Origin of the sequence: Acidovorax sp. 22279, assembly GCF_052045435.1 — a bacterium.
Lineage (GTDB): Bacteria > Pseudomonadota > Gammaproteobacteria > Burkholderiales > Burkholderiaceae_C > Acidovorax > Acidovorax delafieldii.
Genome location: NZ_JBQEOV010000001.1, coordinates 351,725 through 405,538, shown reverse-complemented (window position 1 = coordinate 405,538; position 53,814 = coordinate 351,725). Strand labels below are relative to the sequence as shown.

Genomic DNA, 53,814 nt, shown 5'->3' with positions numbered 1-53,814 from the left:
ATCCAGAACGATGGCGCCGATGCTGGCGCGGTCAAACCCGGCCATGAACGACTGCGGGTCGGCCCAGGTCTGCACGCGCAGGCCCACGGTGCTGATGAGCAGGGAGAGGCCCTCGCGCACGGCAGCATCGTCGTCCACCAGGTGGATCAGGGGCGAGAGGGAGGGGGCGCTATCGGTCATCGGTGGGTGGTGCGACTTTGAGGGTCAGCACAAACTCAGCCCCCCGTTGGGCGGCGGATGGGGGCGTGGCTTCGGGCGCCAGGCTCAGATGCGCGCCCATGGCCTGCGCCAGGCTCTCGCACAGCGTGAGGCCCAGGCCCAGGCCGCCGTTGCGTGTGGTGTAGAAGGGCTCGAACAGGTGCTGGCGTGCTTCGGGCGGGATACCGGGGCCGTGGTCGCGCACCGAAAGCGTCACCTGTCCGGCACCAGCCTGCGCCATTGCAAGGTGCAGCTGGCGTTCAGCGAGCGGCACTTGCTCCAGCGCCTGCAGCGCGTTCATCAGCAGGTTGTGGATGATCTGTTGCAGGGCCACGGGTTCGGCCAGCACCGGGGGCAGGTCTGCTGCGGCAGACACCTCGGGCACTACGCCGCGCTGTGCCAGCTCGGGCTCCAGCAGGTGCAGCACGTCCTGCACGGCGGTGGGCAGTGCCAGGGGCTGGGCCTGACCGGCCAGGTCGGGCCGCTCCACCAGGCGGCGCAGGCGGCCCACTACGGTGGATGCGCGGCGCGCCTGCTCCACGGCGCGGGCCATGGCGGTCTGTGCGGTGTCGAGGTCGGGTGGGTCGTCGGCCAGCAGGCGCTGGGCGGCCTGGGTGCTGGACAGCAGGGCGGTCAGCGGCTGGTTCAGCTCGTGGGCCATGCCAGCGGCCAATTCGCCCAATGTGTTCAGCCGCGCCACCTGGCCCAGGCGCAGCAGCTCTTCGGCCCGCTGGCGCGCCACGCGCTGGCGCCACAGTGCGCGGCCTGCGGCCCACAGCGCTGCGGTCAGCAGGCACCAGCCCAACATGCGCCACCAGGGCAGTTCGTGTAGGCCCACGGTGCGGCGGGCCACCACGTCCAGCGGCTGGCTGGCGGCGGCCAGCAGTTTGTGAAAGTCGTAGGTGCGTATGCCGCTGCCCTGGTCGGCCTGGCCGGGCTGCACCACAAAGGCCGTGCCGCCATGCTCCAGCGTCACGCGCACCGGGCTGGCGGCCATGTCCATGGGCCACTCGTCGGTGGGGATGGTGGTGCGCAGGTCGATGTGCAGCGCATAGCTGGCTGGCGTGCCCGCCAGCACCAGGTAGTAACGGCCTGCGGGCAGGTTCAGGCCTGCCGTAGCGGCGTGGCCGGTGCGCCGTGAGGTGGCCTCGGCGGCTGTCAGCTCGGCCTGCAGTGCGGGCGGCCAGTCGCTGTGGGGCGAGCGCTGCAGCACCGCCAGGATCTGCGGATACACCGACGTGAGGCGGGGCAGGGGCGATGCCGCGTTGTGCAGGTCATCCGCCGCAGCGGCTGGCTGCAGCAGCGCCAGCGTGGCCATGATGGCGTCGTGCTGCACCACGCGCTGGCTCAGCAGCCGGTGCACGATCCGCGCGTCGGTCTCAAACGCCGCGTGCAGCTGCTGCAGGCGGTCCACCACCAGCCAGCCGCAACCGATGCAGGCCACTGCCACCCACAACAGCAGGCTGGGCAGGTGCAGGGCGTGTCGGGGCAGAAGGCGGCGCCAGGCGGGGAGCATGCGCGGATTCTGGCATGGGGGCCTTAGAGCCTGTTCAACGTCTTTTTGGAGATCGCATTGGAGTGCAATCGGGAGGAGTGGATGCTTCGGATACGCCGCATGGGCTCGTGCCCATGCAAGCAGCCGGGGCGCCAAAACTCCGAGTTCATCGGCCCGATTTCACTCCAACCCTTCGGGCAAGGGCGTTGTGCGACTCCAAAAAGACGTTGAACAGGCTCTTGGCCGGGGCCTGCTGTTAAACGGCGCTCAGATTCTGAACAGGTTCTTAAGGTGGCTCTGGTGTAATTTCAGACTCGCCTGTTTCCGCTCCTTCGCCCACCCGCCATGTCAGCATCTTCTCCCGCATCCCACCCCTGGCTTTCACCCCGCAACCTGCTGTGGGCCTCGGTGGCCGTGGCGGTGGTCACCATTGCACTCAAGACGCTGGCCTGGGTGGTCACGGGCTCGGTGGGTCTGTTGTCTGACGCCATGGAGTCGTTTGTGAACCTGGCCAGCGCCATGTTTGCGCTGGCCATGGTGACGGTGGCGGCACGGCCAGCCGATGACGACCACCCCTACGGCCACCACAAGGCCGAATACTTTTCCTCGGGCTTTGAGGGCATCCTCATCATGGGCGTGTCGGCGGGCATTCTGTGGGCGGCCGGGCACCGCTTGTTTGACCCACAACCCATCGAGCAGGTGGGCTGGGGCCTGGGACTGTCGGTGCTCAGCTCGGCCCTGAACGGGCTGCTGGCCTGGGTGATGTTCCGCTCGGCGCGCGAGCACCGCTCCATCGCGCTGGAGGCCGATGCACGCCACCTGGTCACCGACGTGTGGACCTCGGCCGGTGTGCTGGTGGGCATTGCGGGCGCTGCGCTGACCGGGTGGTTGTGGCTGGATGCGGTGGCGGCCATTGCTGTGGCGCTGAACATCCTGAAAGAGGGCGTGGAGCTGGTGTGGCGGTCGTCCCAGGGACTCATGGATTCGGCGGTGGAGCCCGAGGTGCAGTCCACCATCGACGCCACGCTGCAGCAGTTTGTGGCCGCTCAGGCGCCGGGCGCTGTGCGGTTCGACCATGTCTCCACCCGCCGCGCGGGCCAGCGCCAGTTTGTGGACATGCACCTGCACATGCCCGCCGACTGGACCCTGCGCCACGCCGCCGAGCTGCGCGGCCAGGTCGAGCGCGCGCTGATGACCGCCGTGCCCGGCCTGCGTGCCACCATCGAGCTGCTGCCCACCGATGTGGAGGCGCATTTCGACGACCCCCGTGACGATGTGAAGGATGCCGTGAAGTGATCAGCGTATTGCAACGTGTGCGTGAAGCGCGTGTGGATGTGGACGGGCAGACCGTAGGCGCCATCGGCGCGGGGCTGCTGGTGCTGGTGTGTGCGGAGCGTGGAGACACCGAGGCCGAAGCCGACAGGCTGCTGGCCAAGATCCTGAAGCTGCGCATCTTTTCGGACGCCGCAGGCAAGATGAACCAGAGCGTGCAGGACATCGGTGGCGGCCTGCTGCTGGTCAGCCAGTTCACGCTGGCGGCAGACACCACCGGCGGCAACCGCCCCAGCTTCACCCAAGCGGCGGCACCCGATGAAGGGCTGCGGCTGTACGACTACTTGGTGGCCCAGGCGCGCAAGATCCATCCCGTGGTGGCCACCGGCCAGTTTGCAGCCGACATGCAGGTGCATCTGGTGAATGACGGGCCGGTGACGATTCCGCTGCGGATGCCGCCTGCAGTTCAACAAAATTGATAGCTGCTGGTGCTTGTTAGGTGGGCGCTAGAGGCTATCTGGGTTCTGATGCTTGCAAAGAAACCAGTGGCGACACAGGCAAAAAACGAAACGCCACCGACGCCAGCGCCAGCCAGGCCGCAATCGTCAGCATGACGGCCGTGTGGGCATCCCAACCCAGGCGCTGGGCGCCGGTGGCCACGATGCCGGTGAACCACTGCATCAGCGCCACGCCCAGGAACATTGCCATCGTGTAGGCCGACAGGGCCCGGCCGGTGAGTGCGGGTGGGTACGAGGCGCGCACGTCGGCGTACTGCAGCACGCCGTAGCCCGACAGCAGCCCCATCAGCAGGATCAGCACCACGCTGGCGGCAGGGTGCACCCGCAAAAATGCCAGCAGCGCGAACAGCCCGGCCATCAGGAGCGAGGCGTTGCCAATCCATCGCCGGCGGCGTTTGACGCCCGGGTCCAGCTGGCCCGCCAGACCGGGTGCAAACAGCGCAATCAACGACAGGCCCAGCGCGACGTTGCCGCTGTCCACCAGCGTGAGGTGGTACCGCTCCATCAACAACGGTGCCAGCCACAGGCCCCGCAGCGACAAAAACGCGGCGTAGCCCGACATGCCCAGCAGCAGGATGCCCCAGGTGTGCGGCACCGTGAGCAGCTGGCCAAAGCCGAGCAGCGCCTGGCCCCAGGTTTCGCGCTGCGCCGGGGGCGGTACCAGCGGGGCAGGCTCGTGCACCCGCAGCCAGATCAGCAGCCACGACAGCGCGCTGAGCACCGCCAGCACGGCATAGCCCGTGCGCCAGCCGCCACCGTGCTGCACCAGCCAGGCCAGCGGCGTGCCAGTGAACAGCAGGCCCAGCCCGCCAACTCCCATCGCCACGCCCGACAGGTAGGCAAACCGGTCGGCAGGGAAGTGCCGAGCAATGAACAGCGTGCAGGCCAGGAACGCGGGCGAGCAGCCCACGCCGATCATTAACTGGCCCATCATCAGCCACGCGTATCCGGGCGCTGCCGCCGACAGCGCGGCCCCGCCAATCGCCAGCGGGAAAGCGGTCAGCACCGTGCGCCGCAGGCCCCACAGGTCCAGCCCCACGCCCATCAGCAACTGGGCCACACCGAACGACAGGCCGAACAGCCCGGCAAAGGCCCCCAGCGACCCGGGCGACAGCCCGAACTCGGCGGTCAGCCCCTGGGCCAGGATGGCAGTGGTGGTGCGAAACGCCTGGCTCAGCGCGAACCCGCTGAGCAGCGTGAGCAGCATGGCCCACAGCACGCGGGGCGGCGGGCGGCTGCTGCCTGCCGTTGGTGCTGGCGTGGGTGCCGGTACCGCCGCAGGCGTGGACCTTGGCGTTGGCGGCGAGGCCAAGGGGCTGCTGCTCACTGCCGCCAGAAGAACACCGCCGCCATCACCAGCCCGGTAGCCACGATGCCCCAGCGGAGCACGTTGGCAGGCAGCTTGCGCGCTACGCGGGCGCCGCCGTAGCCGCCTGCGGTGGCGGCCACCATCATCATCAGCGCCTGCGGCCACAGCACGATACCGCCTGCTGCGTAGATGGCCACCGCAATCGCGGTGAGCAGCGCAGAGACCAGGTTCTTCATGCCGTTCATAGCGTTGAGCTGGGTTTGCCCCAGCAGGCCGAACAGTGCCAGCAGCAAGATGCCCAACCCGCCGTTGAAGTAGCCGCCATACCCCGCCACGGCCAGCATGCCCAGGGCCGCCTTCCACGGCGCGGCGGGGCCATGGGCCGACGCGCCGGCCCACTGGCGCAGCCGGGGCCCCAGTGCAAACAGCGCCGTGGCCGCCAGCAGCAGCCAGGGCACGACCTTGCGGAAGGTGGCATCGGGCGTGATCAGCAGGAGTGCCGCCCCGGCCGATCCGCCAATGAGGGCCAGCAGCACCACTGCCCGCATGGACAGGCCAGGCGGTGGTTGCATGTCTTCCCGAAACCCCCAGGCCCCCGCCATGTAGCCCGGCAACAGCGCCACCGTGCCCGTGGCGTTGGCCACCACGGGCGGCACGCCGGTGAAGACGAGGGCGGGCAGGGTCAGAAAGCTGCCGCCACCAGCAACGGCATTGAGGGCGCCGGCGACGAAGGCGGCAGCGACGAGCAGGGCGGTATCCAAAGTATCTCCTTGGCCGCAGTGTTGCGCGCGCGGCATTGCACCGATGTTAGGTGGAGATGCCGCGCTTTCGAGTCCGAATTGCGACCGTAAAAGGTGCGACTGCTTTGCCCACGGCTGCGTTTTTCAGGTGGGCGATCCGCAGGCTCTTGGGGAAACCCTGCATCCGGTCAGGTTGCGTAGGGGTCTTCAAAACCCAGCTCGCGCAGGATGTCGGTCTCGTACGCCTCCATCTCCTCGGCGTCGGCCTCGCTCGTCTCGTGGTCCCAGCCCTGGGCGTGCAGCGTGCCGTGCACCAGCATATGGGCGTAGTGTTCTTCCAGGCTCTTGTTTTGCTCCTTCGCCTCGCGCTCGATCACGGGGGCGCACAGCACCAGGTCGGCGGTCACCACCGGCTCCTGCGTGTAGTCGAAGGTGAGCACGTTGGTGGCGTAGTCCTTCTTGCGGTACTCGCGGTTGAGCTGCTGGCCTTCTTCGGCACCCACGATGCGCACGGTGATCTCCGCGTCGGTGGCCAGGGCGTGGCGAATCCAGCGCGTGACCTTGTGGCGGGGCAGCACAGCCCGGTGGGCGGCGGCTTCGTCAAACGCGCCAAACTGCAGCGACAGGGAGAGTTGGTTTAAGGACATTTGAGGTGTTTTAGGCTACTGGTGCGCGATGTATAAGCGTAAGTAGCTATCAAATTAGGAGTTCAGTCGCGGGTACGGGCCGCTGCGGCACGGCGGGGGGCGTCGTAGGCGTCCACGATGCGGGCCACCAGCGGATGGCGCACCACGTCGGCGCTGGTGAAGTGGGTGATCGAGATGCCCTTGACGCGCTTCAATACGCGCTCGGCGTCGGTCAGGCCGCTCAGGGTGCCCTTGGGCAGGTCGATCTGGCTGACGTCACCGGTCACCACCGCCTTGGCGCCAAAGCCGATACGGGTGAGGAACATCTTCATCTGCTCGGGCGTGGTGTTCTGTGCCTCGTCGAGGATGACGAACGCGTTGTTCAGCGTGCGACCACGCATGAAGGCCAGCGGCGCAATCTCGATGGCGTTGCGCTCAAACGCCTTTTGCACCTTGTCGTGTCCCATCAGCTCGTACAGCGCGTCGTACAGCGGGCGCAGATAAGGGTCCACCTTCTGCGCCAGATCGCCGGGCAAAAAGCCCAGGCGCTCTCCAGCCTCCACCGCCGGGCGGGTCAGCACGATCCGCTGCACACTGCTGCGCTCCAATGCATCCACCGCACTGGCCACGGCGAGATACGTCTTGCCGGTGCCGGCAGGGCCGATGCCGAAGGTGATGTCGTGCGTGGCGATATTCTGCAGGTACAGGTTCTGCGTGGGGGTGCGCCCGCGCAGGTCCGCACGGCGGGTGTTGAGGATGATGGCGTCGTCCGGGGCCTCCAGCAGTTCGCTGTCGCCCGCCAGCATCAGCTGGATATAGTCCTCGCCAATGGGGCGCTCGGCCATCTCATACAGGGCCTGCAGCAGCTCCATCGCCTGCGTGGCCTTGGCCTTGGGGCCGTCGACCTTGAACTGCTCGTGCCGGTGCGCAATGCTCACCTGCAAGGCCACCTCGATGGTGCGCAGGTGCGCATCGGCCGGGCCACACAGGTGGGTGAGCCGGTTGTTGTTGTGGGGGGTGAAGGTGTGGCGCAGGATCACGCGGATAATTCCAGTCAGGCAACGGAAAACAGCAAGAACGGCGGCGCGGCATGTCATGCCCGCGTCGTCAAAGGACATCAATGATAGGCAAATTGACCGGCACCCTGCTGGAGAAGAATCCCCCCGAGGTGCTGCTGGACTGCCACGGCGTGGGCTACGAGGTGAATGTGCCCATGAGCACGTTCTACAACCTGCCCGCCGTGGGCGAGCGTGTGAGCCTGCTGACACAGTTCATCGTGCGTGAGGATGCGCAGCTGCTGTATGGCTTTGCAACCGCCCCTGAGCGCCAGGCGTTTCGTGAGCTGATCAAGATCTCCGGTGTGGGGCCGCGCACTGCGCTGTCCATTCTGAGCGGGATGGGCGTGAGCGACCTGGCGCAGGCGATTTCGCTGCAGGAGGCGGGCCGTTTGGTGAAGGTGCCGGGCATCGGCAAAAAGACAGCCGAGCGTTTGCTGCTGGAGCTCAAGGGCAAGCTGGGTGCGGACATGGGTGCTGTGCGTGGCGCGGCCACCAGCGATGCGCAAGCCGACATTCTGCAGGCGCTGTTGGCTTTGGGCTACAGCGACAAGGAGGCGGCTGCGGCGCTCAAGGCGCTGCCAGCGGAGGTGGGGGTGAGTGACGGAATTAAGCTGGCGTTGAAGGCGTTGGCCCGCTGATAATCGCCCCGAAATGTTCGCCCCACACTGGTTTAGTGGTGACCCTTTTGAGGCTTGCAAGCGTGAGTCGTAGCGATTTCTAGGATGCAGACAATGAAAAAGTTTTCCGTAGTGCGTTGGGTACCCGCCCTCTTCTCGGCAGCAGCGCTGCTGGTGGCGTGTGGTGGTGGCACAGGTGACGCGGCACCTAACGCTCCGTTGCTGTCTCAGGTGGACAGCAGGGTTCAGCCTGTAGAAGCCGTGCAGGATGTTGCTCGAGTGAAGTCCCGCAGTGCCACTGCAGCGCCGTCAGCAGCTGTGGTCGCGTTGGAAGAACTGGCTACGGAAAAGACCCAGTCCGTGGACTCGGTGGGGCCACGGCTCGTGGGGCAAGGCCGTGATGTGGAGGCGACCAAGTCTGTGTCTGCGATGGGAGCCCTGTGGAAGTGGCGCAAAGCACCTGCGGGTGGCCTGGTTGCTGCGGTGAGCTTCAGCGCGGAAGGGGCCTATGGTTTGCGGCTGGGAGTGCTTGTTCAGCAGCTTCCGGGCAGCGCAGTGGTGCGCGTGTATACGCAGGCGGCGCCTGACAAGGTATTCGAGATCTCCGGGCAGGAAATTCTCCAACTCATCGAGCGCAATCAGGCTGCGGGCGACCGTTCGGATGCTGCTCGCACGTGGTGGACACCTGATACCGGGGGCGGTGAGGCGACCTTGGAAGTGGAGTTGCCGCTTGGCATTGCCGCGAGTACCTTGCAAATTTCGGTACCCCAGCTGTCGCACATCTTCGCGAACTTGTCCGTGCCCACCGAGCAGGAATACCAGGAACAAATTCAGCAGAATGCGAAAGCCATCGGCGATGCCGACACCTGTAACCTGGACGCCACTTGCTACAACGACGGCGCCAACGAACGCAATGCGGTCGCGCGCATGGTATTTGTTAAAGGAGCGAGTGCCTACCTGTGCACAGGCACATTGCTCAACGATGGCAGCTCCAGTGGCAAGCCTTACTTCCTGAGTGCCAACCACTGCATTTCAGATCAGACCGTGGCTTCATCCTTGCAGACGGACTGGTTCTTCCGTTCGTCGAGCTGTAACAGTGGTGCACTGCAGAGTTCGAGTGCCAAGAAGGTAGGAGGGGCCAAACTTCTCTACGCCAGTGCCGATACCGATACATCGTTTCTCTTGCTCAACGACACGCCTCCCGCAGGAGCGGTTTTTGCGGGGTGGGATGCATCTGCCGTGGCTGCAGGAGTCTCTGCCATCGGTTTGCACCATCCCCGTGGCGACCTCCTTAAGTTGAGCTATGGGGCAGTGGTCGGCCAATCGACTTGCACCACGATCTCTGACACGCAATTTTCGTGTGGAGGGACCAGCGGTAACTACTACCGAGTTAACTGGAGCCAAGGCACTACCGAGGGGGGCAGCAGTGGTTCTGCGCTGTTCAGGAACGGCAAGGTGGTAGGCACCCTGTATGGAGGGAGTGCCATCTGTACCAACAAGTCGTCATCGGATTTCTATGGCCGTTTTGACGTGGCTTACAACGCTGCGTTGAAGAACTGGCTGGCATCGGCAGTCAGCAGCGGTCGCGCAGCTGTTTACCGGTTTTACAACAGCAAAACTGGCGCGCATTTCTACACGGCCAGTGCTGCCGAACGGGATTTCGTGATTAAAACCTTCCCAGAGTTCGGATATGAAAATATCGCGTTCTACGCTTATCCGGATGTCAGCTCCGGTAAGGACCCCGTGTTTCGTTTCTACAACGCCACCAGCGGCGCACATTTTTACTCGGGCAGTGTGGAAGAGCGCGACTATGTGATCACTCATTTTCCTGAATATCGCTACGAGGTCGTCAGCTGGTATGCACAGAAGGCTGAGGGCAACGAGTCTTCTCCGATCTACCGCTTCTACAACGCAAAGACGCGAGCACACTTTTACACGATCAGTGCTGCTGAGCGAGACTTTGTGATTCAGGTCCACAAGGACTTTCAATATGAGGGCCCCATGTACTACGCATGGACTTCGCAGTGAGTTTGTGCCGCAGTATCTAAGGCGCAGACTCTCCCTGCTCACACAATGACCATCCAGACCGACGACTTCACCCCCGCCCCCGCCAAACGCGTCATCTCCGCAGTTCCCGTTTCCCCCCAAGAGGAGGCCATCGAACGTGCCCTGCGCCCCAAACTCTTGCAGGAGTATGTGGGCCAGGCCAAGGCCAGGGAGCAGTTGGAAATCTTCATCGGCGCGGCGAGGAAGCGGGGTGAGGCGCTGGACCATGTGCTGCTGTTCGGCCCGCCCGGCCTGGGCAAGACCACGCTGTCGCACATCATCGCGGCGGAGTTGGGCGTGAACCTGCGCCAGACCAGCGGCCCGGTGCTGGAAAAGCCCAAGGACCTGGCGGCGCTGCTGACCAACCTGGAAAAGAACGACGTTCTCTTCATCGACGAAATCCACCGCCTGTCACCCGTGGTGGAGGAAATCCTCTACCCCGCGCTGGAGGACTACCAGATCGACATCATGATCGGCGAGGGGCCGGCAGCGCGCAGCATCAAGCTGGACCTTCAGCCCTTCACCCTGGTGGGCGCCACCACGCGTGCGGGCATGCTGACCAACCCGTTGCGCGACCGCTTCGGCATCGTGGCGCGGCTGGAGTTCTACACGGCCGAGGAGCTGGCGCGCATTGTCCAGCGCAGTGCCGGGTTGCTCCATGCACCGATGGATGAGGAAGGTGGCTTCGAGATCGCCCGCCGCTCGCGCGGCACACCGCGCATTGCCAACCGGCTGCTGCGCCGGGTGCGCGACTATGCAGAGGTCAAGGGCGATGGGCGCATTACCAAACCCATTGCCGACAAGGCGCTGGCCATGCTCGATGTGGACCCGCAAGGCTTTGACGTGATGGACCGCAAGCTGCTCGAAGCCGTGATCCACCGCTTCGATGGCGGCCCCGTGGGGCTGGACAATATCGCGGCCAGCATTGGCGAAGAGGCCGGCACCATCGAGGATGTGATCGAGCCCTACCTGATCCAGCAGGGCTTCCTGCAGCGCACGCCGCGCGGGCGCATTGCCACGCTGGCGGCGTTCCGCCACCTCGGGGTTACGCCGCCGAAGGCGAGCGGGCAAGATCTGTTTGGGGTGTGAGGGGCGTGGCAGAGCTGGGCTCTGCGCGGGCTGTGCCCCGCAGCATGCCTGCCACGATCAGCGCCTGTGCAGCGTAATACGTCGCCAGCACCCAGACCTGCGCCATGGGCAGGGGCGTCACAAACCGGTTGGTGGCCAGCAGCGAGTCGCTGAGCATGAAAAACCCGGCGCCGATGGCGACACACAGCGAAGCGGTGTCGCGCAACACGGTGGCGCGGCCCACCGCCTGGGCCGCCATCAGCGCAATCACCAGCACATAGGCTGCGACGGGGGCGCGCAATGCAGGCGGCAGGCCACCCGTCCACAGAAAGGCGTACATCGCTACGCCGATTCCCAGCGTGGCCACCAGCGCACCCCGGTGCGGAAACCACGCCTGTCTACTTTTGAACAGCGCCACATAAAACAGATGCGCCACCAGAAAGCTCACCAGGCCGGGGATGAAGAAGCCCTGGAACATGAGGAACACATCCCCCGCCAATGACCCGCCCAGGGCAGCGATGAGCAAGGCCCATGGCGTTTTTGAGCCCAATGCACCCCTTGCGCCAGTCGAATATGCACTGACAGCTACCAAAATAATAGCAATCGCCATGGTCAGCGGTTTGAACAGCCAATGCCATTGTGTCAACTCCAGCGCACTGGTGGCCGTGGCCAGTGCCGCGCTTTGCAGCATCAGCGCCATCAGCATGCGAAGGCGCCCCTGCATGACAGCGCCCAGCGACCATTGCACTGTCAGCAGCACGGCGAACCAGACGGCGTTGTGCGCCAGCGGCGCCGCATCGGCCTGCCACAAGAAGGCCGCCACGCCCCCGAGCAGCAGCACAAACTGCACCAGTGCAAACCATTGCACGGCGCGCGGCATCGGTGGGTGGTAGAGCGCCATCTGCGCCATGCTGAAGGCCGGCTTGGGAAAGCGCTCCGCCACATCCGCAGGCCGCCAGCCCGGCGGCTTGATCCAGACCTTGAGCTTGTCGAGCCAGCTGCGTGCGTGCCAGCTGTCGTGCGCCAGCCCGGCGTACACCTGGGCGTTGGCCCACAGTGGGTCCCAGCTATTGAGCAGGCCGCGCGTGCCATACACACATTTTTCCTGGTCGTCTTCGTCCTTGAAGGTGCCGAACATCCGGTCCCACAGGATCAGGATGCCGCCGTAGTTTTTGTCCAGATAGGCGTCGTTGACGGCATGGTGCACGCGGTGGTTGCTGGGGCTGCAGAACCAGCGGTCGAACCAGCCCAGGCGCCCCACCTGCTCGGTGTGCACCCAGAACTGGTAGAGCAGGTCAATCAGCGCCACCACACCGAACACCAGCGGCGGAACGCCCGCCAGTGCCATGGGCACATAAAAGATCCAGCCCAGCAGCGCGCCCGAACTCGTCTGGCGCAGCGCGGTGCTGAGGTTGTAGTCCTGGCTCTGGTGGTGCACCGCGTGCGCGGCCCACAGCACCGCCGATTCATGCCCCATGCGGTGGAGCCAGTAGTAGCAGAAGTCGTAGAACACCAGCGCCAGCAGCCAGCCGGGCAGGCTGGCCCAGAACGCATCGTTGCGCCACAGCGCCACGTGCTCGAACAGGGCGGTGTAGATGCCGATGCGCAGCAGCCGCGTGAACACTGCGCTGGTCTGGCTCAGCATGCCCAGGCTGATGCTGCTGACGGCATCGGCCAGGCGGTAGGTGTTGCGCTGGCGCTTGAAGCCAATGGCCAGCTCAAGGGCGATCAGCAGGAAGAAGACGGGTGTGGCAAGGACGATGATCTGGCTGGGGCTCATGTTGCCGGATTGTGGTCCAGCAGCCAGCTCACACCGGGGCAGGTGAACCCCTATAGCCCCGGTGTTTAGAGGGCTGCGCCTATGTCAGCGCTCCCCGTGCATCCACCCGGATGATGCGCTCCACCGTGCCGGCCGCCAAACCGCCGCGCACGCCGATCAAAAAGTCATGCAGGTTGACCGTGGGGTCGCAATGGCCAGGGATGAGCCAGAGCATATGGCCCAGGCTGGGCAGGCGGGCATCGGGAGCGTCCGCGTAGAGCAAGCCATGCTCGTCGCCCCCGTTGGCATAGCGCAGGGTGCGGTCGGCGGGCAGCAGGGCCACCGTGGGCAGGCCGGAGTCAATGGCGTGGCTCTTGTGACCGGCGTCGCACACGGCGTGGGTGTCGCGCACCGACACCACCTGGGTCTTGACGTACAGCGCATGTTCAAACGCGGGCTGCGCGGGATCGCGTTCGTTGCGCGCGTAATCTGCGTCCATGAACAAAAACGAGCCCGCCTGCAACTCGCCAAACACGCCGCTGGCGGCCTCGTGAACCAGGGTGCCTGTGCCTGATCCGGTAATCAGCGGCACGGGCAGCCCGGCGGCTTCGATGAGCTGGCGCGTGTGATCCGCCGCGCGAACGACAGCGGCGATGGTCTCGCGCCGACCCACGCTGCTGGCCAGGTGCTGGGCGCGCCCATGGTAGGCCTGCAGCCCCGCAAACCGCAGGCGGGGGCTGCGCGACACGGCCAGCGCGAGAGGCACGGCGGCCTCGCCCGGCGGCACGCCGCAGCGGCCCTGGCCCACGTCGATCTCGACCAGCACATCAATGCCCGCGTCGCTGCCGTACTGCGCCATGGCTTCGGCCAGGCGTTCGATGCCGTCGATGTGGTCCACGGCCACGCCCAGGCGACCGCCGCGTGCCGCCAGCAGCGCCGCCAGCCGCGCCACGCGGTGCAGCTTGGGCATGGCAATGACCTGGTTGGTGATGGTGATGTCATCGACCCCGCCAGCGGCCAGCGCCTCGGCCTCAGCGACCTTCTGCACGCACACGCCCTGGGCGCCAGCGCGTTGCTGCAGTAGCGCGAGTTCGGCGCTCTTGTGCAGCTTGGCATGGGGGCGCCAGCGCACGTGGTGCTTGCGCGCGAAGTCGGCCATGCGCTGGATGTTGCGGTCCATGGCATCCAGGTCCACCACCAGGGCGGGGGTGTCGATAGCGTCCACCCGCTGGCCGATGGTGGATTGCAATTCAGGCGTGGTTTTCATCGCGCAGGACAATCTGGTCAAGGTGTTGGGTGTCCGCCCAGCCGACGAGGGTGAGGCCGTCAGGCGTCCACAGCAGGCGGTTGATGGCGGCGTTGGAGAGTTGCCAGGTGCGCGGCGCCTGGATGTCCTGGCGCGTGGCCAGGCGGTACAGCACGTCGAGCACGCCGCCGTGCGCCACCATCACCACCTGCTCGCCCACATGCTGCTGCGCCAGCGCGGTCACGGTGCGCTCGATGCGGTCACGCAAGGTGACGAGGGACTCACCGCCCTCGGGCGTGTAGTGGGGATCGCGCTTGCGCCAGCGCAATGCGTCCTCGGGCAGTTCGGCCTCGATTTCGGCAAACGTGCGGCCCTGGAAGTGCCCGAAGCTGCGTTCGCGCAATCCCGGCTCGGTCTTCAACGGGGCGCCTGTGGTGTGAGCCACGGCCTGGGCGGTGGCGTGCGCGCGTTGCAGGTCGCTGGAGTAGATGGCTGCAATCGGCTCGCCCACGAGGGCCTGCGCGACCTGGGCGGCCTGCCACAGGCCGGTGTCGTTGAGCGGGATGTCCAGGTGGCCCTGGATGCGGGTGTCCACGTTCCAGGCGGTTTCGCCGTGGCGGATGGCAACGATGCGGGTGGCGTGCATGCAATAGACAGGCGTATAGGGAATCAGTGTGAGGGCGGAACCAATGGCAGGCGTACTTGCCGTGGCCCCTCGGGCGGCTTCGGAAAGCCGTTGAGTGCGGCGTCGAACAGCACGCCATAGACGGCCGGATCGCTCACCCACACATCTTCGTGCACGGCGGAGGTTTCGTACACGACGGCCTGGGTGCTGGCGTCGCGCATCACGATGCTGACCGCGCGGCGGTGCAGGGGCGTGGGCTCGCCAAAACGCCACATGCCATGCACTCCCCAGCCCCGTCCATACCAGCCGCCCATGCCCCAGGGGCCGGGGCCGTAAGGGCCGTACGGGCGGAACGGGTCATAGCGGGGCACGGCGTCGGCCTGCACGCCCAGCTGCACCAGCAGGCGGGGCGCAGCATCGTCGCGCTGCAGGCCCGCGCGCGCCAGGGCCTGTTCGGCCAGTGTGGTGATGGTGTCGAACGAAGGGGCCTGCTGCGAAGGCAGGCGCTCAATGCGGTACGTGGCAGGTGCGGGCACGGCCGCCAGCGTTGAGAAGCTTTGCACCTGGCCCTCCACCACGCGGGTGGTGCTGCAGCCTGCGAGCAGGGTGACGGTGAGGCCCAGGAGCAGGGCGGGAATCCATCGGCGCTGTGTCATGGTCAGAGTGTCCTGAAACAAGGATCTCCGTGAGAGTGCCGCTGGCCCCGGCAGTTCACGACAGTTGCACCACCTGCACGCCGGGCAGCGAGGGCGATGGCGCCGCAAACTCTTCCTTGTCAAAGGCCTTGTCGCCGTCTTCGCTGGCGATGCCGGTGGCCTTGGCGTTCTTGAAGTCGTACAGGCTGCCGTCCAGCAGGTGCGAGGGCACCACGTTCTGCAGGGCGTTGAACATGTTCTCCACGCGGCCGGGGAAGCGCTTTTCCCATTCGCGCAGCATCTCGCCCACCTGCTTGCGCTGCAGGTTCTCCTGGCTGCCGCACAGGTTGCACGGGATGATGGGGAAGTTGCGGTGCGCAGCCCAGCGGGCGGTGTCTTTCTCAGCTACGTAGGCCAGCGGGCGGATCACCACATGCTTGCCGTCGTCGCTGACCAGCTTGGGGGGCATGCTTTTCATCTTGCCGCCGAAGAACATGTTGAGCAGCAGCGTCTGCAGGATGTCGTCGCGGTGGTGGCCCAGCGCGATCTTGGTGCAGCCCAGCTCATCGGCCACGCGGTACAGAATGCCCCGGCGCAGGCGGCTGCACAGACTGCAGGTGGTCTTGCCCTCCGGGATCAGCTTCTTGACGATGCTGTAGGTGTCTTCGTTCTCGATGTGGAAGGGCACGCCGGTGCTGGCCAGGTACTCGGGCAGCACATGCTCGGGAAACCCCGGCTGCTTCTGGTCCAGATTCACGGCCACCAGGTCAAAGTGGATGGGCGCGCGGGCCTTGAGCTTGAGCAGGATGTCCAGCAGCGCGTAGCTGTCCTTGCCACCCGACATGCACACCATGACCTTGTCGCCTTCTTCAATCATGTTGAAGTCGACGATGGCCTTGCCGACTTCGCGGCACAGGCGCTTTTCCAGCTTGTGGGTTTCACGCTCGATCTTCATGCGGGCGGCGCCGCTGGCGGCTGCCTCTGCAGGCTCGTCGGCCCAGCCGACGGGGGCGAAGAGGGCGGGGTTGGTGGTCGGGGCTTCGTTCACTACGGTGCTCATGGGGTCACCACTGTCCTGTCTCGACGCGAATGGCCACTTCGCAGTCGTCAAAAATTTCGAGTTTGGCAATCTTCACGCGCACGCCCAGCACACCGGGCAGCTGCATCAGGCGGTTGGCCAGCTTGCCGATCAGGCTCTCCAGCAGGTTCACATGCTCGGCCGTGCACTCGTCGATGATGATCTGGCGCACACGCCGGTAGTCCAGCACATGGCCGATGTCGTCGTCGCGCGGGGCCAGCGGCTGCACGCCCAGGCTCAGTTCGGCATCGACCTGAATGGGTTGCGGGTCGGTCTTCTCGTGGTCGAGGATGCCCAGGTTGGCATCGAAGCGCAAACCGGTGAGCGTCAGGATCTGCGTGCCAGTCATCTGGGGAGGGGTCTGTGTCATGGTGGGGGCTCGTTGTGTGCGCAAGCGCTGGGCTCACATCAACGAGAAATCGCGGTCAAACTTCATCAGGTGCTGGCCGCCATCGACCAGCAGCGTGGTGCCGGTGATGGAACGGTTCTCCAGCGCAAACTTCACCGTGGCGGCCACGTCCTCGGCGGTGGAAGAGCGGCCCAGGGGGCTGAGGGAATGCAGCTGCGCGAACTTTTCGTCGCTCAGCATATGGCTGGTCAGTGTGAGGCCGGGCGCCACGCCCACCACACGCACGCGCGGCGCCAGGGCCAGCGCCAGCATGGTGCCGGCGGCTTCCAGCGCGGCCTTGGAGAGCGTGTAGCTCATGAAGTCGGGGTTCTGGTTCCAGAGCTTCTGGTCCAGCAGGTTGACCACGGCGCCCTGCGCATCGGCCTCACCCGCCGCCACCCGGTCGGCCACATGCTGGTGCAGGGCCTGGGCCAACAGCACGGGGGCGGCGGTGTTGCTGCGCAGATGCTTTTCGAGTGCAGCAAAGCCAAAGGTCTCTACGTTGTCGTGCTCGAACAGGGAGGCGCTGTTGACCACCGCATCCACATGGCCAAAGTGCGCGATCACGCGGGGCAGCAGGCCGCGCACGGCGGCTTCGTCATCAAAATCGGCCTCAAAATGGGCGCTTGCGCTAGTCAATCTTGCACATTCAGCTACTGTATTGATAGCATCTTGCGCTGACGAGCGGTAGTGCACAGCCACCTGCCAGCCGCCGGCAGCCAGGGCCAGCGCAATGCTACGGCCCAGGCGCTTGGCGGCACCGGTCACCAGCACGGTGCGGGGGCGGTGGGGAAGGGAAGGGGTGGACATGTGGGGGACAATGCGGGCCGTGACCCAAAGACCCGACAGTTTAACGACCGCCCTGCACCAGCACATCGCCCAGGCCATTGCCGCCGAGGGCGGATGGCTGGGTTTTGACCGCTTCATGGCCCTGGCGTTGTATACGCCCGGCCTGGGCTACTACGCCAACGATTCCACCAAATTCGGCGCCATGCCGGAGTCAGGCAGCGATTTCGTGACCGCGCCCGAGATGACCCCACTGTTCGGCCAGACCCTGGCCGTGCAGGTGGGCGAGGCGCTGGTCCAAACCGGCACCGACGAGGTCTGGGAGTTCGGCGCTGGCTCGGGCGCGCTGGCGCTGCAGTTGCTGGATGCGTTGGGCGACCAGGTGCAGCGCTACACCATCGTTGATCTGTCGGGCAGCCTGCGTGCGCGCCAGCAAGCCAAGCTGGTAGCCCACGCCCACAAGCTGCGCTGGGTGGACGCCTTGCCCGAAAAGTTTAGCGGCGTGGTGGTGGGCAACGAGGTACTGGACGCCATGCCCGTGCAACTGCTGGCGCGCCACGGCGGCCAGCAGGGCGGTGTGTGGCATGAGCGCGGCGTGGCGGTAGCTCAGGACGGCAGTTTTGCCTGGGCCGACCGCCCCACCGACCTGCGCCCGCCCATCGGCGTCGAAGGCCCGCAGGACTACCTGACCGAGATCCACGCCCAGGGCGAAGGCTTCATGCGCATGCTGGCCGACCGGCTCACGCGCGGCGCAGCCTTCTTGCTGGACTATGGGTTTGGCGAAGACGAGTACTACCACCCCCAGCGCCACATGGGCACCGTGATGTGCCACCAGGGCCATCTGGCCGATGGCGACCCGCTGGTGGCGGTGGGGCTCAAAGACATCACTGCGCATGTCAACTTCACCGCCATGGCGCTGGCCGCGCAGGAGGCGGGCCTCAATGTGCTGGGTTACACCACGCAGGCGCATTTCCTCATCAACTGTGGTTTGCTACCAAAAATGGAGCGGCTACCGCAAACCCAACGGGCGACAGCGGCCAAATTGATCATGGAACACGAGATGGGCGAGCTGTTCAAGGTGCTGGCCGTGGGCGCAGGCGAGCCGTGGGAGCCGCTGGGGTTCAGCCACGGCGACCGTTCGCACCGGCTGTAGGCGGCGCAGGCGGCCTTGCCGTCTTGCTCTAGGGCAGAGATGGGACGGCGCTGCTGCGCGGGATCAGAGGCTCGCGGTCGGTTTGGGACTGCTTTGCGCGGTGTGCCTTGGGGGGCTCAACGCAGCTGCGCTGCGTCGCCGCCTTGGTCTGCCGCTAGCGTCACCGCATCGCTGCGGTCCTTCAGCCCCACGCCCGTCAGCCCCAGTTGCCGCGCCTCCTGGCACAGCCACCACAGGCGCGCAGCGGCGGCGGCCGGGGGCAGGCCCTCGGGCCGCACGTTAGAGATGCAATTGCGCTGCGCATCGTGGCGCCCCACCTGCGGGTGCCAGGTGAGGTAGATGCCCAGGCTGTCGGGCGAGCTGAGGCCCGGCCGTTCGCCGATCAGCACCGCCACCAGGCGCGCGCCCAGCAGTGCGCCCACCTCGTCACCCAGCGCCACGCGGGCCTGCTGGGCAATCACCACGGGGCCCAGCTGCCAGCCTGCGGGCGCCTGTTGGCAAATCGCGTCGATGAGCGGCGGCGCCTGCCGCGCCACAGCCAGGGACGAGAGGCCGTCGGCCACGACCAGCAGCAGGTCGATGGGAGTGGTTCCGTTTGCAGAGGACTCCCGCAGCGCCTGCGCATCGGCGTCGCTCAGCCGCCGGCCCAGGTCGGGGCGCAGCAGGTAGGTGGCACGGTCGGGGGCGGCGCTGTGCACGGGGAGCGTTGCGCAGCCCTGGGCCTGCAGCTGGGTGGCCAGCGCTTCGGCGTCCAGCGGGATGTGCACGGCATCGCGCGCCTGCGCATGGGCCAAGCCAAAACGCAGCAGCTCGGCCGTGGGCAGGGCTGCGCCCGCACGCCCCAGGGCCAGGCGCGCCTGGGTGTGGGCGCGCAGGTCCTCCCAGGGGTCGGGAGGGATGCCGTGTGGCGCTGGTTCGTGTGTCATGCGCCCAGCCTCCATTGCCGCATCTGTGCCAGCGCCGGGTGTTGATCGTGGGCAGGCAGCAGGCGTCCGCCTGCATCCGTGATGTGCATGCGCTGCAGCCAGGCGCCAAACTCGGGTGCGCACTGCAGGCCCAGCACCTCGCGCAGATACAGCGCGTCGTGGAACGAAGTACTCTGGTAGTTGAGCATGATGTCGTCCGCCCCCGGCACGCCCATGATGAAAGTCAGGCCCGCCGTGCCCAGCAGCGTCATCAGCGTGTCCATGTCGTCCGAGTCGGCCTCGGCGTGGTTGGTGTAGCAAACATCGCAGCCCAGCGGCACGCCCAGCAGCTTGCCGCAGAAGTGGTCTTCCAGGCCCGCGCGGATGATCTGCTTGCCGTCGTACAGGTATTCCGGGCCGATGAAGCCGACCACCGTGTTGGTCAGCAGTGGCGCAAACGCGCGGGCCACGCCATAGGCCCGCGCCTCGCAGGTCTGCTGGTCCACGCCGTGGTGCGCGTTGGCCGACAGGGCACTGCCCTGGCCGGTTTCAAAGTACATCACGTTGTCGCCCACTCCATCGCCAAAGTTTTTTCCGCGCCGCAGGGACAGTGCAGCCTCGCGCGCTTCTTGGAGCAGCGCCAGCGAAATGCCAAAGCTCGCGTTGGCCGCCTCGGTGCCCGCAATCGACTGGAAGACCAGGTCCACCGGCGCGCCTTGCTCCACAATCTGGATGGTGTTGGTCACATGCGTGAGCACACACGACTGGGTGGGGATCTGCAGCCGCTCGATCACATCGCCCAGCATGTGCACCAGCCCGGTGAGCGCTGCGATGCTGTCGGTGGCGGGGTTCACGCCAATCACCGCGTCGCCCGCGCCATACAGCAGGCCGTCGATCATCGACGCCGCAATGCCGCGCAGGTCGTCCGTAGGGTGGTTGGGCTGCAGCCGCACGGCCAGGTGGCCCGGCAGGCCGATGGTGTTGCGAAACCGCGTGACCACGCGGCACTTGCGCGCCACGGCGATCAAGTCCTGGTTGCGCATGAGCTTGCTCACGGCCGCCGCCATCTCGGGTGTGATGCCGGGTGCCACGGCGGCGAGCATGGCGCTGTCGGTGCTGTGGGCCAGCAGCCAGTTGCGGAAGTCGCCCACCGTGAGGTGGGCGATCGGGGCGAACGCGGCGGCGTTGTGGGTGTCGAGGATCAGGCGCGTGACCTCGTCGCTTTCGTAGGGGATGAGCGCCTCGCTCAGAAAGCGCGCCAGGGGGATGTCGGCCAGGCACAGGCGCGCGGCCATGCGCTCCACAGCCGATGTGGCTCCAACGCCTGCCAGGGCGTCGCCCGAGCGCAGCGGCGTGGCCTTGGCCATCACTTCGCGCAGGTCGCTGAACTGCCAGCGCTCGCCCCCAATGGTGTGCTGGTAGGCCATGGTGTGCTCTGCCCCCTGTGAATGCCTCAGGCCACTACGATGTGACAGCCCGCTGCCTGCAGTGCCGAGAAGGCGGGCAAGGACCGGGCACCTGCGTCGGTGACCAGCGTGCCCACGTCGGCCAGGCTGGCATAGGTCACGCGGCTGGCTTGTCCCACCTTGCTGTGGTCGGCCAGCAAGATCAGCTCCTTGGCCTGCGCGGCCATGGCGCGGGCTACGGCGGCCTCGTGGTGTTCAAAGCTGGTGGCGCCACTGTGCACGCTGATGCCCACGGGAGAGAGCAGGGCCACGTCGGCGCGGTAGCGGTGGATTTCGGCCACGGTGGTGTCGCCGTGCGTGGCCTGCACGGCAGGGTCGGTGCGGCCACCGAGCAGGATCACGTCGTTGCGCGTGTTGCGCCCGGCGTCGGCCGCAGCGAGCTTGAGCGCCACGTTCAGCCCATTGGTAATGATGGTCATGCCCGACAGGCTGGACAACGCTTCGGCCAGCAGGGTGGTGGTGCTGCCCGCATCAATGAACAGCGTTTGCCCCGGCTGCAGCAGCTGCAGGGCGGCGCGGGCGATGGCGCGCTTTTCACGCGCGCTCACGGCCTGGCGCACGGCCAGCGGGGGTTCGGGCTCTGGCCCCTGGGCCACCACACCCCCGTGCACGCGCCGCAGAATGCCCTGCGACTCCAGCGCGAGGATGTCGCGGCGCACGGTCTCGCGCGACACATCCAGGTCTTGCGCAATGCGCTCCGTGCTCACCCGCGAGAGCGTGGACAGCAGGGTGCGGATGCGGAGGAAACGTTCTTCTTGCAGCATGGTGGCGATGTTAGGCGGGCTTGGAACCTGGTTTTCGGCGCTGCGTGCCAAAGTGCAGCAGCAGCGCCAGCGACCCCACCACCGCCATGATGCAGGTGGAGAACGCTGCCGCCTGCGAAGTCAGCCCCGCTTCATCCAGCCGCATCACCGTCACCGCCCCCATGGGCAGCGAGGGCGTGATGAGGAAGATGACCGCCGACAGCGTGACCATGGAGCGCATGAACAAGAACACCAGCACCGCCAGCAACGTAGGCAGCAGCGCGGGCAGGTACACATCGCGCAGCACGCGGGCGGTGCTGCCGCCCAGCACGGTGGTGGCGTCTTCCAGCGTGGTGGGCACGTTGCGCATGCCGGTCATCATGGTCATGAAACCCTGCGTGTGGTAGTGGTAGTAGTTGCACAGCGCCAGCAAGATGGCCGTGCCATACAGCATGCCCCAGGGCCAGGTGGCGGTGTTGAAGGTGAACACATAGGCCAGCCCCAGCACCAGCCCGGGCACGCCCACCGGCAGGGCCGACAGCGCCGTGGCCGCCTGCGCCAGCCGCCCCGGCAGGCGGCGGATGCCAAAGCACAGCACAAACAGCATCGCCGTGCCCACGCTGGCGGCGAGGGCCGACACCCACACCGAGGTCCACAGCGGCGCATAGCCCCCCGCAATGGTGATGTCGTAGTGCTTGAGCGTGAGGTCCAGCCGGTAGGGCCACAGCCGGATGAAGCTAGCCACCACCACCGTGAGCACCAGGGCCACGATGCTGCCCGCAATGCCCATGCAGGCCAAGAAGAACGCGATGTCGCGACCCGTGCGGCGGGTGGGCGTGGGCGGCAGGGCCGATTCGGCCCCTGCCCCGGCGCGCTGTGCGGCCATGCGTTCGATGAACACCGACAACGCGGCGGGCGCCAGCAGCAGCATGCCCACCACCGCGCCCATGCCGAACTTCATCTGCCCGCTGACCTGGTTGTAGATCTCGGTGGCCAGCACGGCAAAGTTGCCGCCAATGACCACGGCGTTGCCAAAGTCGGTGATGGTGATGGTGAACACCACAAACCCCGCGCTCAGCAGGCCGTAGCGGGCCTGCGGCAGCGTGATATCGCAAAATTGCCGCCACGGGGTGGCGCCCAGCACCTCGGCGGCGTCGTATTGCCGGGCATCGCCCTGGCGCAGTGCGGTGCGCACAATGAGCACGGCCTGCGGCAGTGCATAGAGCACGTCCGCAATCAACAGGCCCCAGAAGCCGTAGATCTCGGGCCGCACGCCCAGCATCTTGCCCACAATGCCGTTGCGCCCCAGCAGGAAGATCAGGCCCAACCCCAGCACCAGCGAGGGCGCCAGCATGGGCAGCGCCAGCGCCCCGGCCACAAAGCGGCGGCCCGGCATGCCGGTGCGCTCCAGGCCAAACGCCGCCACAAAGGCCAGCACCAGCGTGACGGCTGTGGTCACCGCGCCCAGCAGCAGGCTGTTGGCCAGAGCACGCCACACGCCGGGGGTGTCGAGCAGCGCGGCGTAGTTGCCCCAGCCGATGCCGCCCGTGTCCTGCACCAGGCTGCGCCAGGCAATGGTCAGCATGGGCACGCCAAAGAACAGCACCAGCGCGGCCAGCGGCAGCAGCAGGCAGGCACGCAGCAGCCAGCGCTCGCTGGCATACATGGGCGGCAGGTGGGGTGTTGGGGTTGAAGGGGCGGCGGTGCTCATGCGTGCACCCAGGCGCAGTCGGGTGCGCTCACCGACACGTCCACGCTCTGCCCCACCTCCCAGGTGCTGGCGCTGCTGGATTCGGCCAGCAAATCCAGCCCGTTCCAGTGCAGTTGCACGCGCTGGATGTTGCCCAGGAAGGTGGTGCCCGTGACGCGGCCCGTGCCCTGCGCGCTGGCTTGCAGTTGCAGCCGCTCGGGGCGGATGCACAGCAGGGCCGATTCGGGCGCCATGCCTTCTGGGGCCCCGCCCAACGCGGGCTGCAGCAGCCGGGCCTGGGCGGGTGGCAGCAGGTTGCTGTGCCCCATGAAGTTGGCCACAAAGCGGGTGCGCGGCGCCAGGTACAACTCGCGCGGCGAGCCCGCTTGGGCAATGCGCCCGCCCTGCATGCAGACGATGCGGTCGGCCATGGCCAGGGCTTCTTCCTGGTCGTGCGTGACCATGATGGTGGGGATGCCCAGGCGGCGCTGCACCTCGCGCAGCTCTTGGCGCAGGTCGGCGCGCACGCGCGCATCCAGCGCCGACAGGGGCTCGTCGAGCAGCAGCAGCGAAGGGTTCACCGCCAGTGCCCGCGCAATGGCCACGCGCTGCTGCTGGCCGCCCGACAGTTGCGCCGGGTAGCGCCTGCCATAGTCGGCCAGCTTCACCATGTCCAGCAGCTCGGCCGTGCGCGCCTGCACCACGTCGGGCGGCGTGCGGCGGATGGCCAGGCCGTAGCCCACGTTCTGCGCCACTGTCATGTGCGGGAACAGCGAGTACGACTGGAACACGATGCCAAAGCCCCGGTCGCGCGCCGGCAGCGTGGCCAGGTCACGGCCGCCCAGCGTGATGCGGCCGCCATCGGCAGGCAGCAGCCCCGCGATGATGCGCAGCAGCGTGGTCTTGCCGCAGCCGCTGGGGCCCAGCAGGCACACGAACTCCGAGGCGCCCACGGCGAGGTGGATGCGTTCGAGCGCGACCTGGCCGTCAAAGCTCTTGTGCAGGTCGGTGATCTGCAGGGACATGGTGCAAGGCCCTTGGATAGTGCGGTTCAGCAATGAGGTTCAGCGGCCGATGGTCTTTTGCCAGGCGCTCAGGATCGCGTCGCGTTCCTTGGCGGACTTGGCAAAGTCCATGGGGTAGAGCACCTTGGAGAGGTCGGCGGGCAGGCCTGCCGCTGCAGCCGCCTTGGATTGCGGCACGCCGGGCACGGTCACGATTTCTTTGTACTTGGTGTAGAGCTGCGCTGCGCCAGGAGACAGCGTCCAGTCCAGAAAACGCTTGGCGTCGGCCTTGTTCTTGGAGCTGGCCATCAGGCCCGAGGCTTCCAGCTCATAGCCCGCGCCGTCGGTGGGGATCACCATCTTGACCGGGTAGCCCTCGTCCACCGACTGCATGGCCGCAAACGCCAGCGAGGTGCCAATCGCAAACTCACCCGCCCGCGCGGCCTTGCAGGGGCGCGAGCCTGACTTGATGTACTGCGCCACGTTGCCGTCCATGGTCTTGATGAGCTTCCAGCCCTCGTCATTGCCGCGCGACTGGATCAGCGCAGCAATCTGCAGGTAGCCCGTGCCCGAGGACACCGGATTGGGCATGACGACCTCGCCTTTGTAGACGGGGTTGGTAAGGTCCTTCCACGACGTGGGCATGGGCAGCTTCTTGGCTTTGAGCACCTCGGTGTTCACACAGAACGCCGCCATGTAGCCGGTGGTGGTGAACCATTTGCCATCGGCGGCCTTGTCCTTGGCGGCCAGCTTGTCGCCGCCCTTGGGGCTGTAGGGCTCCAGCAGGGCGGTGATGCGCGGGTCCAGCGTGTTGGTCAGCGCCCAGCCCCAGATCACGTCGTGCTGCGGGTTGGCGGCTTCGGCCAGGATGCGCGCGCCCAGGTCACCGGTGGACAGGCGCAGCACCTTCACATCCACATCGGGCAGGTCTCTCTTGGCCGCCGCCAGATATTCCTTGATCTCGTCTTCTTCGAGCGCGGTGTAGGCCGTGACGGTGCCCGCCTGGGCGGCGGTCAGCCCGCAGGCCAAGGCGCCCAACACGGGCAGCCGGCGCAGAGCGGCAAAGAGGGAGGAGCTAGTGCGCATGAATTTCTCCAGAACGGTGTGTTGCCAAAAAACAGTGCGGGGTCGCCGCAGGCCAGGGAATTTGTTCACCAAACTTGTGCGTTTTATTGCACTTGTGCAAATTATTGTTTTTGCACGAAAATACACAAGCACTAAATATGCCAACCCGTTCATGCCGAGCGGTAGGCCCTTCTTCATTGCCCAAACACAGCCCGGACCTCTTCCCTTGCACATTCCCATGAACACCTTGCCGACCCCCGTTTCCCCCTTCCTAGCCCTGGCGCACGCCCTGGCCGATGCGGCCCGCGTCCACTCGCTGCGGTACTTCCGCACCCCGCTGGATGTGCTGACCAAATCGGACGAGAGCCCGGTCACCATTGCCGACCGCGAGGCCGAAGCTGCGATGCGCGCGGTGCTGCAGGCGCAGGCACCCACGCACGGCATCCTGGGCGAGGAGCATGGCCGCGAGCGGCTGGACGCCGAGTACGTGTGGGTGATCGACCCCATCGACGGCACCAAGAGCTTCATCACTGGATCGCCGCTGTGGGGCACGCTGGTGGCCCTGCTGCACCAGGGCCAGCCCGTGCTGGGGCTCATGGATTTGCCGGTGCTGGGTGAGCGCTGGACGGGGCTGGCAGGCCAGCTGACGCTGTGCAATGGCCAGCCCGTGCGGGCCAGCGGGTGCGAGCAACTGGCGCAGGCCCGCATCTACACCACGTCGCCGGACGCCTTTGGTGCGGCCGACTGGCAGCGTTTTGACGCGCTGAGCCGCCAGTGCGCGCTGCGCCGGTTTGGCGGCGACTGCTATGCCTATGCCCAGCTGGCGGGGGGGCATGTGGACCTGGTGGTGGAGGCAGGGCTGCAGCCGTACGACTACCTATCGCTGGTCTGCCTGGTCGAGGGCGCGGGCGGGCGCATTACCGACTGGCAGGGCCACGCGCTCACGGTGGCATCGGATGGGCGGGTGGTAGCCGCTGTCACGCCGCAGTTGCATGCCCAGGCGCTGGCCCTGCTGGCTGACCGGGTCGACCGGGCCACGGCGTAGCCGAATGCGGTGGCGCCTACACTCGGCGCACCATGTTCCGCTGGCTCCTCGTCATTCTCCTGGCCCTGATGTTCATCAGCTGGCTCACGCCGCTGCTGCGCCGCCTGGGCTTTGGGCGCCTGCCGGGGGACTTCCGGTTCCGCTGGCTGGGGCGCGATTGGGATGTGCCGCTGGCGTCCACGCTGCTGCTGAGCTTTGTGGTCAGCCTGATCACCAAGCTGTTGTAGGGCAGCCATCACCGCGGCCGCTGCGCCTGCTAGCCCGCTGTCTGCAGCGCGTCCAGAAACGCCTTGCGCCACCAGTGCACGTCGTGCTCGCGGATGCGCGCCATGAGCTTCTGGTGACGCGCCTGCCGTTCAGTCAGCGGCATCTGCAGCGCCTGCTGGATGCTGTCGGCCATGCCTTGGGGGTCGTAGGGGTTCACCAGCAGCGCTTCTTTCAACTGTTCTGCTGCACCTGCAAACCGTGACAGCACCAGCACGCCGGGGTTGTCCGGGTCTTGCGCCACCACGTATTCCTTGGCCACCAGGTTCATGCCATCGCGCAGTGGCGTGACCAGGCCCACAGCAGCGGCGCGGCACAGACCCGGCACACGTTTGCGCGCCACCATGCGGTGGATGTAGCGCACGGGCATCCAGTCCAGTTCGCCGTAGTCGCCATTGACCGAGCCGCACAGGCCCTCCAGTTCCTGGCGCAGGTCGGCATAGGCGTGCACGTCGTCGCGGCTGGGTGAGGCGATCATGATCATCGTCGCACTGTCGCGGTTTTCGGGGTAACGATCCAGCAGCTCTCGGAATGCGCGCACGCGGTGTGGGATGCCCTTGGAGTAGTCGAGCCGGTCAATGCCCAGCAGCAGGCGCCTGCGCGAATACTCGTCGCGCATGTTCTCGTAGGTCTCCACCGCGTCGGGGGCGTGTGTGAGGCGCGTGAATTCGTCCACGTCGATGCCGATGGGAAAGGACTGCACCACCACGGTAGACCCAAAGGCGCGCACGCGCTTTTCGTCCACCGCTTCGGCGCTGCCCTCGTTGCGAACATAGCGCGTGAAATGCGACACGTCGGCCTCGCTCTGCAGGCCCACCAGGTCGTAGGCGAACAAAGAGCGCATCAGCCACTCGTGCTGCGGAATGGCCGCCATGATTAGCGGCGGCGGCATGGGAATGTGCAGAAAGAACCCGATGCGCTGCTTGCAGCCCATGGCACGCAGCTCGGCGGCGAGGGGAATGAGGTGGTAGTCGTGCACCCAGATCACGTCGTCGTCGCGCAGCAGGGGCAGCAGCTTGCGCGCAAACATCTGGTTCACACGCCGGTAGCCTGTGATGTAGCGGGCGTTGAAGTCGGCCAGGTCCAGCCGGTAATGGAACACCGGCCACAGCACGCTGTTGCTGTAGCCGTGGTAGTAGCTGTCATGGTCTTCGCGGCACAGGTCCACGGTGGCCAGGGTGACGGCGCCGGCCTGGCGGGTGTGCAGTTCGCTCTCGCCGGGTGTGCCGTCTTCGACCACGGTGCCGCTCCAGCCAAACCAGAGTCCTCCGGTCTGGTTCAGGGCTTCGCCCAGGGCTACAGCAAGGCCACCGGCGGCGGGCTTGCGCGGATCGGCAAGGCGGTTGGAGATGACGACAAGACGGCTCATGGGGGCAATCATCCGTGCTGACCGCCCCCGGCCGGTGTCGGACAGCGCCTCAAATCACGCTGTCCCAGGGCGCTGACAGGCGCACGGCGGCATTGATCACACCCACCATCGAATAGGTCTGCGGGAAGTTGCCCCACATCTCGCGGGTTTCGGGGTGGGTGTCTTCGGACAGCAGGCCCAGCGGGTTGCGTGCGGCCAGCATGGTCTCGAAGATGGCCCGTGCCTCGGCCTTGCGGCCAATGCGCGCCAGCGCGTCGATGCGCCAGAAGGTGCAGATGTTGAAGGCCGTTTCGGGCTTGCCAAAGTCGTCGGCCGCCTCGTAGCGGCGCATGTAGGGCCCATCGCACAGACTCTTTTCCATGGCCTCCACGGTGCTCATAAAGCGTGGGTCCTTGGGGTCGATCAGGCCCACCTCGGCCATCAGCAGCACGCTGGCATCCAGCTCATGCCCGCCAAAGCTCTCGGCAAACGCCTGGCGTTCTTCGCACCACGACTTGTCGAGGATCTCGGCGCGCATGCGGTCGGCATGTTGCTGCCAGTGGCTGGCACGGTCGGCCAGCTGCAGCGTGGCGGCGATCTTGGCCAGCCGGTCGCAGGCGGCCCAGCTCATCAGTGCGGACGAGGTGTGCACCCGGGCGCGCGTGCGCAGCTCCCACATGCCGGCATCGGGCTGACCGTACACACGCACTGCGTTGTCGCCCACCTGTTCCAGCCGCTTGAATTCGGCCAGGCCCGCGCGGTGCAGCAGGCGGTGGTCATGAAAGGCCTGGGCCGCGCCCAGCACGATGTTGCCGTACACGTCGTGCTGAAAATGCTCGGCCGCTTGGTTGCCCACGCGCACCGGGCCCATGCCCCGGTAGCCCGCCAGCTGGGGCACAAAACTTTCGGGCAGGTCTTTCTCCAGCCCGATGCCATACAGCGGCTGGATGTGGCCGTCGCCGCCTTCGATCACCACATTGCTCAGCCAGCGCAGGTAGTCCTCCATGGTGCCCACCTCGGAGATGCTGTTGAGTGCGCGCACCACAAAAAAAGCATCGCGCAGCCAGCAGTAGCGGTAGTCCCAGTTGCGGCCGCTGTGGGCCGACTCAGGGATGCTGGTGGTCATGGCGGCCACGATGGCACCGGTTTCTTCGTACAGCGACAGTTTGAGCGTGATGGCCGCACGGATCACCGCGTCCTGCCATTCCAGTGGAATGGCCAGGGCGCGGCTCCAGCTGCGCCAGTAGGCCGTGGTCTCCTGTTCAAAGCGGCGGGCGGTGTCGGCAATACCGTCCACCAGCGTCTCGTCGGCGCCCAGCAGAAAGTTGTGTTCGCGCGTGAGCACAAACGCCTGGCCCGACAGCACATGCGACACCGGTGCATCGGTGGACAGGCGCAGCGTCATGCTCTCGCCCACGTAGCGGATGTGGTTGCTGCCGCGCGTGATCTCGGGGGTGGTCTGGCCCCAGTCGTAGCGCACCTTGAGCGCCACCCGGATGCGCGGCGACCCCTGGATGGGGCGTACCCGGCGTACCAGCGTCATGGGCCGGAAGTAGCGTGACCGGCTGTAAAAGCGTGGCGCAAAGTCGGTGATCTCGATGCCGTGGCCCGCCTTGTCGAACAACTGCGTGCGCAGGATGGCGGTGTTCGGTTCGTACCACTGGTGGGCCGATGCCAGGTCTTCCAGTTCGATCGCAAAGTGGCTGCCCTCATCCCCGGGCTGCAGCAGGGCGTTGAACACCGGGTCGCCATCAAAGCGCGGCAGGCAGCACCACACCATGCGGGCGTGATCGTCGATCAACGCGCTGATGGCGCAGTTGCCGATCATCCCGAGGTTGAGCGAGCCCGTCTGGGGGTGTGTGGCGGCTGTGTTCATCGTTCGCGCTCCAGCGTTGTGCGTGCAGACGACAACCAGCCCCGCAGTGCGGCCGATGTCATGCAGCGGTGTTGTGCCATGGTGGGCCCTTCGCCCACCTTGATGCCCCAGCCGCCGAGCGTCTGCACAGCGGCAAAGCCGGCCTCGTCGGTGACGTCATCGCCCACAAAGACCGGCGTGCGGCCCACAAAGGGTGGCTGCGTCATGAAGTCGACGATGGCCTGGCCTTTGTGAACGCCACGGGGTTTCACTTCAAAGACGCATTTGCCACGCAGCAGTTCCACACCTTCCGCTTCGCGCATGGCCCGCACCAGCGTGTCGTGGCACAGGGATTCGAGGTGGGGCGCTTGGCGATAGTGCAGGGCCACGCTCACACGCTTGGTCTCCACCAGCAGGCAGGGGTGCCGTGCTGCAAGGTCTTGGGCGGCCTGTAACACGGGCTCCAGGGCGGGTGGTTCGGTGGCGGGAACGGAAGTCTCACCCAGGCGGTAATGGGCCCCATGTTCGCTCGCCAGCGGCAGGCGCAGTGGCGCCAGAAATCCGTCGATGTCGGCCTCGGGCCTGCCAGTCACGATGGCCAGCGCGCCGCCCAGCTGGGTATGCAGCGATGACAGCGTGGGAATCAGCCCCGACGCGATGCGCACCGCCTCGGGGCGCGGTGCCAGCTCGGTGAGCGTGCCATCGAAGTCGAGAAAAAGCGCATGGGCAGTTGTCAGTGTGGGGAGCAGCTGCATGCACGAAACCATAGCAGACGCTGCAATGCAGATATGGCGACCAGGGGGATTCTGGGCTGGTAAACGCGCGCAAGGTTTGCGACCTCTTGAAACGGAGAGCCAGTGCCGCAATGTGTTCAGAGACCCCAATGCCCCCGCCACGCCATGACCGAAGCCCTGCACATCGTCTGCCCCCATTGCCACACCACCAACCGCGTGCAGAGCGCCCACCTGGGCAGCGCGCCCGACTGTGGCCAATGCCATCAGCCCCTGTTTGCTGGGGCGCCGCTGGAGCTGGATGCCACCAGCTTTGACAAGCATGTGGCGCGCAGCCACATCCCGGTGCTGGTGGATTTTTGGGCCCCGTGGTGCGGTCCCTGCCGCCAGATGGCGCCCGCCTTTGCGCAGGCTGCCCGTGAGCTGGAACCCCGCGTGCGCCTTGCCAAGCTCAACACCGAAGACCAGCAGGCCATTGCGGCGCGCTATGCCATCCGCAGCATTCCGACCATGATCCTGTTCCAGCAAGGGCGTGAGGTAGCGCGCATTTCGGGCGCGCTGGGGGCGGCAGACATCGTGCGCTGGGTGCGTACGGCCGGTGGTTGAAGAGACTATCGCTTCAACGGATCAACGGACTCCGAACGCGCGGTCCAGCGACACGTTGCCTGCACCGCGCCCCACCAGGTACAGCATCAGCCCCGCCCATGACAGGTGGGTGGGCCAGGCGTTCGGGTAGACAAACAGCTGAATCGTCAGCGTCATGCCCAGCAGCGCCAGGGCCGACAGGCGTGTGAACAGGCCCAGCACCAGCAGCACCGGAAACAGGTGCTCGGCCACGGTGGCCATCTGCGCCGCCAGCTCGGGCGGCAGCACGGGCAGTTTGTACTCGTCGCGGAACAGTGTGTAGGCGCTGTCGGAGATGGTGAACCAGCCCTCGACCTTGGTGCGGGCCGACAGCCAGAAGATGCCTGCAATGGCCACGCGGTTGACCAGTGCCAGCAGGCTGTGCGGTGTGAGCCAGGTGGCCGCATCGGCCAGGCGCGCCCATAGCATGCGCGGGCCTGTGGCTGGGGGCGTGGGGAAGTGGGTGGCCGGGGTGTTGGGGATGTGCATGGTGGGCTCCTCAGCCGGTGTGGGTGGTGTGTGGGTTGGTGATCGTCAAGGCGCCCGCGTCGAGCAGGCTGGTCATCAGGGTGGCAAAGTCGGTCGCCGGCTCGGCCACCAGGGCGCGGGTGGCGGCAGTCTCCAGTGGCAGGCCTTGGGCGCACGCGTCCAGAAGCGCCACGCCGGCGCGGGACAGGGGCCGCCATATCACGTCCGCATGGGGCCGGGTGAGCAGTGCGCCGTCGCCGTGCCAGTCCAAGGCCTCGGGCAGGGCCAGGCCTTCGCGGTGGTGGTGCCACAGCGCATAGGCGGGAAAGTCTTCGCACCAGGCCCAGCGTGCGGCGGGGTGCGGCTGCAGTGACGCGTGGGGCACGGTGCCAGGGGCCTGCTGTGCCAGCCAGTGGCGGTCCACGGCGGCGACGTCTGCCGCCAGATGGCATGCGGTCCAGCAGCGGTCCAGGTGCGCCACGGCGCTCAGGTAGGGCAGTTCGGCCGCCGGTGCAAAACCGGCCAGAAAGTTGTCAAACCCGGCGCCATAGTCCACCAGCAAGCCGTCACGCGGCGGCTGCGCGCGGGCAAACACCGCCGCAGCGGCGCGGAACCAGTCTTCGCCCACCAGCTGGCACACCGTGGGGTAATTGGCCTGCAGCGCATCGATGCAGCCCTTGAGCACGGTGTTGCGGTACACGGCAAAACCGGGCTGAGCTTCCAATGCGGACAGCCACGGTGCATCTGCAGCATGGCCGAGCAGAGCGGCAGAGAAGCCGTCCTGAAAGGTGCTCAGCGGCATGCAACCTCCCGGTGCTGTGCATGGGTGAGCGCGCGGTGGGCCTGCTCCCGCTCGGCCAGCAGTTCATTGAAGGTAGGCAACTGGTCGTCGCGTTCGATCAGGGTGGGTACGGGGCCGGTGCGCGCCATCACCTGCTCGTACAGCGCCCACACCGCTGGAGCGATGGGCGCATCGTGGCTATCGATCAGCAGAGCATTGCCATGCACCGGGTCGGCATGGTGGCCTGCCAGGTGGATCTCTGCCACGGCGTGCAGGGGGAAAGCTTCGAGGTAGGCTTGCGCGCTAAATCCCAGGTTGTTGGCGCTGATGTACACGTTGTTCACGTCCAGCAGCAGCGTGCAGCCGGTGCGCCGCACCAGCTCGGCCAGAAAATCGGTTTCCGCCCAGTCGTGGCCGTCGATGTGCAGGTAATGCGTGGGGTTCTCGATGGTGATGGGTCGCTGCAGCACATCCTGCGTTCGGGCGATGTTGCCGGCGATGCGGTGCAGTGCCGCGTGCGTGCATGGAAACGGCAACAGGTCGGGCAGGTATTGCCCGCGCCAGGTGGACCAAGCCAGGTGCTCCGAAATGATGGCGGGCTCTATCCGTCTTGCGAGGGCCGCAAGCCGTGCCAGGTGGGCCTCATCAGGTGGTGCATCGGCCGCAAGCGATAGTGACACGCCATGCAGTGCCACTGGGTGGCACGCACGGATGGCCTCCAGCCAGGCCAGGCGCGGGCCGCCGTCGGCCAGGTAGTTCTCGGGGTGCACCTCCCACCACAGGCCGGGGGCAGTGCACCGCAGCGCCTCGTCGTAGTGCTGGGGCTTGAGACCCAGGCCGGCGGTGAGAGGGGATGCCATGGTCAGCTCTTCATGGGCGTCAGCATGCCCATGCCCTTGGGCGTCTTGATAGTGGTGCAGGTGCCTGCGGGCACAAACTTCCAGGCGTTGCCTTGGTAGTCCATCTTGGAAGTGCCCGCGCAGGTGGTGCCGGGACCTGCAGCGCAGTCGTTCTTGCCAGCCATCGAGACGCCGTAGCACTTCTCCATGGCAGGCTTGGCGCCGTCCATGGGGGCGGCGTTGGTTTGGGCCATGGCGGCGCCAGAGGTCAGGGCAACAAGTGCGAGGGCGCCGAGGCTGAGGGTGCGAGTGGTCATGGTACGGTTCTCCGAGGGTTGGATAAAGGTTGAATCCGACCGGGTGGCGGCACTGAGGTCGCATTGAGTGGCCCGATCTGCGTTGTAATTCGGGCTGTGCAGCAGGCGGGTTACAGCACTGCTCAAAAAATCGTGGCGGCGTTGCGCAAATATTTTTTGTGTTGCCTGTAACCCATTGGCTCCGGCATACGAATTCTTTGCAGGGAGACACCATGGAGATAGTGGAAGAGCGCCTGCGCGGCTTGCTGATGCAGGGGCTGGATGCCGATGCAGCCGCTTACCAGCGTTTTTTGAAGGAGCTGAGCGCCCACCTGCGCGCCTTCCTTCGCCGCCGCCTTGCGCAGCGGCCCGATGAGGTGGAAGACCTGGTGCAGGAGACGCTGCTGGCCGTGCACAACCAGCGCCACACCTACCGGCCCGAGATGCCGGTGACCGCCTGGGCGCATGCGATTGCGCGCTACAAGCTCATCGACTGGCTGCGCTCGCATGCCGTGAAGGAGGGCCGCAACGACCCGCTGGACGATGCCGACGAGTTGTTTGCCACCAGCGACAGCGAGGCTGCCGAAGCCCGGCGGGACCTGGGGCAACTGTTGCGCACGCTGCCAGACAAGCAGCGGCTGCCCATTGAGTATGTGAAGCTGGAAGGGTTGTCGGTGGTCGAGACGGCGCGCCTCACGGGGTTGTCGGAGTCGGCCGTCAAAGTCGGCGTGCACCGGGGGCTCAAGGCCCTGGCCGCCAAGATCAGGGGAATGGCATGAAAACCGATGAATTGATCCACCTGCTGGCCACCGATGACCGGCCGGTGCAGCCCGCCGCTATTGAGCGACGGTTTGCTGTCGCCAGCGCCGTGGGCATTGCCGGTGCCGGGGTGCTGATGCTGGCCCTGTTCGGTCTGCGCCCTGACCTGCTGGCGACCATGGCGTTGCCCATGTTCTGGGGCAAGCTGGTGTTTGCGGCCGCCCTGGCAGCCGCTGGCCTGGCGCTGCTGCGCCGCATGGCCCGCCCGGGCATGCCGCTGGGCCTCGCAGCCCTGTGGCTGGCGGTGCCGCCGCTGGTGCTGTGGGCCATGGCCCTGGGGGCTTTGTGGCAGGAGCCTGCGGCGGAGCGTGTGCCGCTGATTCTGGGCAGCACCTGGCGGACTTGTCCCTTCAATATCGCCTTGCTGTCGGTTCCTGCGTTCGTTGGGGGCTTCTGGGCGCTCAAGGGCGCTGCGCCCACGCGGCTGGCGTGGGCAGGAGCGGGCGCTGGCTTGCTGGCAGGCGCGCTGGGGGCGTTGGTGTATGCCCTGCATTGCCCCGAGATGGCCACCCCGTTTTTGGCGGTGTGGTATCTGGCGGGCATGGCCATCCCGACTGCTCTGGGGGCTGTGCTGGGGCCGCGTCTGCTGCGCTGGTAGCGCTGGTGGGGGAATGGAGCTTCAGGCGCTGACACGCTTGTTGTACGCGCGGAACACTGTGTCCAGCGTCCAGCCCAGCGATTCGTAGAGCTTTTGCGCCGTGGTGTTGGTGTGGGCCGTGGTCAGGTCCATGCGCACCTTGCCATGGGCGCGGGCCGTCGCTTCTGCCGCCAGCAGCAAGCTGCGCCCGGCCCCTGTCTTGCGCGCTGCGGGCGCCACGAACAGGTCGTACAGCGTGTAGATGGGCGCTGCCTCCACCGAGCAGAACGTGGGGTAGAGCTGGCAAAAGCCCACCGCTGCCTGCGCCCCATCCATCGCAAGCAAGATCACGGACTCTTCGCGCTCCAACCGCTCTGCAATGAAGGCCCGCGCTCCGGCCAGGTCTGGTGCCTGCTCGTAGAACTGCCGGTAGGCATCCAACAGCGGCGCGATGGTGTCTGCGTCTGCCGGGGTGGCGGGGCGGATGTGCACAGAGGTCATGGAGGCGTCGTGATCGCAAAAATGCCAAAAGACGCACCCTTTCCAGAGTGCGAGCGGACGCGGATTGTAGGGAGGGTTGGACCGATCTTGGCGACGCAGCGCACGCGGTCAGGTGGTGGTACCGTGCGCCTGGGTGTGCAGCCACTGCGCCACCGCCTCGACCCGTGCCTGGTGGATCAGCGCACCCACCTGCGGGCCGCTCTGGCCCTTGGCGGCGGCCTGGGCCGCAATCTCGCGTGTGACGACCGATTGGACGGCGGCCAGCACGGCCAGCAGGCGGGGGCGCTGCGGATACGCGGCCTCTTCAAACCCCAGCCGCCCGCGCGCATCGCACTCGCAGGCCAGTAGAACCTCGGCAAAACGCTCGGGCTTGCGGATGGCGTCGCAGCGCTCCAGCAGGCGCACCAGGGCAGCGGCAGACAGGTCGGCGCTGCGGTGGATGTGCCCGTGTTCGCGCGCCACCACTTCGGCGGTCTCGCGGCAGTCCACGGGCACGCGCAGGCGCTCGGCCACGTCTTTCAGCAGCTCGGCACTGCGCTCCTCATGCCCGATGTGGCGCGGCAGCACATCGGCGGCCGTGGTGCCCTTGCCCAGGTCGTGCGCCAAGCAGGCAAAGCGCACGGTGAGTGGCGCCTGCAGCCGCGCAGCCATGTCCAGCACCATCATCAGGTGCACGCCGGTGTCCACCTCGGGGTGGTACTCGGCCCGCTGGGGCACGCCCCACAGGCGCGCCACCTCGGGCAGCAGCACGGCCAGCGCGCCACACCCGCGCAGCACCTCGAACATGCGCGAGGGTTGTGCTTCCATCAGCCCGCGCGCCAGCTCTTGCCACACGCGCTCTGCCACCAGGTGGTCCACCTCGCCATGCGCGACCATCTCGCGCATCAGCTGCATCGTCTCGGGCGCCACCGTGAAGTCGGTGAAGCGCGCAGCAAACCGCGCCACGCGCAGGATGCGTACCGGGTCTTCGCGGAAGGCATCGGTCACATGGCGCAGCACGCGCGCACGGAGGTCTTTTTCGCCGTGGTAGGGGTCAAAAAGACGAGTAGTGCCGGATTCATCTGTGCTGGATGCTATTGAATTGATAGTGAGATCGCGGCGTGAGAGGTCTTCCTCCAGCGTCACATCGGGCGAGCTCTGCACCACAAAGCCCCGGTAGCCGCGCCCGCTCTTGCGCTCGGTGCGGGCCAGCGCGTATTCCTCGCGTGTTTCGGGGTGCAAAAAGACGGGGAAGTCGCGCCCCACGGGCAGGTAGCCTTGCGCCAGCATCTGCTCCGGCGTCGCGCCCACCACCACCCAGTCGTGGTCATTCACCGGTCGGCCCAGCAGCTTGTCGCGGACGGCGCCGCCCACCATGTAGATTTGCATCGGCGTAGTTTAGGACGAGGGTCGTATAGTCCCGCCACCATGTCCCTATCGTCCGACCTCACCATTGCCCAGCTCAACCCCGACGGCAGCGTGCCCGTGCCCCAGGCGCCTGACGCCGCCGCCAACGCGGCCGCCGAGGCCCTGCAGCGCGAGGCGCAATTCGAGGCCCTGAAGGCCCAGGTGGAGGCCCTGCAGGAGATCCTGGCCAAGCCGCTCAACGACATCCTGGCTGAACACGACAAGTTCAAGGAGGTGGCGGCCGCATGGGATTCCTTCGGCGCGATGTGGATGCTGTCGCAGCGCGCCATGCGCCGCGTGGCGATGGACCTTGCATCCACCCAGGGCGTGAGCGAGGAAGAGGTGGTGGCCCGCGCCATGGCCTACGCGAACCAGGTGCTCAACACCGAGGACGAAGATCTGGGCGGCACCATCGCCCCAGCCCAGCTGGCGCACATCGCGCGGCACAAGGCGTTCTTGCGCAAGCAGTTCCGGTAACGGGGCTGCACGGCCCCGCCGGGTCAGTGGAACACGGGGCGGAAAAAACTCCGCTCGTAGCTCACGATGCACCCCGTCTCTTCGGCATAACGGAACGCCGCCTGGCACTCCGCGTCTTGCATCGACGCCTCGCGGTAGCGCTCGTAGGCGGCGAGGCTCTCGAACGTGAACAGCGCCAGCGCGATGTTGTTGGCGCCCTCGCTCGGCATGAAGTAGCCGTGGTGTTGGCCGCCGAATTTCTCGACCAGCGGAATCCACAGTTTTCCGTAGTGCTCAAACTCTTTCAGCTTGCTGGTGTTGAGCACGTAGCGCAGGTAGATGGTGACGGCCATGGTGGTGCTCAGCCTTCGGTATGGCGCAGGCGGTAGGGCTCTTCGAAGTCCAGGAAGTCCTTCTCGGCCAGGGCCTCGTCGATCCAGGCCTGCACGCCGGGCAGGGTGCGCACCCGGTCCACATAGGCCCGGATGGTCGTAGGCACGGGCAGGGCGTAGGTATGCAGGCGCATGCAGACGGGGGCAAAGTAGGCGTCGGCCACGGTGAATTCACCAAACAGCAGCGGACCACCGTGCTCTTGCAGCAGCGCACTCCACATCTCCACCAGGCGCTGCACGTCGGCGCGCACGCCGGCCTGGTCGCGCCAGATCAGGGCGCCGGTGTCGGCAAGGTTTGCTTCGATGTTCATGGGGCAGTGGGTGCGCAGGGCGGTGAAACCGCTGTGCATCTCGGCGCAGACGCTGCGGGCGCGCGCGCGGGCCTTGGCGTCGGTGGGCCAGAGCTTTTTGTCGGGGTGGGTTTCGGCCACGTACTCCGCAATCGCCAGGGTGTCCCACACCACCAGGTCGCCGTCCACCAGCACGGGCACTTTGGCCGTGGGGCTCACGGCCCCGATGGTGCGCTTGAATTCCGACTGCGCGTCAAAGCTGTCAAAGCGCACGCGCACTTCTTCAAAGACGATGCCCGCCTGCTTGAGCAGCACCCAGGGGCGCATGGACCAGGACGAGTAGTTCTTGTTGCCGATGTAGAGCTTGAGCATGTTGGGCACCTGAGATGAAGAGGTCAGCCCGCCATGCTAGCGGCTGCCGGGCGCGTCAGCGATGCCAAAAACTGGCCTGAATGATGCGCTGCCGGCATCACAGGCCATCGTGCAGGTCTGCCTGGCCGGGGATCAGATGGGCCAGACCACGCCGTTGTCGTTCAGGATGGCGTCGAGTGGCAGGTCGAACTCCTCGGGCTCAAAGTCGTCCAGGTAGCCATGGGTGAAGCCCAGGCCCACTGTGAACGGCTTGGGCTGCAGCGTCGCCAGCGTGCGGTCGTAAAAGCCGCCGCCATAGCCCAGCCGGTAGCCACCCGGTGCGTAGCCCACGCAGGGCACAAACAGCAGCGTGGGCACGATGACCTCGGTGTCCTTGGGCTTGGGGATGCCATAGGCGTCCTCTTCCATGGGGCAGCCGGGGTACCAGGCGTGGAAGGTGAGGGTCTTGTGCTGCTTGTTGACCACCGGCAGGCCGATGCGGCGGCGCAGGGGTTCGTCCAGCAGCTCGCCGTCTTCCTTCCAGCGGTGCAGGGCGGGCAGGGGGTCGAACTCGCCCTTGATGGGCCAGTAGGCGCCGATCACCGTATCCGGCCGGTTCACCAGCCAGATGCGCATCACCTGCTGTAACAGGTCGGCCCGCTGTAGGCGGTCGGGCAGGTTGAGGCGTTCTTCTATCAATGTGCGCCGAAGGGCTGCTTTGTCCATCAGATAATTCCCCCATGCAATTTCTCAGAGCGATTCTGACACCCCTTGTGGCCGCCACCCTGCTGGCCGCCACCGCGCCCCTTGTCATGGCGCAAAACCGTGGTGACGATACCCTGCTGGAGATGCAGCAGGCGTTCCGCAAGGGCGACCGCAACAAGCTCGCGCAGCTGCTGCCTGCGGCACGCGGCCATGCGCTCGAGCCCTGGGCCGCCTACTGGGAGCTGCGCGTGCGTCTGGGCGAGGCCTCGCCACAGGAGATTCAGGCCTTCATGCAGCGCTACGCCGGCACCTACCAGGAAGACCGCCTGCGCAACGACTGGCTGCTGCTGCTGGGCCAGCGGCGCGACTGGGGCCAGTTTGCCGACCAACACCCCAGCTACCGCATGTCGGACGACCGCGAAGTGCGCTGCTACGCGCTGCTGATCGACCAGATCAAGGGCACGGCACCGGCCACCGTGGCCGAGGACGTGCGCAGCAACTGGTATGCGATCCGCGACGCCGACGATGGCTGCACCCACGCCGCGCGCGAGCTGTATGGCTACAAGAAGCTCTCGGCCCTGGACGTGTGGCGCAAGGCCCGCCTGGGCGTGGAGGCCAACCGCCCCCGCGTGGTGCGCTCGGCGGTCGAGATCGTTTCGCCCGAATCGCTGCCGCAGCTCAAGGATGTGCTCGATGCGCCCAGCAAATACCTGCTCTCGCGCGCCACGGCGGCCGGCAAGGCCCGGCAAGAGTTGGTGCTGCTCGCCCTGTTGAAGCTGGCCACCAGCGACCCGGACGGCGCGGCCTACCAGCTGGAGAACAAATGGGGCGTGCACCTCTCGGCCGAAGAGCGCAACTGGGCCTGGGGCGTGATCGGCAAGACCGCTGCGCAGAAACTGGCCAGCAACGCCCACGGCTACTTCGCCAACGTGACCAAGGACAGTGACCTCAGCGACGACCTGCTGGGCTGGAAGGTGCGTGCCGCCTTGCGCGCTGGCCAGTGGAAGGCCGTGGGCAAGGCGGTGGACGCCATGGGCCCTGAAGGCCGCCAGGACAGCACCTGGGTGTACTGGAAGGCGCGCTCGCTGCTGGCAGGCCGCGTGACCGATGCCGAACGCGCCGAAGCACGGCAACTGCTCGAAGGCATCGCCGGAACGCGCGGCTTCTATGAGCAGCTGGCGCTCGAAGAGCTGGGCCAGCGCATCACCACCCCCCCCGCTCCCGCGCCCCTTACCGCCGAAGAAAAAGCCGCCGCTCGCGCCAACCCGGGGCTCAACCGCGCGCTGTACGCCATCTTGCTGGGCCTGCGCATCGAAGGCGTGCGCGAGTGGAACTACACCACCAACCTGCACCAGAGCGGTGGCATGCCCGACCGCGAACTGCTGGCCGCCGCCGACTTTGCGTGCCAACGCGAGGTGTGGGACCGCTGCATCAACACCAGCGAGCGGACCAAGGGCGTGGTGGACGTCACGCAGCGCTTTCCCATGCCGTTTCGCAGCACCGTGGTGGAGCGTGCCCAGGGCATCGGCATCGACCCGGCCTATGTGTACGGCCTGATCCGCCAGGAAAGCCGCTTTGTGATGGATGCCCGCTCGCACGTCGGTGCCTCGGGCCTCATGCAGGTGATGCCCGCCACGGCCCGCTGGACGGCCAAGAAGATTGGTCTCACCAACTTCACGCCCGACCAGATCACCGACCGCGACACCAACATCACCATCGGCACCGCCTATCTCAAGCTGGCGCTGGACGATTTTGCAGGCTCCATGCCCATGGCTGCCGCCGCCTACAACGCCGGCCCTGGCCGTCCGCGCAGCTGGCGCAACGGCCCGGTGCTGGACGCTGCCATCTGGGCCGAGAACGTGCCCTTTGCCGAGACGCGCGACTACGTGAAGAAGGTGCTCTCCAACACCACCAACTACGCGGCCATGCTCACCGGCCAGCCCCAGTCGCTCAAGAGCCGCCTGGGCACCATTGGCCCCCGCGATGCGGCGTTGCCCGAGGTGAACAAGGACCTGCCCTGACGCTCTTTCGCTCACCGAGCTGACAGGCAGTGAGGGATTGTAGGTTTGCTATAAATAAATGAGCTGAAGGCGCATGTTCAACTGGCGCTTCAGTGGGTTTTAATTAAAAGAGAGAGGGTGTGATGGGCAAACTGGCATGGATGGCCTGTGTGGCCGCAGTGTGGGCGTGGGGCGCGGGTGCTCAGGCGCAACCCGTGTACAAGTGGGTGGATGCCGATGGCAAGACCCACTATGGCTCGCAGCCCCCGCCCGCCAAACAGGACGCCGAGCCGCTGAAGCTGCAAAGCAACAACGGCACCAATGGCGGCAGCACCTCATCCGGCAACAAGGGCGCCAGCGCCAAGGCGGGCCAGCAGTACAACCCCGATGGCACCAAGAAGGTCTCCAAGGACGTGGAGGAGTTTGGCGAAGGGCTCAAGAAATCGCTGGGCACCGTGGACAGCCAGCAGGTGCCCCTGAACTGCGCCGTGGCCGTTGACAACATTCACTACCAGGCCGACCTGATGCTGGAGGTGGGCCAGAAGAACGTGCGCGATGGCTACATGACGCAGGCAGCGTTTGATTCCGCCGCCCCCAAAATCCGCGAGGCCAAGGGCAAGTACAGCGTGTCGGACTGTCAGGGCGCCTCGGGCAACAAGAAGTCGTTCTACCAGTGCATGTCCAGCAGCAAGAACCACGTGACGGGCTGCGACAAGCAATACAAACACTGACGGCGTTGTGCTGATCCGCCCAGGCGCTTTGCGCCAGCGGCGGGGTCCCTCCGTCAGGGCACGCACTGGCACCCAGCCATGCCGAGGCGCCAGGCCTCACACGTTGTGCAGCACCTCGCCCTTGCGCGCAGCGGCGCCTGACCGCACCAGTTCATCTGCCAGGCTCTCCAGCCATTCGGCCTCGGTCTGCGTGGCAAAGTGCCGTGCACGCAGCATGCCGAAATACGGCGTGGCCTGCGCCCAGGCCGTGAGGTCGGGTATGCCGATCTGCTGCCATTCGAGCAGCTTGTACTTGAGCAGCACCTTGGCCGCATAAAGCGCGTGCTTGCCCGGGTTGCGCACAAAACCATCCAGGCGGCGACGGGCGCCGTCGATGGCGCGGGGCGCATCGGCAAACACCGGCCCGTGGCCCGGGATCACGACCTGGGGCGACAGCGTTTCAATCAGGTCCAGCGTGGCGCCCACCTGGGCGAAGGCATCGTCGCCCTCCAGCTCCGGGAACACCACGCCAAAGCCGTTTTCCCACAGCGCATCGGCCGAGATCAGCACGCGGCCCTGGGGCTCGAACAACACCACCGAGTGCGGGTCGTGCCCCGGCGCGGCATGCACCTGCCAGGGCTTGTCGCCCAGCAGCACGCACGAGCCTGGCACCAGCAGCGTGTCGGCCCGAAAGGGCGGGCATTCCTGGCCGGTGGGGGTGTAGCTCAGCGCATAGGCATCCCACTGGCGCACATGGTCGGCCTGGCCGGGCGGTATGGCCGTGAGCACGCCGGGCCAGGTCTTTTGCAGCGCGGCATTGCCGCCGCAGTGGTCGCTGTGCAGGTGGGTGTTGAGCAGGCGGTCCAGCCTGCGGCCCGCGAGAGCATCGCGCACCAGCTCCACGGTTTGCTCGGCATGGCTGCAATAGCCGGTGTCCACGATGGCTGTGTCGTGCTGGCCGATGAAGAGGATGTTGTTGGCCGACAGCCAGCCGCGTTCGAGGACGGTGATTTCAGGGGGCAGGAGATCGTGGGGCGCTGTGGTGGGCATGGGTGCAGGAATTCGGGGCTTCGGTGGCGGGCTTTAACGCCGCGCCGTGGGCTGCTGCCCAGCGTACCGCAGGTCGTGCCTGCCCGAAGTCCTCCAAAACCCGCAGCCTGGCCGCCCAGGCTGTGTCAGAACGTGACGCCCGCCACCAGGATCACATTGGCATACGGCGTGCATTCGCCGGTGCGCACCATCACGCGGGCCTGCTGGGTCAGGCGCTTGAACTCATCGTGCGATACGGTGCCATGGACCACCGGAAGCTGGCACCACGTGGGCAACTGGCCACCGTTGCGCTCCATGGCTTCGGTGGCGATCACCGCTTTCTCGACCTGCATTTCTTCCAGCACCACCCGCAGCACATCGGCCACGGCCGGGATGCCGGACGTGAGGGCCAGGTCGATGCGGCGCGGGCCATTGGGGATGGGCAGTCCCACGTCGCCAATCACCAGCATGTCGCCGTGGCCCAGGGTGGCGATGGCGTGGGAGAGTTCGGCGTGCAGCAGGGCGGTGCGTTTCACAGGGGGCTCCAGGCGGGCGGTTGGGGGCTTTGCGCCACGGCGGCGCGGGTGGGGATGGAGGGCTGGGCGCCGGGCTGGGTGACGCACAGCGCCGATGCTCGGATGCCTTCGCGCACGGCGGCGTCCAGCGGCTCGCCGCGTGCCAGCGCCACGGCCAGTGCACCCAGGAAAGTGTCACCAGCGGCCGTGGTGTCCACGGCTTTCACGACCAGGCCGGGGTGGTAGCGGTTGCCTGCCGCATCGGCGGCCACGGCACCTGCGGCGCCCAGGGTCACCACCACCTGGGCGGGGCCCTTGGCGCGCAGGGCCTGTGCGGCCTGCGCGGCATCTGCGGGAGTGGTCACGTTCTGGCCTGCCAGCGCGGCGGCTTCCACCTCGTTCACGACCAGTGTGTGCACCAGCGGCCACATCGTATTGGGCAGGGGCTGGATGGGTGAGGGGTTCAGCACCACCGGGCAGCCTGCGGCATGGGCCATCTCGGCGGCGGCCAGCACCTGGGGCAGGGGGGTTTCGAACTGCAGCACCAGGCCGCCTGCGCCTTGCAGGGCGACGCCCAGCGCGGCGGCATCCAGCACAAACCGGCCATTGGCGCCGGGCACGACCACGATGCGGTTTTGCCCGCTGGCCTCCACGGTGATGGCGGCCACGCCGGTGGTGGTGTCGGTGTCGGTCTGCACGCCGCTGTGGTCGATGCCGTCGGCATCGAGCCCGGTGCGCAGCGTGTGGCCGTAGCCGTCGTCGCCCACGCGGCCAAACAGGGCCACCCGGGCACCCTGGCGCGCACAGGCCACGGCCTGGTTGCCGCCCTTGCCGCCGGGCACCAGGTGCAGGGCGTCGGCCAGCACGGTTTCGCCGGGGCCGGGCGCATGTTGCACCTGCAGCACCAGGTCCATGTTCAGGCTGCCGACGACGGCGATGCGGGGGGCAGTATTCAATGGGTTGTTGTTCATGCCTCAGCCCCCGGGGCTGGCGCGGTGGACGAGCGCACGCGCAGCTCAGGCTGCAGCATCACCTTGCGCGCGTCCTGGCGCTTGCCGTCGATGCGCTCCAGCAGCATGTCCACGGCCAGCGCGCCGATGCGCTGCTTGGGCTGGGCCACGGTGGTGAGCGGCGGGCTGGTGAAGGCGGCCAATTCGATGTCGTCAAAACCCACGATGGACAGTGCCTCGGGCACGCGCAGGTCGCGTTCGTGCGCGGCACACAGCGCGCCCATGGCCATGAGGTCGTTACACACGAAGACGGCGGTGGGCGGCTCGGGCGCGCGCAGCACGGCGTGCATGGCTTCGTAGCCACCCTGGCTCGTGAAGTTGCCATGCCACAGCAGGCCCTCGCCGGTGCCGCAACCTGCATCGGCCAGCGCCGTGCGCCAGCCGGCAATGCGCTGCTCGCTGGGGGCAATGCCGTCGGGGCCGCCAATGCAGGCAATGCGGCGGTGGCCCAGCGACAGCAGGTGGCGCGTGGCTAGCAGGCCGCCCTGCATGTGGGCAGTTTCCACCAGGTCGCAGGGTTGTTGTTCGGCGATGTCGATTTCGCGGTCCACCAGCACGGTGGGGATGGACAGGCCCGCCAGCTGCGTGGCCAGCGTGGCGTCGTGCCCGGTAGAGACCACGATCAGCCCGTCAATGCGCCGCTCGGCCAGCACCTGCAGGTAGGTGCCCTGGCGGTGCGCCTCGTCGTTGGTGTTGCACAGGATGACGTTGTAGCCCGCGCCAAAGCAGCGGTCTTCCACGCTGTGCACGATCTCGGCAAAGTAGGGGTTGGAGCTGTTGGGGATCAGCATGCCCAGCGTGCGCGTGTTGTTGCTCTTGAGGCTGCGCGCAATGGCGCTGGGCACATAGCCCAGGGCGCGGATGGCGGCCTCGACCCGCTCGCGCCCCTCGGGGCTCACGCGGCGCGTGCCGTTGACCACGTGCGATACCGTGGTGACCGACACCTCGGCGTGGCGCGCAACGTCCTTGATAGTAGCCATGCAGGAAGAAGAAAAATCGGTGTGTTGAAACAGGTTCAGCGGGCGGCGCGGCGCTGGCGTAGCGTGTCCACAATGACGGCCGCCACGATCACAAAACCCGTGATGATGCGCTTGCTGGGCTCGCTGGCGCCCACCTGGGCCAGGCCCGCCTCCAGTACCGCGATGATGAGCACGCCAAACGCGGTGTTGATCACCGAGCCGCGCCCGCCCATCAGGCTGGTGCCGCCAATCACCACGGCCGCAATCACCTGCAGCTCCATGCCGGTTCCGGCGTTGGGGTCGGCCGCTTCGAGCCGGGCCGACTGCATGAGGCCCGCCAGGCCCGCGAGCAGGCCGGTCATCGCAAACACGATGACGCGGATAGGGCGCGGGTCCACACCGGCCAGGCGCATGGCTTCTTCATTGGTGCCAATGCCCACCACGCAGCGGCCAAACACCGTGCGCGACAGCACCAGCTGTGCCACCACCACCAGCACCACGGCCAGCAAGAACGCGAACGAGATGCCGCCAAAGAAGGGTGCCGACAGCCACGAGATCGCATCGCCCACGTACTGCGTGCGCGAGTCGGTCACCACATACGCGCTGCCACGCACGGCCTCGAGCATGCCCAGCGACACGATGAACGAGGGCAGCCGCCATGCGACGGAAATCATGCCGGTTATGGTGCCGCACACCAGGCCCGTGGCCAATGCCAGCGCGGCGGCGGCGGGCACCGTCCAGCCCCATTGCAGGATGGCGGCGGCCGAGGTGGCGGCGGCCAGCGCCATCACCGAGCCCACCGACAAATCGATGCCTGCAATGATGAGCACAAAGGTCATGCCCACCGCCATCACGGCCAGTGCCGGGATTTCGTTGGCGATGGTGATGAAGGTCTCGGCGCTCCAGAAGTATTCGGACAGCGACGAGAACAGCGCCACCATGCCCGCCAAAACGGCCAGCAGGCCCAGGTAGGTGCCCAGCTGGCTGCGCCAGACCGAAGCGGAGGAAGGCGCCGCAGCGGGCGCGGCAGATGGGGTGGGGGCGTTCATGCGGTCACAGGAGAAGAAGTTGAAGGGGTGGTGCTGGTGCGCCCGCCGGGCTCGGAGAACGCGGCCGCCAGCAGCGATTGCTCGGACCACTCGCCGCGCTCGAACACGGCCACCAGGCGGCCTGCGCTCATCACGCCGATGCGGTCGGCCATGGCCATGAGTTCGCGCAGGTCCGACGACACCATGAGCAGCGCGCGGCCTTCCAGGGCCATGCGGTCCAGCTCGCCATACAGCTCGGCGCGCGCGCCCACGTCCACGCCGCGCGTGGGTTCATCGAGCAGCAGCACGCGGCCTTCGCGGTGCAGCCAGCGGGCGAACACCACCTTTTGCTGGTTGCCGCCCGACAGTTGCCCCACGGGCTGCTCGGGGCTGCGGCAGCGGATGCCCAGCGTGCGCACAAAGCCCTGCACCAGGCGGCTTTCGAGCCTGCGCTGCAGCCAGCCGCCGCGCGACACGGCCGACAGGTCGGACAGCGTGGCGTTGATGCGGATGGGCTGCGAGAGCAGCAGGCCCTGGGATTTGCGGTCTTCGGTGACCAGGCCGACTCCGGCGGCAATGGCCTGCAGCGGCGAGGCAAAGCCCCGCTGCCAGGTGCGGGGTGCGGTGGGCGCTGAGGTGGATGGTTTTGCTATGTTTTGTGTAGCTACTTGCGCATGATCTACTAGCGCTTGCGGCTGTTTTTGCTCTGAATTCGGGTGCAGCGTCACGCTACCACGGTCTGCCCGGTCGGCGCCAAACAGCAGGCGGACCAGCTCGGTGCGGCCCGATCCAACCAGCCCGGCAATGCCGAAGATCTCGCCCGCGCGCAGCTCCAGGCTCACGTCCTGCACGGCGGTGCCCCGGCCCAGCTTGTCAGCGCTCATCACCACCGGGCCCACAGGGCGGCGCGGGCGGTGGTCCAGGTCGCTCACCACGCGGCCCACCATGCGCTGCACCAGGTCGTCTTCGCTCATGCCGGCCATGGGGCGCACGTCCACCAGGCGGCCATCGCGCAGCACGGCCACACGGTCGGCAATGCGGCGCAGTTCTTCGAGCCGGTGCGACACGTAGATGATGGCCACGCCGCGCGCGGTGAGGTGCGCGATCTGCTCAAACAGGTAATTGGTCTCGCGCGGCGTGAGCATGGCCGTGGGCTCGTCGAGCACCAGGATGCGTGTGTCGTCCTGCAGGTTGCGCGCAATCTCCACCATCTGCTGCTGGCCGATGCCCAGCTGCGAGACCGGGGTGGCGGGGTCGATGTTGTCGAGCCCGATCTTGGCCAGCTGCGCACGGGCAGCGGCGTGCAGCACATCGCGCTGCAGCCAGCCCAGGCGGTGCGGCAGCCGGCCCATCAACAAATTCTCGGCCACGGTGAGCGTGGGCACCAGGCCCAGCTCCTGCATCACCATGCGCACGCCGTGGCGCTCGGCATCGCGGCGCGACGTGGGGGCGTAGGCCTGCCCCGCCAGCTGCATGCCGCCGCGGGTGGGCTGTTCCAGCCCGCAGAGGATCTTGGACAGCGTGCTCTTGCCCGCGCCGTTTTCCCCGGTCAGCGCCAGCACCTCGCCCGCAAACAGCTCCACGTTCACGCCATCGAGCACGGTGGCGGTGTAGTCCTTGCCCACGGCCTGGATGGCGAGCAGGGGCGTGGCTTGTCGGGCGGCGGAGGGGCTGAGCATGGTGGTGTGATGGGGGCGACTGCAGAGCGGGCTTTATGTCTTGAGCGGTGAACAAAGCTCAGCGAAGCGGTTCTGGCTAGGCGCCGTGTCGCAGGCAGTACTGGAAGTACGACAAGACACGGCAACAACGCCAGAAGAGCTTTGTTCTCCGCTCCGAGGCTTACTTGCTGTCTTTCGTCACCAGCACCACCTCCGTCTTTACCGTGGCGGGCAGCTGGTTCTGCGGCGTCTTGGCGGCCAGGGCCTTCTGTGCCAGCTCGATGCCGAACACGGCCTGCTTGGCGGCGTACTGGTCGGCGGTGGCCAGCACGCGGCCGTCGGCCAGCATGGGCTTGATGGCGCCGATGTTGTCGTAGCCCACCACCTGCACCTTGCCGGTCTTGCCTGCGGCCTTCACGGCGGCCACGGCGCCCAAGGCCATGCTGTCGTTGCCGGCCAGCAGGGCCACGAGGTCAGGGTGCTCGCGCATCATGCCGGCGGCCACGGTGTTGCCCTTTTCAATCTCCCAGTTGCCTGACTGCACGCCCACCACGGTGATGTTGGCGGCTTTCATGGCGTCCTGGTAGCCCAGGGTGCGCTGCTGCGCATTGAAGGTGGTGGACACGCCTTCGATGATGCCGACCTTGTCGCCGGCCTTCAGCGTCTTGGCCAGGTGGTCGCCCACCAGCTTGGCGCCAGCACGGTTGTCTGGGCCCACGAAGGGCACGGTGATGTTCTTTTCCTTCAGCGCATCGGCATCGAGCTGGTTGTCGATGTTGACCACGAGGATGCCCTTGTCGATGGCCGTCTTGACCACGGGCACCAGCGCCTTGGAGTCGGCGGGGGCCAGCACGATGGCGCTGACCTTCTGGGCCACGGCCTGCTCGATCATCTTGATCTGGGCTGCCGTGTCTGTCTCGTTCTTGATGCCATTGGCCACCAGCGTGTATTCCTTGGCATGGGCCTTCTGGTGCGCCTTGGCGCCGTCTTCCATGGTGCGGAAGAACTCATTGGCCAGCGACTTCATGATGAGCGCGATCTTCGGCTTGTCCTGCGCGAAGGCAGGGCTGGCCAGCAGGCTGCCCACAACGGCGAGGGCGGCGGCGGTCTGAACGGAACGGCGGGTGAACTGCATGGGTGTTGTCTCCAGGTTGGAATGTGGACAAAGGCAACGCTGAACAAGCCTCTCGCGCCCGGCGCATCCCTGGCTCAGACGGTCTGCAGCGTTGCAAATCCTCGCGATAGCTACGGCTATCAACCTGGTTTGCGCCTTGCAGTCCATCCCGATCCAGGGCCCGCCGCATCGCGGAGACTTATCCAGCGTCGCCCTAAGGCGACCGACATCTTGGAGGGAAATCCCCGGCAGCGCCCCAAAAAAGGAGCGGCTACGGATGCCCGGTGCCTTGTCGCGATCTGGATGATAACGAAAGCAAACGTTTGCGCAAACGTTTGCTAATCAGTAAAAACCCGGAGATACAGACATTGGAACACCTGGTGCAGGCGGCCGACCTGCATGGTCGGAACCCAAGAAAAAGGGCGCCGAAGCGCCCTGGGGGAGGTGGCAGGGGGTGGCGCTTGGCGCGCTGCCCTTGTGAACAGCGTCAAGCCTTGCGCAATTCCCTGCGCAAGATCTTGCCCACGTTGCTCTTGGGCAGCTCGTCGCGGAACTCGATGTACTTGGGACGCTTGTAGCCGGTGAGGTTCTGGTGGCAGTAGTTGGCCACCTCGTCCTCGGTCAGGGCCGGGTCGTTCTTGATGATGAACACCTTGATGGCCTCGCCCTGCTTCTCATCGGGAACGCCAATGGCTGCGCATTCGACCACGCCGGGACACAGGCTGATGACCTGCTCCAGCTCGTTGGGGAACACGTTGAAGCCGCTCACCAGGATCATGTCCTTCTTGCGGTCGATGATGCGGGTGTAGCCCTGCGGGTCCATGATGCCGATGTCGCCCGTGCGCATGAAACCATCGGGCGTGAAGGCCTTGGCGTTCTCTTCGGGCTGGTTGTAGTAGCCCACCATCACGTTGGGGCCGCGGATGCAGATCTCGCCGGACTCGCCCTGGGGCAGGCTGTTGCCTTCGTCGTCCTTGATGGCGATGTCAATGCCCGGCAGCGGCAGGCCGATGTTGCCGCTGAACGTGGTGCTGATCACTGGGTTGTTGGTGCCGATGGCGCAGGTCTCGCTCATGCCCCAGCCCTCGATCATGGTGCTGCCGGTCACCTTCTGCCACTGCTTGGCCGTGCCCTCGCTGGCCGCCATGCCCCCGGCCTGCGACACGCACAGGTGGGAGAAGTCCAGGGTCTTGAACTGTGGGTTTTGCAGCAGCGCGTTGAACAGCGTGTTCACCGCAGGCAGCATGTGGAAGGGGCGCTTCTTGAGTTCGGCCACGAACTTCGGAATGTCGCGCGGGTTGGGGATCAGCGTGAGGCTGGAGCCCTGGCGGATGGCCAGCAGGCACAGCGTGAGCGCGAAGATGTGGTACAGCGGCAGTGCGGCAATGCTGTTGGCCTTGCTCAGGTCGCCCACCTTGGACAGCGCGGGCGTGAACCACGCCTCGGCCTGCAGCGTGGCGGCCACGATGTTGCGGTGGGTCAGCACCGCGCCCTTCGACAGGCCCGTGGTGCCGCCCGTGTACTGGAGGAAAGCAATCGAATCCAGCGTGGCCTGGCTGGGCGCGAGCGACTTGTGCTCGCCCAGCGACAGCGCCTTCTTGAACGTGACGACCTTGCGGCCGTTGGACAGCGGCAGGTCATACGCAGGCACCATCTTGGCGAGGTGGCGCACGGCGAAGGTGATCCATTTGCCAAACCAGAAGCCCAGCAGGTCGCCCATGGAGGCCATCACCACATGCTTGACGGCCGTGTGGTCAATGACCTCAGCCAGCGTGTGGGCAAAGTTCTCCAGGATCACGATGGCGGTGGCGCCCGAGTCCTTGAGCTGGTGCTCCAGCTCGCGCGCGGTGTACAGCGGGTTCACGTTCACGCAGGTGTAGCCTGCGCGCAGCACGGCGGCCATGGTCACGCCAAACTGCGGGATGTTGGGCAGCATGATGGCCACGCGCGCACCCGGCTCCAGCCCCAGGCTCTGCAGATAGGCCCCCAGCGCGGCCGAGCGGCGCTCCAGCTCGCCATAGGTCATCCACTGGTCCATGCAGACCGAAAACGGGCTCGATGCGTGTTTGCGGAACGACTCTTCCAGCAGGTGGGCCACAGAGCGGTATTGCTCGGGCTGCACGTCGTGTGGGACGCCCGGGGGGTAGCTCTTGAGCCAGATCTTTTCCATGCGCTTGTTTCCTTGTGCTCGCCAAATGCCATTGATAGGTGGGCACAGATTGTGGAAGGCGGGCGCGTTGCGGGCTATCGGGCTTGTCCTAGTGTGTGGTTAAGCTGGGTCCCGCAGGTGACAGGGTCGGCATCGAAGAGCAAATCCATCAGCGCGCGCTCGCGCTGCTCGATGGTGGCCAGAAACTGCTCCACCCCGCCGCGCTGGCGCGCGAGCTGGCCGAAGGTGTCAAACCCCGCCTCCAGAAACCTCTGCAGCGCACCCATGCCGGCCGCGTTGGCCGGGCCCCGCATCATGCGCAGCATCATCCGCAGGCCGGGGGTGCGCGTGAGGCGCGCCAGGTCATTCCCCATGGCCAGCACGCGCTGCAGCTGCTGCTGGCGCGCATGGCGCTGGCCCACAGTGCGCCAGGCGGCGGTGTAGCGGACGGCAACGTTGACCGCATCGGCTTCGTGCAGCAACCACGCACGGCCCATGTCCTGGTCCAGTCCCTCGGTCTGTGCGTGCAGCACGGCCAGGGCCACGGCGGTGTTCACGACCGGTTGGGGGAACATGGTCTGCAGCGTGCCGGCGATGCGGCCAAACTGCAGATCGCGGTCGGTGTAGTCGGTGTCGCTGTACAGCTCTTCCAGAAAGAACTGTGCTGCGGGTCCGAACGAGGGCGAGCCCATCAGGTCCGCATAGGTGCCCCGAAAGCGCCGCGCCTGCAGGCTTTTGACGCTGCCCACCGCGGCCCCCAGCGCCGGGTCGCCCGTGCGGTGCAGGCGCAGGGCGGTCACGTCGGCGATGCAGTCGCGGATGGTCTGGGCGGCATCCATGGGGCGGGGTCCTCTCTGCGTTCTGCGGGGTGCGGTGTCGGGCGGTGGTCAGACCGCACAATGCGGCTGGTCAATTACAACATTTGCCCTCACCACCATGATCGCGCGCTGGCAACGAACCCTGCTTCTGTTCATCCTGCTGACCATGGCCGCCTGGCTGGTGGGGCAGTGGCCCCATTCACCGTTGCGTGCCGTGCTGGGGGCACTGGTGCCGCTCGGCATTTACCTGGTGGTGATGGCGGTGGAGTTTGTGCTGATGCACATCACCAACCGTGCCGATGCTGCGCCCCGCGCCCGCCTGTCGCAGGTGGTGGGTGCCTGGTGGGCCGAGGTGTGGGTGGCGCTGATGGTATTTTGCTGGCGCCAGCCGTTTCGCCATGATTCCGTGCCCGACTGGCTGCCTGCACAGCCGACGGGAAAGCGCGGCGTGGTGCTGGTGCATGGATTCATGTGCAACCGGGGGCTCTGGCTGCCGTGGTTTGCGCCTCTGCAGGCGCGGGGGCATGCCTATGTGGCGGTGAATCTGGAGCCGGTGATGGGCTCGATTGACGAGTACGCGGACATCATTGAAGACGCTGTGCGCCAAGTGACGGCGGCCACGGGCCAGGCGCCGGTGCTGTTGTGCCACAGCATGGGGGGCTTGGCGGTGCGGGCGTGGCTGCGGGCGCACCAGGCGGATGGGCGGGTGCACCGGGTGTTGACGCTGGGTACGCCGCATGGGGGCACGTGGCTGGGGCGTTTCAGTCGCGCGGTGAATGGGCGGCAGATGAGCTTGGCGGGGGACTGGGTGGTGGCCTTGCAGCGGGCGGAGCCTGCGGGGCGGGCAGCGTTGTTTACCTGCTGGTATTCGAACTGCGACAACATCGTGTTTCCGGCGACCACAGCGGCGTTGGCGGGGGCGGAACACCGGTTGGTGGAAGGGGTTGCGCATGTTCAGATGGCGTTTGACCCTGGGGTGATGAAGGCTTGTCTGGAGGAGGTTGGGCGGGGGTAATGTTTTGGTTTTTGGGCTGGATGCGCCAGTGGGATATGGGTGGGTAGCTATTGATTTTGCAGTGTTGGTTCTTGTGCGCTGATTGGGTGGCGTGCCTTTGTTGAGGGCGGGAGCCGGGAGTCGCCCGGCGTGCGAGTAACTTTCTTTTGCTTCGCCAAAAGAAAGTCACCAAAGAAAAGGCGACCCCCAGTCTGCGACCCCTTCGCTGTGCGAAGGGGCAAACCTGCGGCGGGGCGGTTGTGGGGTGCGCCGTGGAACTCACTGCGCTGCGGTGCAGCTTCGTTCAGACATCCACGGCGAGTCAGAGCACGAGGCATGTGCGCTTCGACGCCCATGCTCACCCCACAACCGCCCCGCCGCAGGCGCAGCCAGCAGGGGTGGGACAGCCGAACATCCCAACGGCCCCACGGGCCATTGCTTCGCTCGGCCCAGGCTGCGCAGCGCGTGGCGCGTGGCGCTTGCGCCCGCGATTCGGGGCCGAGCGCAGCGATGGCCCGTGTGGATGTTCTGCTCCCCGAGCCCCTCTGGATGCGCCGAGGAGCGCAGGGTTTGGCGGATCAGGGCTCGCGTGTGTCTGAGCGACGCGCAGCG

Annotated in this window: 55 protein-coding genes (1 of these 55 running past the window's edge); 15 read left to right on the top strand and 40 right to left on the bottom strand. The window is 66.6% G+C overall.

Going from position 1 to position 53,814, the window contains the following annotated elements; all coding sequences use genetic code 11:
- Positions 1–180, bottom strand: partial view of a response regulator transcription factor gene (locus ACTJKQ_RS01795; protein WP_440595812.1) — the beginning only. The gene continues 453 nt to the left of window position 1, outside the view; only the first 180 of its 633 coding nucleotides appear in the window; its start codon is at positions 178–180; its stop codon lies off the left edge, out of view.
- Positions 170–1,714, bottom strand: a complete 1,545-nt coding sequence (locus ACTJKQ_RS01790) for a sensor histidine kinase (RefSeq protein WP_440595811.1) — start codon at positions 1,712–1,714, stop codon at positions 170–172. The genes ACTJKQ_RS01795 and ACTJKQ_RS01790 overlap by 11 nt, the downstream gene beginning before the upstream one ends.
- Positions 1,715–2,038: 324 nt before the next feature.
- Here ACTJKQ_RS01790 and ACTJKQ_RS01785 point away from each other — a divergent pair, with 324 nt between their 5' ends.
- Positions 2,039–2,989 (top strand): cation diffusion facilitator family transporter, encoded by a 951-nt coding sequence (locus tag ACTJKQ_RS01785; protein ID WP_260666163.1) that lies wholly within the window; start codon positions 2,039–2,041, stop codon positions 2,987–2,989.
- Positions 2,986–3,444, top strand: a complete 459-nt coding sequence (gene dtd / locus ACTJKQ_RS01780) for a D-aminoacyl-tRNA deacylase (RefSeq protein ID WP_440595810.1) — start codon at positions 2,986–2,988, stop codon at positions 3,442–3,444. Before ACTJKQ_RS01785 ends, dtd begins: the two co-directional genes overlap by 4 nt.
- 34 nt (positions 3,445–3,478) lie before the next feature.
- Here dtd and ACTJKQ_RS01775 read toward each other — a convergent pair whose 3' ends face one another.
- The 4 genes from ACTJKQ_RS01775 to ACTJKQ_RS01760 form a co-directional block, all read right to left on the bottom strand.
- Positions 3,479–4,690 carry an MFS transporter gene (locus ACTJKQ_RS01775; protein WP_440595931.1) on the bottom strand — a complete coding sequence of 404 codons (1,212 nt, stop codon included), beginning with the start codon at positions 4,688–4,690 and terminating at the stop codon, positions 3,479–3,481.
- Positions 4,691–4,806: 116 nt separating this feature from the next.
- Positions 4,807–5,589 (bottom strand): sulfite exporter TauE/SafE family protein, encoded by a 783-nt coding sequence (locus tag ACTJKQ_RS01770; RefSeq protein ID WP_440595809.1) that lies wholly within the window; start codon positions 5,587–5,589, stop codon positions 4,807–4,809.
- Positions 5,590–5,720: 131 nt separating this feature from the next.
- Complete coding sequence (gene ybeY / locus ACTJKQ_RS01765) at positions 5,721–6,179, bottom strand: rRNA maturation RNase YbeY (protein WP_436078326.1); 459 nt, start codon at positions 6,177–6,179, stop codon at positions 5,721–5,723.
- A gap of 62 nt (positions 6,180–6,241) precedes the next feature.
- Complete coding sequence (locus ACTJKQ_RS01760; RefSeq protein ID WP_440595808.1) at positions 6,242–7,198, bottom strand: PhoH family protein; 957 nt, start codon at positions 7,196–7,198, stop codon at positions 6,242–6,244.
- 80 nt (positions 7,199–7,278) lie between these two features.
- Here ACTJKQ_RS01760 and ruvA point away from each other — a divergent pair, with 80 nt between their 5' ends.
- The 3 genes from ruvA (at position 7,279) to ruvB (ending at position 10,968) form a co-directional block, all read left to right on the top strand.
- On the top strand, positions 7,279–7,854 hold the full coding sequence (ruvA, locus tag ACTJKQ_RS01755; protein ID WP_116748819.1) for a Holliday junction branch migration protein RuvA: 576 nt from the start codon (positions 7,279–7,281) through the stop codon (positions 7,852–7,854).
- A 93-nt stretch (positions 7,855–7,947) separates the two neighbouring features.
- Positions 7,948–9,861 carry a trypsin-like peptidase domain-containing protein gene (locus ACTJKQ_RS01750; RefSeq protein ID WP_116750270.1) on the top strand — a complete coding sequence of 638 codons (1,914 nt, stop codon included), beginning with the start codon at positions 7,948–7,950 and terminating at the stop codon, positions 9,859–9,861.
- Positions 9,862–9,906: 45 nt separating this feature from the next.
- On the top strand, positions 9,907–10,968 hold the full coding sequence (gene ruvB, locus ACTJKQ_RS01745) for a Holliday junction branch migration DNA helicase RuvB (RefSeq protein ID WP_056059575.1): 1,062 nt from the start codon (positions 9,907–9,909) through the stop codon (positions 10,966–10,968).
- Here ruvB and ACTJKQ_RS01740 read toward each other — a convergent pair.
- The 7 genes from ACTJKQ_RS01740 to ACTJKQ_RS01710 all read right to left on the bottom strand — a co-directional run bounded on the left by ACTJKQ_RS01740 (position 10,925) and on the right by ACTJKQ_RS01710 (position 17,488).
- On the bottom strand, positions 10,925–12,727 hold the full coding sequence (locus ACTJKQ_RS01740) for a lysoplasmalogenase family protein (RefSeq protein ID WP_440595807.1): 1,803 nt from the start codon (positions 12,725–12,727) through the stop codon (positions 10,925–10,927). The two genes, ruvB and ACTJKQ_RS01740, sit on opposite strands and share 44 nt — an antisense overlap.
- Positions 12,728–12,806: 79 nt before the next feature.
- Positions 12,807–13,973 (bottom strand): DSD1 family PLP-dependent enzyme, encoded by a 1,167-nt coding sequence (locus ACTJKQ_RS01735; protein ID WP_099731351.1) that lies wholly within the window; start codon positions 13,971–13,973, stop codon positions 12,807–12,809.
- Positions 13,957–14,598 carry a histidine phosphatase family protein gene (locus ACTJKQ_RS01730; protein ID WP_056059569.1) on the bottom strand — a complete coding sequence of 214 codons (642 nt, stop codon included), beginning with the start codon at positions 14,596–14,598 and terminating at the stop codon, positions 13,957–13,959. The genes ACTJKQ_RS01735 and ACTJKQ_RS01730 overlap by 17 nt, the downstream gene beginning before the upstream one ends.
- A 23-nt stretch (positions 14,599–14,621) precedes the next feature.
- Positions 14,622–15,233 carry a DUF4136 domain-containing protein gene (locus ACTJKQ_RS01725; protein WP_121422176.1) on the bottom strand — a complete coding sequence of 204 codons (612 nt, stop codon included), beginning with the start codon at positions 15,231–15,233 and terminating at the stop codon, positions 14,622–14,624.
- Between the two features lie 55 nt (positions 15,234–15,288).
- Entirely contained in the window at positions 15,289–16,272 is a 984-nt protein-coding gene (gene ttcA, locus ACTJKQ_RS01720; RefSeq protein ID WP_199737450.1) for a tRNA 2-thiocytidine(32) synthetase TtcA, read from the bottom strand.
- 4 nt (positions 16,273–16,276) lie between these two features.
- Entirely contained in the window at positions 16,277–16,660 is a 384-nt protein-coding gene (locus ACTJKQ_RS01715) for a dihydroneopterin aldolase (protein ID WP_233584178.1), read from the bottom strand.
- Between the two features lie 33 nt (positions 16,661–16,693).
- Complete coding sequence (locus tag ACTJKQ_RS01710; RefSeq protein ID WP_121941874.1) at positions 16,694–17,488, bottom strand: SDR family oxidoreductase; 795 nt, start codon at positions 17,486–17,488, stop codon at positions 16,694–16,696.
- Between the two features lie 10 nt (positions 17,489–17,498).
- On the opposite strand from ACTJKQ_RS01710, the gene ACTJKQ_RS01705 reads away from it, so the two are divergent.
- Positions 17,499–18,617 (top strand): class I SAM-dependent methyltransferase, encoded by a 1,119-nt coding sequence (locus ACTJKQ_RS01705; RefSeq protein WP_440595806.1) that lies wholly within the window; start codon positions 17,499–17,501, stop codon positions 18,615–18,617.
- 116 nt (positions 18,618–18,733) lie between these two features.
- On the opposite strand, the gene eutC is transcribed toward ACTJKQ_RS01705, so the two are convergent.
- The 6 genes from eutC to ACTJKQ_RS01675 are packed head-to-tail and all read right to left on the bottom strand — an operon-like array spanning position 18,734 to position 25,511.
- Positions 18,734–19,543: an ethanolamine ammonia-lyase subunit EutC gene (gene eutC / locus ACTJKQ_RS01700; RefSeq protein ID WP_440595805.1), complete on the bottom strand. Its 810-nt coding sequence runs from the start codon at positions 19,541–19,543 to the stop codon at positions 18,734–18,736.
- A complete protein-coding gene (locus ACTJKQ_RS01695; protein ID WP_440595804.1) occupies positions 19,540–20,949 on the bottom strand; it encodes an ethanolamine ammonia-lyase subunit EutB in 1,410 nt (469 codons plus the stop codon). Before ACTJKQ_RS01695 ends, eutC begins: the two co-directional genes overlap by 4 nt.
- Positions 20,950–20,975: 26 nt before the next feature.
- A complete protein-coding gene (locus ACTJKQ_RS01690) occupies positions 20,976–21,752 on the bottom strand; it encodes a DeoR/GlpR family DNA-binding transcription regulator (RefSeq protein WP_440595803.1) in 777 nt (258 codons plus the stop codon).
- A gap of 10 nt (positions 21,753–21,762) precedes the next feature.
- On the bottom strand, positions 21,763–23,442 hold the full coding sequence (locus ACTJKQ_RS01685; protein WP_440595802.1) for an ABC transporter permease subunit: 1,680 nt from the start codon (positions 23,440–23,442) through the stop codon (positions 21,763–21,765).
- A complete protein-coding gene (locus ACTJKQ_RS01680; RefSeq protein ID WP_440595801.1) occupies positions 23,439–24,446 on the bottom strand; it encodes an ABC transporter ATP-binding protein in 1,008 nt (335 codons plus the stop codon). The genes ACTJKQ_RS01685 and ACTJKQ_RS01680 overlap by 4 nt, the downstream gene beginning before the upstream one ends.
- 39 nt (positions 24,447–24,485) lie before the next feature.
- The gene (locus tag ACTJKQ_RS01675; protein WP_440595800.1) at positions 24,486–25,511 is read right to left on the bottom strand and encodes an ABC transporter substrate-binding protein; all 1,026 of its coding nucleotides are present in this window, start codon (positions 25,509–25,511) and stop codon (positions 24,486–24,488) included.
- A 217-nt stretch (positions 25,512–25,728) separates the two neighbouring features.
- On the opposite strand from ACTJKQ_RS01675, the gene hisN reads away from it, so the two are divergent.
- Together hisN and ACTJKQ_RS01665 are read left to right on the top strand one after the other, a co-directional pair.
- Positions 25,729–26,535 (top strand): histidinol-phosphatase, encoded by an 807-nt coding sequence (hisN, locus tag ACTJKQ_RS01670; RefSeq protein ID WP_440595799.1) that lies wholly within the window; start codon positions 25,729–25,731, stop codon positions 26,533–26,535.
- A 32-nt stretch (positions 26,536–26,567) separates the two neighbouring features.
- Positions 26,568–26,762, top strand: a complete 195-nt coding sequence (locus tag ACTJKQ_RS01665) for a DUF2905 domain-containing protein (RefSeq protein ID WP_055396419.1) — start codon at positions 26,568–26,570, stop codon at positions 26,760–26,762.
- A 29-nt stretch (positions 26,763–26,791) separates the two neighbouring features.
- Here the strand turns inward: ACTJKQ_RS01665 and otsA are convergent, their stop codons facing one another.
- Genes otsA through otsB form a run of 3 tightly spaced genes read right to left on the bottom strand, consistent with a single transcriptional unit; the run spans position 26,792 to position 30,757 of the window.
- On the bottom strand, positions 26,792–28,168 hold the full coding sequence (gene otsA, locus ACTJKQ_RS01660) for an alpha,alpha-trehalose-phosphate synthase (UDP-forming) (protein ID WP_440595798.1): 1,377 nt from the start codon (positions 28,166–28,168) through the stop codon (positions 26,792–26,794).
- Between the two features lie 49 nt (positions 28,169–28,217).
- Positions 28,218–30,023 carry a glycoside hydrolase family 15 protein gene (locus tag ACTJKQ_RS01655; protein ID WP_121941882.1) on the bottom strand — a complete coding sequence of 602 codons (1,806 nt, stop codon included), beginning with the start codon at positions 30,021–30,023 and terminating at the stop codon, positions 28,218–28,220.
- Positions 30,020–30,757 (bottom strand): trehalose-phosphatase, encoded by a 738-nt coding sequence (otsB, locus tag ACTJKQ_RS01650; RefSeq protein WP_440595797.1) that lies wholly within the window; start codon positions 30,755–30,757, stop codon positions 30,020–30,022. The genes ACTJKQ_RS01655 and otsB overlap by 4 nt, the downstream gene beginning before the upstream one ends.
- A 144-nt stretch (positions 30,758–30,901) precedes the next feature.
- On the opposite strand from otsB, the gene trxC reads away from it, so the two are divergent.
- Complete coding sequence (trxC, locus tag ACTJKQ_RS01645; protein WP_440595796.1) at positions 30,902–31,339, top strand: thioredoxin TrxC; 438 nt, start codon at positions 30,902–30,904, stop codon at positions 31,337–31,339.
- 21 nt (positions 31,340–31,360) lie between these two features.
- Here trxC and ACTJKQ_RS01640 read toward each other — a convergent pair whose 3' ends face one another.
- From ACTJKQ_RS01640 to ACTJKQ_RS01625, 4 genes are all read right to left on the bottom strand, one after another.
- Positions 31,361–31,786: a DoxX family protein gene (locus ACTJKQ_RS01640; protein ID WP_440595930.1), complete on the bottom strand. Its 426-nt coding sequence runs from the start codon at positions 31,784–31,786 to the stop codon at positions 31,361–31,363.
- Between the two features lie 70 nt (positions 31,787–31,856).
- Positions 31,857–32,627, bottom strand: coding sequence for an HvfC/BufC family peptide modification chaperone (locus ACTJKQ_RS01635; protein WP_440595795.1), 771 nt, complete (start codon positions 32,625–32,627; stop codon positions 31,857–31,859).
- Positions 32,618–33,466: an MNIO family bufferin maturase gene (gene bufB / locus ACTJKQ_RS01630; protein ID WP_440595794.1), complete on the bottom strand. Its 849-nt coding sequence runs from the start codon at positions 33,464–33,466 to the stop codon at positions 32,618–32,620. Before bufB ends, ACTJKQ_RS01635 begins: the two co-directional genes overlap by 10 nt.
- A gap of 2 nt (positions 33,467–33,468) precedes the next feature.
- Positions 33,469–33,762: a BufA1 family periplasmic bufferin-type metallophore gene (locus ACTJKQ_RS01625; protein WP_056059544.1), complete on the bottom strand. Its 294-nt coding sequence runs from the start codon at positions 33,760–33,762 to the stop codon at positions 33,469–33,471.
- Positions 33,763–33,974: 212 nt separating this feature from the next.
- On the opposite strand from ACTJKQ_RS01625, the gene ACTJKQ_RS01620 reads away from it, so the two are divergent.
- Together ACTJKQ_RS01620 and ACTJKQ_RS01615 are read left to right on the top strand one after the other, a co-directional pair.
- Positions 33,975–34,520: a sigma-70 family RNA polymerase sigma factor gene (locus ACTJKQ_RS01620; RefSeq protein ID WP_056059542.1), complete on the top strand. Its 546-nt coding sequence runs from the start codon at positions 33,975–33,977 to the stop codon at positions 34,518–34,520.
- On the top strand, positions 34,517–35,158 hold the full coding sequence (locus ACTJKQ_RS01615; protein WP_440595793.1) for an NrsF family protein: 642 nt from the start codon (positions 34,517–34,519) through the stop codon (positions 35,156–35,158). Before ACTJKQ_RS01620 ends, ACTJKQ_RS01615 begins: the two co-directional genes overlap by 4 nt.
- Positions 35,159–35,179: 21 nt before the next feature.
- Here the strand turns inward: ACTJKQ_RS01615 and ACTJKQ_RS01610 are convergent, their stop codons facing one another.
- Both ACTJKQ_RS01610 and ACTJKQ_RS01605 read right to left on the bottom strand, forming a co-directional pair.
- Positions 35,180–35,638 carry a GNAT family N-acetyltransferase gene (locus ACTJKQ_RS01610; protein WP_121941887.1) on the bottom strand — a complete coding sequence of 153 codons (459 nt, stop codon included), beginning with the start codon at positions 35,636–35,638 and terminating at the stop codon, positions 35,180–35,182.
- 108 nt (positions 35,639–35,746) lie between these two features.
- A complete protein-coding gene (locus tag ACTJKQ_RS01605; protein ID WP_440595792.1) occupies positions 35,747–37,006 on the bottom strand; it encodes a multifunctional CCA addition/repair protein in 1,260 nt (419 codons plus the stop codon).
- Positions 37,007–37,045: 39 nt separating this feature from the next.
- Between ACTJKQ_RS01605 and ACTJKQ_RS01600 the strand changes: the two genes are divergently transcribed.
- The gene (locus ACTJKQ_RS01600) at positions 37,046–37,501 is read left to right on the top strand and encodes a hypothetical protein (RefSeq protein WP_108499394.1); all 456 of its coding nucleotides are present in this window, start codon (positions 37,046–37,048) and stop codon (positions 37,499–37,501) included.
- A 23-nt stretch (positions 37,502–37,524) separates the two neighbouring features.
- Here the strand turns inward: ACTJKQ_RS01600 and ACTJKQ_RS01595 are convergent, their stop codons facing one another.
- From ACTJKQ_RS01595 to ACTJKQ_RS01585, 3 genes are all read right to left on the bottom strand, one after another.
- Positions 37,525–37,833, bottom strand: a complete 309-nt coding sequence (locus ACTJKQ_RS01595; protein ID WP_440595791.1) for an NIPSNAP family protein — start codon at positions 37,831–37,833, stop codon at positions 37,525–37,527.
- A gap of 8 nt (positions 37,834–37,841) precedes the next feature.
- Positions 37,842–38,534 carry a glutathione S-transferase family protein gene (locus tag ACTJKQ_RS01590; RefSeq protein ID WP_440595790.1) on the bottom strand — a complete coding sequence of 231 codons (693 nt, stop codon included), beginning with the start codon at positions 38,532–38,534 and terminating at the stop codon, positions 37,842–37,844.
- 132 nt (positions 38,535–38,666) lie between these two features.
- Positions 38,667–39,239, bottom strand: a complete 573-nt coding sequence (locus ACTJKQ_RS01585; protein ID WP_056059531.1) for a 5-formyltetrahydrofolate cyclo-ligase — start codon at positions 39,237–39,239, stop codon at positions 38,667–38,669.
- Between the two features lie 14 nt (positions 39,240–39,253).
- On the opposite strand from ACTJKQ_RS01585, the gene ACTJKQ_RS01580 reads away from it, so the two are divergent.
- Positions 39,254–41,239 carry a transglycosylase SLT domain-containing protein gene (locus ACTJKQ_RS01580; RefSeq protein ID WP_440595789.1) on the top strand — a complete coding sequence of 662 codons (1,986 nt, stop codon included), beginning with the start codon at positions 39,254–39,256 and terminating at the stop codon, positions 41,237–41,239.
- Between the two features lie 122 nt (positions 41,240–41,361).
- Positions 41,362–41,949, top strand: coding sequence for a DUF4124 domain-containing protein (locus tag ACTJKQ_RS01575; protein WP_440595788.1), 588 nt, complete (start codon positions 41,362–41,364; stop codon positions 41,947–41,949).
- Positions 41,950–42,045: 96 nt separating this feature from the next.
- On the opposite strand, the gene ACTJKQ_RS01570 is transcribed toward ACTJKQ_RS01575, so the two are convergent.
- The 9 genes from ACTJKQ_RS01570 to ACTJKQ_RS01530 form a co-directional block, all read right to left on the bottom strand.
- On the bottom strand, positions 42,046–42,978 hold the full coding sequence (locus tag ACTJKQ_RS01570) for an MBL fold metallo-hydrolase (RefSeq protein WP_440595787.1): 933 nt from the start codon (positions 42,976–42,978) through the stop codon (positions 42,046–42,048).
- A gap of 125 nt (positions 42,979–43,103) precedes the next feature.
- The gene (rbsD, locus tag ACTJKQ_RS01565; RefSeq protein ID WP_440595786.1) at positions 43,104–43,493 is read right to left on the bottom strand and encodes a D-ribose pyranase; all 390 of its coding nucleotides are present in this window, start codon (positions 43,491–43,493) and stop codon (positions 43,104–43,106) included.
- Entirely contained in the window at positions 43,490–44,443 is a 954-nt protein-coding gene (gene rbsK, locus ACTJKQ_RS01560; protein WP_056059523.1) for a ribokinase, read from the bottom strand. Before rbsK ends, rbsD begins: the two co-directional genes overlap by 4 nt.
- Complete coding sequence (locus ACTJKQ_RS01555; RefSeq protein WP_440595785.1) at positions 44,440–45,462, bottom strand: LacI family DNA-binding transcriptional regulator; 1,023 nt, start codon at positions 45,460–45,462, stop codon at positions 44,440–44,442. Before ACTJKQ_RS01555 ends, rbsK begins: the two co-directional genes overlap by 4 nt.
- 35 nt (positions 45,463–45,497) lie before the next feature.
- Complete coding sequence (locus ACTJKQ_RS01550) at positions 45,498–46,490, bottom strand: ABC transporter permease (protein ID WP_099731326.1); 993 nt, start codon at positions 46,488–46,490, stop codon at positions 45,498–45,500.
- Positions 46,487–48,148, bottom strand: a complete 1,662-nt coding sequence (locus ACTJKQ_RS01545) for a sugar ABC transporter ATP-binding protein (protein WP_440595784.1) — start codon at positions 48,146–48,148, stop codon at positions 46,487–46,489. Before ACTJKQ_RS01545 ends, ACTJKQ_RS01550 begins: the two co-directional genes overlap by 4 nt.
- A 160-nt stretch (positions 48,149–48,308) precedes the next feature.
- Complete coding sequence (locus ACTJKQ_RS01540) at positions 48,309–49,262, bottom strand: sugar ABC transporter substrate-binding protein (RefSeq protein WP_056745474.1); 954 nt, start codon at positions 49,260–49,262, stop codon at positions 48,309–48,311.
- 466 nt (positions 49,263–49,728) lie between these two features.
- Complete coding sequence (locus tag ACTJKQ_RS01535) at positions 49,729–51,411, bottom strand: AMP-binding protein (RefSeq protein ID WP_440595783.1); 1,683 nt, start codon at positions 51,409–51,411, stop codon at positions 49,729–49,731.
- Positions 51,412–51,485: 74 nt separating this feature from the next.
- Positions 51,486–52,229 carry an FFLEELY motif protein gene (locus ACTJKQ_RS01530; protein ID WP_440595782.1) on the bottom strand — a complete coding sequence of 248 codons (744 nt, stop codon included), beginning with the start codon at positions 52,227–52,229 and terminating at the stop codon, positions 51,486–51,488.
- A gap of 97 nt (positions 52,230–52,326) precedes the next feature.
- Here ACTJKQ_RS01530 and ACTJKQ_RS01525 point away from each other — a divergent pair, with 97 nt between their 5' ends.
- Positions 52,327–53,223: an esterase/lipase family protein gene (locus ACTJKQ_RS01525; RefSeq protein ID WP_440595781.1), complete on the top strand. Its 897-nt coding sequence runs from the start codon at positions 52,327–52,329 to the stop codon at positions 53,221–53,223.
- Positions 53,224–53,814 lie beyond the last annotated feature (591 nt).

What these genes read in the sequence shown, in the direction of transcription:
- ACTJKQ_RS01790 (WP_440595811.1), bottom strand. Translation starts at nt 1,714, where the DNA reads ATGCTCCCCGCCTGGCGCCGCCTTCTGCCCCGACACGCCCTGCACCTG.
- ACTJKQ_RS01785 (WP_260666163.1), top strand. Translation starts at nt 2,039, where the DNA reads ATGTCAGCATCTTCTCCCGCATCCCACCCCTGGCTTTCACCCCGCAAC.
- ACTJKQ_RS01750 (WP_116750270.1), top strand. Translation starts at nt 7,948, where the DNA reads ATGAAAAAGTTTTCCGTAGTGCGTTGGGTACCCGCCCTCTTCTCGGCA.
- rbsK (WP_056059523.1), bottom strand. Translation starts at nt 44,443, where the DNA reads ATGAACAACAACCCATTGAATACTGCCCCCCGCATCGCCGTCGTCGGC.
- ACTJKQ_RS01580 (WP_440595789.1), top strand. Translation starts at nt 39,254, where the DNA reads ATGCAATTTCTCAGAGCGATTCTGACACCCCTTGTGGCCGCCACCCTG.
- ACTJKQ_RS01735 (WP_099731351.1), bottom strand. Translation starts at nt 13,973, where the DNA reads ATGAAAACCACGCCTGAATTGCAATCCACCATCGGCCAGCGGGTGGAC.
- ACTJKQ_RS01655 (WP_121941882.1), bottom strand. Translation starts at nt 30,023, where the DNA reads ATGAACACAGCCGCCACACACCCCCAGACGGGCTCGCTCAACCTCGGG.
- ACTJKQ_RS01690 (WP_440595803.1), bottom strand. Translation starts at nt 21,752, where the DNA reads ATGCTGCAAGAAGAACGTTTCCTCCGCATCCGCACCCTGCTGTCCACG.
- ACTJKQ_RS01740 (WP_440595807.1), bottom strand. Translation starts at nt 12,727, where the DNA reads ATGAGCCCCAGCCAGATCATCGTCCTTGCCACACCCGTCTTCTTCCTG.
- ACTJKQ_RS01610 (WP_121941887.1), bottom strand. Translation starts at nt 35,638, where the DNA reads ATGACCTCTGTGCACATCCGCCCCGCCACCCCGGCAGACGCAGACACC.
- ACTJKQ_RS01625 (WP_056059544.1), bottom strand. Translation starts at nt 33,762, where the DNA reads ATGACCACTCGCACCCTCAGCCTCGGCGCCCTCGCACTTGTTGCCCTG.
- ACTJKQ_RS01535 (WP_440595783.1), bottom strand. Translation starts at nt 51,411, where the DNA reads ATGGAAAAGATCTGGCTCAAGAGCTACCCCCCGGGCGTCCCACACGAC.
- ACTJKQ_RS01770 (WP_440595809.1), bottom strand. Translation starts at nt 5,589, where the DNA reads ATGCCGCGCGCGCAACACTGCGGCCAAGGAGATACTTTGGATACCGCC.
- ACTJKQ_RS01725 (WP_121422176.1), bottom strand. Translation starts at nt 15,233, where the DNA reads ATGACACAGCGCCGATGGATTCCCGCCCTGCTCCTGGGCCTCACCGTC.
- ACTJKQ_RS01730 (WP_056059569.1), bottom strand. Translation starts at nt 14,598, where the DNA reads ATGCACGCCACCCGCATCGTTGCCATCCGCCACGGCGAAACCGCCTGG.
- ACTJKQ_RS01615 (WP_440595793.1), top strand. Translation starts at nt 34,517, where the DNA reads ATGAAAACCGATGAATTGATCCACCTGCTGGCCACCGATGACCGGCCG.
- eutC (WP_440595805.1), bottom strand. Translation starts at nt 19,543, where the DNA reads ATGACACACGAACCAGCGCCACACGGCATCCCTCCCGACCCCTGGGAG.
- ACTJKQ_RS01595 (WP_440595791.1), bottom strand. Translation starts at nt 37,833, where the DNA reads ATGGCCGTCACCATCTACCTGCGCTACGTGCTCAACACCAGCAAGCTG.
- ACTJKQ_RS01530 (WP_440595782.1), bottom strand. Translation starts at nt 52,229, where the DNA reads ATGGATGCCGCCCAGACCATCCGCGACTGCATCGCCGACGTGACCGCC.
- trxC (WP_440595796.1), top strand. Translation starts at nt 30,902, where the DNA reads ATGACCGAAGCCCTGCACATCGTCTGCCCCCATTGCCACACCACCAAC.
- ruvB (WP_056059575.1), top strand. Translation starts at nt 9,907, where the DNA reads ATGACCATCCAGACCGACGACTTCACCCCCGCCCCCGCCAAACGCGTC.
- bufB (WP_440595794.1), bottom strand. Translation starts at nt 33,466, where the DNA reads ATGGCATCCCCTCTCACCGCCGGCCTGGGTCTCAAGCCCCAGCACTAC.
- ACTJKQ_RS01695 (WP_440595804.1), bottom strand. Translation starts at nt 20,949, where the DNA reads ATGGCCTACCAGCACACCATTGGGGGCGAGCGCTGGCAGTTCAGCGAC.
- ACTJKQ_RS01585 (WP_056059531.1), bottom strand. Translation starts at nt 39,239, where the DNA reads ATGGACAAAGCAGCCCTTCGGCGCACATTGATAGAAGAACGCCTCAAC.
- ACTJKQ_RS01635 (WP_440595795.1), bottom strand. Translation starts at nt 32,627, where the DNA reads ATGCCGCTGAGCACCTTTCAGGACGGCTTCTCTGCCGCTCTGCTCGGC.
- ACTJKQ_RS01540 (WP_056745474.1), bottom strand. Translation starts at nt 49,262, where the DNA reads ATGCAGTTCACCCGCCGTTCCGTTCAGACCGCCGCCGCCCTCGCCGTT.
- ACTJKQ_RS01605 (WP_440595792.1), bottom strand. Translation starts at nt 37,006, where the DNA reads ATGCAAATCTACATGGTGGGCGGCGCCGTCCGCGACAAGCTGCTGGGC.
- ACTJKQ_RS01775 (WP_440595931.1), bottom strand. Translation starts at nt 4,690, where the DNA reads ATGCTGCTCACGCTGCTCAGCGGGTTCGCGCTGAGCCAGGCGTTTCGC.
- ruvA (WP_116748819.1), top strand. Translation starts at nt 7,279, where the DNA reads ATGATAGGCAAATTGACCGGCACCCTGCTGGAGAAGAATCCCCCCGAG.
- ACTJKQ_RS01590 (WP_440595790.1), bottom strand. Translation starts at nt 38,534, where the DNA reads ATGCTCAAGCTCTACATCGGCAACAAGAACTACTCGTCCTGGTCCATG.
- ACTJKQ_RS01570 (WP_440595787.1), bottom strand. Translation starts at nt 42,978, where the DNA reads ATGCCCACCACAGCGCCCCACGATCTCCTGCCCCCTGAAATCACCGTC.
- ttcA (WP_199737450.1), bottom strand. Translation starts at nt 16,272, where the DNA reads ATGAGCACCGTAGTGAACGAAGCCCCGACCACCAACCCCGCCCTCTTC.
- otsA (WP_440595798.1), bottom strand. Translation starts at nt 28,168, where the DNA reads ATGAGCCGTCTTGTCGTCATCTCCAACCGCCTTGCCGATCCGCGCAAG.
- ACTJKQ_RS01555 (WP_440595785.1), bottom strand. Translation starts at nt 45,462, where the DNA reads ATGGCTACTATCAAGGACGTTGCGCGCCACGCCGAGGTGTCGGTCACC.
- otsB (WP_440595797.1), bottom strand. Translation starts at nt 30,757, where the DNA reads ATGCAGCTGCTCCCCACACTGACAACTGCCCATGCGCTTTTTCTCGAC.
- ACTJKQ_RS01665 (WP_055396419.1), top strand. Translation starts at nt 26,568, where the DNA reads ATGTTCCGCTGGCTCCTCGTCATTCTCCTGGCCCTGATGTTCATCAGC.
- ACTJKQ_RS01545 (WP_440595784.1), bottom strand. Translation starts at nt 48,148, where the DNA reads ATGCTCAGCCCCTCCGCCGCCCGACAAGCCACGCCCCTGCTCGCCATC.
- hisN (WP_440595799.1), top strand. Translation starts at nt 25,729, where the DNA reads ATGAACACCTTGCCGACCCCCGTTTCCCCCTTCCTAGCCCTGGCGCAC.
- ACTJKQ_RS01710 (WP_121941874.1), bottom strand. Translation starts at nt 17,488, where the DNA reads ATGTCCACCCCTTCCCTTCCCCACCGCCCCCGCACCGTGCTGGTGACC.
- ACTJKQ_RS01600 (WP_108499394.1), top strand. Translation starts at nt 37,046, where the DNA reads ATGTCCCTATCGTCCGACCTCACCATTGCCCAGCTCAACCCCGACGGC.
- ACTJKQ_RS01575 (WP_440595788.1), top strand. Translation starts at nt 41,362, where the DNA reads ATGGGCAAACTGGCATGGATGGCCTGTGTGGCCGCAGTGTGGGCGTGG.
- ACTJKQ_RS01715 (WP_233584178.1), bottom strand. Translation starts at nt 16,660, where the DNA reads ATGACACAGACCCCTCCCCAGATGACTGGCACGCAGATCCTGACGCTC.
- ACTJKQ_RS01550 (WP_099731326.1), bottom strand. Translation starts at nt 46,490, where the DNA reads ATGAACGCCCCCACCCCATCTGCCGCGCCCGCTGCGGCGCCTTCCTCC.
- ACTJKQ_RS01675 (WP_440595800.1), bottom strand. Translation starts at nt 25,511, where the DNA reads ATGCGCACTAGCTCCTCCCTCTTTGCCGCTCTGCGCCGGCTGCCCGTG.
- ACTJKQ_RS01620 (WP_056059542.1), top strand. Translation starts at nt 33,975, where the DNA reads ATGGAGATAGTGGAAGAGCGCCTGCGCGGCTTGCTGATGCAGGGGCTG.
- ybeY (WP_436078326.1), bottom strand. Translation starts at nt 6,179, where the DNA reads ATGTCCTTAAACCAACTCTCCCTGTCGCTGCAGTTTGGCGCGTTTGAC.
- ACTJKQ_RS01705 (WP_440595806.1), top strand. Translation starts at nt 17,499, where the DNA reads ATGCGGGCCGTGACCCAAAGACCCGACAGTTTAACGACCGCCCTGCAC.
- ACTJKQ_RS01685 (WP_440595802.1), bottom strand. Translation starts at nt 23,442, where the DNA reads ATGAGCACCGCCGCCCCTTCAACCCCAACACCCCACCTGCCGCCCATG.
- ACTJKQ_RS01680 (WP_440595801.1), bottom strand. Translation starts at nt 24,446, where the DNA reads ATGTCCCTGCAGATCACCGACCTGCACAAGAGCTTTGACGGCCAGGTC.
- ACTJKQ_RS01525 (WP_440595781.1), top strand. Translation starts at nt 52,327, where the DNA reads ATGATCGCGCGCTGGCAACGAACCCTGCTTCTGTTCATCCTGCTGACC.
- ACTJKQ_RS01640 (WP_440595930.1), bottom strand. Translation starts at nt 31,786, where the DNA reads ATGCTATGGGCGCGCCTGGCCGATGCGGCCACCTGGCTCACACCGCAC.